The sequence below is a fragment of the Streptomyces sp. NPDC004838 genome (assembly GCF_053600955.1).
Map to the genome: position 1 here is coordinate 91,922 of NZ_JBSGAW010000005.1, position 57,671 is coordinate 149,592.

A 57,671-nucleotide genomic window follows, 5' to 3' on the forward strand; every position below is an offset into this window, starting at 1 on the left:
CGCGGCTCCGGAGGCGCGCGCGCTCGCCGGGAACGCGCTCGCGGCGGGCGTTCTGCCGTCGCCCTTGCCCGCGAAGGCTTCCGTCCGAAGCCCCGGTGGGGAGCCCTGATCCGATTCGGGCCGGGGGTAGGGCCGGGGCCGGGTGTCCGAATCCAATCCGTTCGGCGACGCGGATCCCGCATCCTGCCATTTCGATTCCGACCCGCGGTCCCGGTCGTGCCGCAGGCCGTGAACCGCGCCGGGTCTGCGGCTCCCGGCCGCCCGCGCACGCTCGGCGGACGGGATGACAACGTCGTCCAGCAGCAGCGGATCGGCGCGCAGGATCATGTTCTGGACACGCCGCAGATCCGCCCCCGGATCGATGCCCAGATCCTCGGCGAGCCGCGAGCGTGTGTCGTTGTAGACCGCCAGCGCCTCGCCCCGGTGGTCGGCACGGTAGAGAGCGATCATGCGGAGCATGGCGAGGCGTTCGTGGTGCGGATGTTCCGCCGTGGCCCGCGCCAGCTCTTCGAGTACGAGTTCCCGCTGGCCGAGCGCGAGCCGGGCCTCGGCGCGCTGGGTGACCGCCGAGAGGTACGACTCGTCGAATCCCGTCCCCAGCCTGCGGACGAGGGAGTCCGACGCGGTGCCGGCCAGCACCGGCCCGCCCCAGTCGGCGAGCGCCGGATCGAGGATCCGGAGCCGGTCCGCGTGGTTGTCCGCCCGTTCCGCCCGCTGGAGCGAGGAACGGAAGCGGTGCAGGTCGACGGCGCCCGGATCCCCGTCGACGAGGTATCCGCCACTGCCCTTGTGGAGCGAGAAGCCGTGTTCCGCCGCCCCCTCCTCGACGAAACGCCCGCGCAGGCGCGAGACATGGACCTGAAGGCTGCCGCGGGCGCTCGACGGAGGATGCCCCTCGTCCCAGAGCAGATCGATCAGCCGGTGCGCCGGGACGACCCGGCCGATGTCGAGCAGCAGCAGCCCGAGCAGCAACCGCTCACGGCGACGCCCGATCCGAAGCGATGCACCACTGGACACCCATTCCAAACCTCCCAGAACGCGAAACCGCATTCCCCCACCGGTCATGCGGTGAATCCTCCGCAATCACCCGGCTCAATGGCAAGCGTCTGGCAAGCAGTTGGCCAGCCCGTGGCCGGTGATTTCTGGGAGTTTTGCCAGCCTGCCCGAGCTCGACACGGGGGGTTCGGGCGGCAGGCAAGAGGAAGGTGTCGACCAGCATGTCCTCCGAGATGTCCCAGACCGACGACCGGGCCGACGACCGGACAGACCGTACCCGCTTCCACGCCGAGGCCGGCGCATCGCAGCCGTCGGAACTCCCACTGGCCTGGATCGGACAGAACCCGGACAACCCGCGCGAGGCGCTGAGAGACCTCCAGCCACTGACCACCAGCATTCGCGAGATCGGCCTCGTCAACGCCATCACCGTCGCCTCCGTCGAGGCGTACGTGCGCGAGCGGCCGAGCCGGGCCGTCGAACTCGCCCCGAACGCCCGCTACATCGTGGTCGACGGCCACCGCCGTCTGGAGGCGGCCCGGATCGCCGGTCTCACCCATGTCCGCGTCAGCGTGGAGGACGCCCTGGTGTCGACCGACCGGTCACTGCTCGAAGCCGCGTTCGTCGCCAATGTCCACCGGGACGACATGAACCCACTCGAACAGGCCCATGCCCTGAAGAAGCTCGTCGAGTTCTACGGCTCCCAGAACAAGGCCGCCAAGCGGCTCGGAATCGCCCAGTCCACGATCTCGTCCAAGCTCTCCGTACTCGAACTCGGCCCCGAACTCCAGGCGGATCTGCTCGCGGGCCGCCGCAAGGTCGTCCACGTACGCAATCTCTCCCGGCTCAGCCCTCAGCAGCAGAAGCAGCGGGCCGACGCGCGGGCCGCCGCCTCCGAGTCCCGTACGGCACAGACGAGGGCGGCCGACTCCCGGCACCGGCAGTCCGTTCAGCAGCCGACCGAGCTGCCGGGTGCCTCCCGGCAGCGGGCGGTGGTGACCATGCCGTGGTCGGACGGCGTCGCCTGCGCCGAGATCGCCATCTCGCGGATGCGCCCGGCCGAGCGGTCCAGGATGCTGCGGCGGCTCTGGCAGGAGGCGGAGAAGGAGGCCCGCGCGGCCCGGCTGGTCGCGCCCCGCCGGAGCTGAGACCTCGTACGGGCCGGTGGGCCCGTGGAGTGCCGGTGGGCCGGTGGAGTGGGGGCGACACTGCGGGATCGGGCGTCCCGCGGCGGCTCCCTGCCACGGGAGAACCCGGCCCCGAGAACTCCGCCCGGCGCCGTACACCCCCTGGTCCGGCACTCCCTGGTCCTGCACTCCCTGGCCCGGTGCCCCGCCGCCCCAACGGCTCCCCCGTTGTCTCCGGGGTCGGTGTCCCCGCTGTCCGCCCCGCGCCCCGGTCATGCCCGCCGTGACCTGGGGGACGCCTATGATTTGAACCCGAACAATATGGTCAGTCATCCGTCACAGGAGGGTTCGTGCCTGGTCAGCGACCCATTGCCGAGACCGAGCGAGCGATCCGCGCCAAGCTGGGAGACACCCCGATCCGGCATGACCAGATGGCCATGGTGGGCAATATCCACCGCGCGGCGGCGGCCGTACGCCAGCATGTGGAGAACTCCGTACTGCGTGGTTCGGATCTGACCTGGACGGGCTTCGTGGTGCTCTGGGTGGTCTGGATCTGGGGCGAGATGGAGACCCGACTGGTGGCCGAGGAGGCGGGCATCTCCAAGGGCACGCTGACGGGTGTCGCCCGCACTCTGGAGTCACGCGGGCTGGTCGTCCGTACCGATCACCCGTCCGACGGCCGCCGTGTGCTGCTGGCGCTCACCGACGAGGGCGAGTCGCTGATGCGGCGCCTGTTCCCCGAGTTCAACGAGGAGGAGGCGTTCGTCGCCGAGCAGCTGAGCGACGAGGAGTGCCGGCGGACGGCGGAGGCGCTGCGGCGCGTGGTGGTGCAGATCGAGACGCACGGCGAGGAGCGGCGGGAGCGGCTTCTGGGCGGTGAGCCGCCGGTTCCGCGCCGGAGCGGACGCCGCCGGAGGGCCGCGGACGCACAGGCGGCGAGGAAGCCGAACTCGTAGACGACCCTGCCTCGGGCCCCTGCCCCGCCGCGGTCGCGGGCGCCGCGCCGATGTGCCCGCGCGCGGTTCGCGGAAAGCCGGGAACGGGTGCTCGCGGGTGACCGGACACCGCGAACCGTGCTCGGCGGCACCCTGCGCCAGGACATGAACGGCCTTGAGGAGCCGCACCGCCACCTCGTCCCCCTGTGACACTGCGTCCCGGCTCCCGGATCGCCCGTATCGTCGGCGGCGAGAAGGCCGAGGCGTCCTGCTACCACCACCAGCGGATCGACCGGCTCGGCGAGGGGCCGCGGATCACCGTGCGGGCCGCGGACGGTACGCCCGAGGCGCTGGAACTCATCGGCGCGCGAGGCTGGCTGACGGCTGTTCAGTGGCACCGGAGGACACCGCGCACGAAGACGTGTCGCAGCAGCGGCTCTTCGACGCGTTCGTGCGGGCGGCGAGCGGGGCCGCAGGCGCCGAGCAGCCTCGAGAAGCAGGGACTCGGGCCGGGAGCGGCGGGCGTGGCAGGCCGGGACCCGCACCACAGGACCCCGCACCACAGCGCCCGCACCCCCAGGCCCCGCCCCCGCAGGACCCGCCGGCACCGGCCCGGCACCACAGCCCCCGGCGCACAGCCCCCGGCCCCGCAGAGCCCGGGTCCGTCGCCCCGCTCGCCGCTACCGCCTCGGCGGACGGATCCCCCGGAACTCCCAGTCCCCGCCGAGCGCCGTCGACAGCACCTCCTCCGACTCCGTGGGCTGCGCGCCCACATCCGCTCGGACGGCCGTCGGCCCGCCGACGATGCGATTGGTGAGCCGGCCCAGCCCTTCCGCCTCCACCTCCACCACGTCTCCGGGCTGTACGGGCCGTGAGCCGGCGGGGGTTCCGGAGAGCAGGACGTCGCCGGGCAGCAGGGTGATCGTGCGGGCGATGTCGGCGACGAGGTAGTGCATGTCCCACTGCATCTCGTCCGTCGAACCGTCCTGTACGACCTCGCCGTTGACGAACGTACGCAGCCGCTTGCCCCGGAAGTCCCAGCCGGTGACGAGCCCGGGGCCGAGCGGACAGAGCGTGTCGGAGCCCTTGACGCGGAGCATGGATCCGGCGTCGGTGTCCCGGAAGTCGTGCAGGCCGAAGTCGTTGGCGACGGTGTAGCCGGCGATGTACTCCCCCGCCTCGCCGGGCGCGATATCGCGGCAGGTCCGGCCTATGACGATCGCGATCTCGCCCTCGTAGTTGAGCCATTTGCAGCCCTCGGGCCGGACGATCGCTCCCTGGTGCGCGTTGAGCGACGAGGTCGGTTTGTGGAAGTACGTGGGGGTGTCCGGCAGCCGGATCCCGAACTCCTCCACCCGGCTGCGGTGGTTGAGATGGACCGCGATGATCTTGGTCGGGATGGCCGGCGGCAGATGCACGGCCTCGCCGGCCCGGACGCGCCGCCCGTCACCGGCGACCAGTTCGTCGCCGTCTCTCACGGTCTCGGTCACGGCTCCGTCGAGGAGGATCCGGCGGTACTCACGCATGTCTCAACTCTCCTGGTCGTCCGGTGCGGACCCGGTCCAGCCGGCGGCCGGGCGGTCGAACCACAGATGTGCCTGGCCGGTGCCGATGGCGTTCTCGTACTCCCCGTACTGACGCGCCCCGGCCGTGCAGGACTCCTCGCCGAGCGCGCCGACCATCATCAGATAGTGGGAGAACCTCGCCTCGGGCTTGTACCGGGCGAACTCGGGCATGGTCCGCAGGACTTCGCCGTGGCGGCCCTCCTTGAACCAGCCGATGCGCTCGCGGTCCGCCTCCCGCGCGGCGGCCGTGAAGATATGGGACGGATCGCTCGGCTCGTGGGCACGGAGTTCACGCAGGGGCCAGAAGGTGTGGGAGAGCGCGCCGGACGCGATCAGCAGGACCTTGCGGCCGGGTGTCGCGGCGATCCCGTCGGCGAGGGCGCGGCCGAGCCGGAGATGGTCCTCCGCGTCACCGGTCTGGCAGACGCCGATGCTGACCCAGCGCTTCTCGGGGAGACCTTCGCCGAGGTACTTCCACAGATTGAGGGTGGCGTAGTGGATCGGCAGGAAGTCGTCGTCGACCGGGGTGATCCAGGTCTCGTGTCTGTCGGCGAACGAGGCCACGTTGCGGGCGAGTTCGGGGTCGCCGGGAAAGTCGTACGGCATGCGCGTCATGCCGCGCGGCAGTTCCTCGGAGGTGAACAGGCCGGCCCGGCGGCTCTGCGCGGTCACGACGAACTCGACGGTGGTGGCCCAGTGCGAGTCCAGCACGACCACGGTGTCGTAGTCGGCCTTCTCGAAGACGTCCCGGCGCAGTTCCCGCAGCCCGGTGACGAGGGTGATCTCCCGGCCGTGGTTCAGCGCCAGCCGGTCGGCCTCCGGGAGGACGATGGTGGGGACGTGCGAGAGCAGTCCGGCGCCGACGATCTCACCCATGGCCGTGCCACCCCTTCGGCGCCGTCACGGTGTTCTTGACGTCGCAGTAGAAGTCGAAGCTCCAGGTCCCGCCCTCGCGTCCGGTGCCGGAGAGCCGGGAGCCGCCGAACGGCGCACGGAGGTCGCGTACGAAGAAGCAGTTGACCCAGACCGTGCCCGCGACGAGTCGCGCGGTGACCCGGTCCGCGCGCTCCCGGTCGCCGGTGGCGACGGTGGCGGCGAGCCCGAAGCGGGTGTCGTTGGCGAGGGCGACGGCCTCGTCCTCCGTACGGAAGGTCTGGAGCGTCAGCACGGGCCCGAAGACCTCCTCCTGCACGATCTCGCTGTCCTGTGCCACGTCCGCCAGAAGGGTCGGCCGATAGTACAGGCCCCCCAGCCCGGTATGCGGCCCGCCGCCGATGACGGCCTTCGCCCCGGCGGCCACGGCACGCCGGACGAAGCCGTCGACCTTCGCGAACTGGCGGGGATGGACGGTGGGACCGATGTCTGTGGAATCCTCGCGCGGATCGCCCTGCCGGAGCCGCTCCGCCCTCTCGGTGAAACGGCGGGTGAACTCCTCGGCCACCGAGTCCTCCACGAGAAGGCGGGTGGCGGCCAGACACACCTGCCCGGCGTTGTCGTACTGCTCGACCGCCAACTCCGCGGCGAGGTCGAGATCGGCGTCGGCGAAGACCAGCAGCGGTGACTTGCCGCCGAGTTCGAAGCTGGTGGGGACGAGGTTCGCGGCGGCCGCGGCGGCGATCGTACGGGCCGTGGGCACCGATCCTGTGAAGCTGATCCGGCGCACGTCCGGGTGTGCGACGAGGGCCGCGCCGACCTCGGAGCCGTACCCCTGGACGACGTTCAGGACGCCGTGCGGCAGTCCGGCCCGTACGGCGATGTCCGCGAGGAGGGAGGCGGTGAGCGGGGACCACTCGGCGGGTTTGAGCACCACGGTGTTGCCCGCGGCGAGTGCGGGGGCGATCTTCCAGGTGGCGAGCATCAGGGGCGCGTTCCACGGAGTGATCAGCACACAGGGGCCGGCCGGGTCCCAGGAGACGTGGTTGGTGTGCCCCCTCGTCTCGAAGTCCTCGTGGCCGAGGTCCAGCAGCCAGTCGGCGAAGAACCGGAAGTTGTGGGCGACGCGGGGCATGACGCCTCGGAGGTGCGAGCGGAGGAGGGCGCCGTTGTCGTGCGTCTCGACGATCGCGAGGTCCTCGATGCGCTTCTCGACGCCGTCGGCGATGGCGTGCAGGATCCGGGCTCGCTCCGGCGCGCCGGTCGCCGACCAGCCGGGGAACGCGGCCTTCGCCGCCGCGACGGCGGCTTCGGCCTCGGCGGGCGTGCCGCGCGCGATCTCGCCCAGCGGGTGCTGGTCGATGGGCGAGAAGTCCGTGAAGGTCTCGGCGGAGCCGACCCGTCGGCCGTCGATGTGGTGCCGGGCGTCGACGCGGACGCCGGCGACGGTGATCGTGTCGTTCATGGGTGGTGGCGCTCCTGTCTTTCCTCACGTGGGCGTATGCGGATGCGTAGGCGTCTCGCGGCTGGGCGCCGCGCGTGTGGGCGTCTTGTGGGTGGGCTTCCGGGCGCGGACCCGTCACCCCACCCCGTCCGGCGCGCGGACCGGACCGAGGCGGGGCGGACGAACTCCGGCGGGGCCCGGGGACGCGGAGCCCCGGCGGCGCTTGATGCTCGGCGGCGCTTGAGGCTCGGAGTCCGGGGGCGACCCGCGGAGGCGGGGGCTACCGCAGCACTCGGCCGCCGTCCCACACCACGCCCACCTGCCGGAAGTACGCTGCGATCGGCTCGCGGACCTCCAGCCGGGCCAGTTCCTCCGTCGGGGACTCGAACAGTTCCAGGTCCGCCTCGCCGCGCCACGCCTGCCCCGCCTCGACGGACGCGGCGCCGGATTCGACCAGTTCGTCGAGGGCGAGGCCGCCGCCTTTCTCGATGGCGGGAAGCCGACGGTGGTGGGCCATGGGATGGCCGTTGACGAAGCCGTTGCCCGAGGAGGGCTCGCGCAGGGTGACGACTGCCTGGGCCAGTCGGCGGTCCGCCGCTGCGAGGGTCGCCCCGAAGCGCGCGCCCGGCTCGATGCGCGGCGCGGGGCCGTACGGATGCGGCCGGGTCTGGTGGATCGAACCGAGCTTCTTCGGATAGCCCTGATGCAGCCCGCGGGCGATCGCGAAGTCCTTGTCCACCCAGATGTAGACGCAGCGCGAGTACGTCCGGCCCCGGTATCCGCAGCGGACGACGGCGAACGCCTCCTTGTACTGGGCCCGCACCGGATCGAGCAGTTCTTCGCGCGAGTCGGAGCAGGACTGCCAGTCCGCCCAGATGAGGGCGACCGCTCCAGGGTCCTCGTCGGCGAGTTCCAGCGGCTCGGGAAGCAGTTCGCGCACCCGTGCCGGATCGGTGCGGTACTCGATGGTGAGGAGATCCCCGGAGTAACGCCAGGGCGGGGCCGGGATCAGCGACGAGTCACCCGTCGCCGTCCAGGGGTGGAAGAAACCACGTGTCGGCGACACGACACCCTCCTTTTCATTTGGATCCAAATAATAATGCCGAGAACCCGCCCGTCAACCCCCCATCCCACCTGCTCACCAACCCCACGGGAACGGGCTCGCCGCAGTATTGCCAGCCCGCCGTGGAGCCAATACGTTTGACCCCAAACATACTCTCGGCGTACACGCCACTGGACAACCGGACCGAGCAAAGGGCCATGCCCATCGCCCGAACGACCGGAATGGAGCGCGCAGTGCCGGACCGCCCCACCCCCAACGACCTCGCCGCCCTCGCGGACCACCTCACCGAGCGGGGCATCGATCTCGTCCGCGTGCTCTGGAGCGATCTGCACGGGGTGGCCCGCGGCAAGGAGGTCCACGTCACCGAGTTGACCCGGTTCGGCGGACCGGGGCTCTCGTTCTGTCAGGCCGTCATGGTCACCGACCTCGCCGGAAACCCCGTGGACCTGCCCGAGAGTTCGGGCAGCGGCTGGCCCGACGCCCATGCCCGGATCGACCCGGACACCCTCGCCGTCCCGGACCACGTCCCCGGAACCGCGTACCTCCTGGCCGACGTGGTCGGCACCGCCGACGCGCACGCCCCCCTGCCACTGGACCCGCGCGGCCTGCTGCGCCGCCAGGTGGACCGGCTCGTCCGATCGGGACACCACCCCGTCGCCGCCCCCGAGCTGGAGTTCTATCTGCTGGCCCCCGACCCGTCCGCCCCTCTCGGCTGGCGGCGGTACTTCGAGCGCGACACGGCCGGATACGCGGTCGGGGCGGCGTACGACCCCGATCTGCTGCTGCCCCTGCTGATCCGCGAGTGCCGCGCGCTGGGGCTCGGCGTCCAGACCGGGAACCAGGAGTTCAGCGGCGGGCAGTTCGAGATCAACCACACCCACGGCCCCGCCCTGGACGCCGCCGACCGGGCCTTTCTCTTCAAGTACGCCGTGAAGGAGATCGCCGCGAGCCGGGGGCTTCGGGCCACTTTCATGGGCAAGCCCTTTTCGGAGAAGGCGGGCAGTGGACAGCACGTCCATATCTCACTCGTGGACGCCGAGGGCGCCCCTCTCTTCGCGGACCCGGCCGCCGCCGACGGCTTCGGCGACCTCGGACGCTTCTTCCTGGCCGGCGTACTGGAGCACGCGCCGGCGCTCAGCGCCGTCCTCAATCCCACGGTCAACGCCTACAAGCGCCTGGCCTCCCCAGACTCCCTCGCACCCACCACGGCCAACTGGGGCCACGACAACCGGACCGCCTACGTTCGAATCCCGCCCGAGCGTGGGTCCGGCACCCGGATCGAGGTCCGGGTCGCCGATGGCGCGGCCAACCCGTATCTCGTCCTCGCGGCCCTGCTGGCCGCAGGCCGGGACGGGATCGCACGTGAACTCACCCCTCCCCCGGCCATGGCTCCCGGCGGCCCGCCGGTCCCCGCCACCTTCCGCGACGCCCTCACCGCTCTTGAGCGGGACACCTCGCTCACCGAATCGCTGGGCTCCTCCTTCACCGAGGTCTTCCTCGCGCTCAAGCGCGCGGAGCTGGCCCGATTCGAACGCGCCGTCACCGACTGGGAGTTCCACGAGTACGCGCACATGCTCTGAACCGCACCCGAACCCGTACCCGTACCCAATCCGCATCCGCATCCGCATCCGCACCCGCACCCGCACCCGCACCCGCACGAGGAACACGAGGGAATCATGGACCTGCAGCACTGGCTCGGCGAAGCGGCCCGCTCCCATGAGCGGTGGGCGGCCGGCTTCGGACCGTACGAGACGCATCCTTCGCTCGCCGTCGACGACCAGCGCTTCGCCGAGGTCTTCGGAGAGTTCACCGAGAGACTCAAGGACAACTACCCCTTCTTCCATCCCCGTTACGCGGGCCAGATGCTCAAGCCCCCGCATCCGGCCGCGGTGGTCGGCTACACCACGGCGATGCTGATCAACCCCAACAACCATGCCCTGGACGGCGGTCCGGCCACGGCCGCGATGGAGAAGGAGGTCGTCCAGCAGCTCGCCTCCATGTTCGGCTTCACCACCCACCTCGGCCATCTGACCACCAGCGGGACCGTCGCCAACCTGGAGGCCCTCTTCGTCGCCCGCGAACTCCACCCCGGCAAGGGCGTCGCCTACAGCGCCGAGGCCCACTACACGCACAGCCGGATGTGCGGCGTCCTCGGCGTGGAGGGCCACGCCGTGCCGACCGACGACCGGGGCCGGATGGACCTGGACGCCCTGGAGGCGCTGCTCCGCACCGGACAGGTGGGTACCGTCGTCGTCACCGCGGGCACCACGGGCCTCGGCGCGATCGACCCGATCGACCGGGTGCTGCCGCTCCGAGAGAAGTACGGCGTACGCGTCCATGTCGACGCGGCCTACGGCGGCTTCTTCACGCTGCTGGCCGGGGCGGCGGGCCCGGCCGGGCTCCCGGACGCGCCCTGGCGTGCCATCGCCCGATGCGACTCGGTGGTGGTCGATCCGCACAAACACGGGCTCCAGCCGTACGGCTGCGGAGCGGTGATCTTCGCGGACCCCGAGGTGGGCCGCTTCTATCTGCACGATTCGCCGTACACGTACTTCACCTCGAAGGAACTCCACCTCGGCGAGATCAGCCTGGAGTGCTCACGGGCAGGGGCCTCGGCCGCCGCCCTCTGGCTGACCTTCCGGCTGCTGCCGCTCACCTCCGACGGCCTCGGCCAGGTCCTCGCCGCCGGCCGCCGGGCGGCGCTGCGCTGGGTGGAACTGATCGACGCGTCGGACGTGCTGGAGGTCTATCAGGCCCCCGAGCTGGACATCGTCTCCTACTTTCCCGTCGTGAACCCGGCCGCGCCGGCCACCCTGTCCGCGATCGACGCGGCGTCGGAGCGCATGCTGCGGCAGGGCATGACGGAGGACGATCCGGTCTTCATCAGCACCCTGCGCGCCTCCGCGCCCGCTTTCACCGCCCGTCACCCGAAGATCACCGCGGACGCGGACGGGGCCCGCGTCCTGCGCAGCGTGCTGATGAAGCCGGAGTCGGAGCATCATGTCGACGCCCTCCACTCCCGTCTGGAACGGCTGGCGGACGGCCGGTCCTGAGAAGAGCGGCCTCCGCCCACCGGCGAGAACACCGCCCGGCTCTTACGGGAACCCCGGCACGGACCGCGCCCGGCAACCGCACGCGCGTCAGGCATCAGGCATCAGGCATCAGGCATCAGGCATCAGCGGAGTCGACCACATGGAAAGGCCCCCGCGCGCTCGGAGTACGTCACCCCGAGGCCGGGAGCCTTCCCCTGGCTCAGCGCCCCGACAGCCCGCGCCCTGTCGGGGCACGGGCCGTCCGGGCCGGCTCTGTCAGTCCTGCTTCTTGCGCCGGGTCCCGAAGACGATCTCGTCCCAGCTCGGAACCGCCGCGCGACGGCCCGGACGGACACCGTCCGCCTCCGCCTGACGGTCCGTCGTACCGGTGAGGCGGTCGCGATGGCCCGCGACCGATCTCGGCATCAGGACATCCGCGTACGCGGAACCCGCACCCGCCGACGCGGCGGGCGCCACCGGCTCCTCCGCCTCGGGCTCCTCAACCGGCTCCGGGACCGGCTCGGGCGGAGCCGGGCGTTCCGGTACGACCATGTCACCCCGGAAGCTCGGCACGGCTTCCAGAAGGCTCGTCAGGGAGTCGCGCTCCCCGCCGGTCTCCTCCGGACCGCCCGACGGGCCGCTTGCGCCGCCCCCTGCGGGACGGTCCGACTGCCGGTCGAGGGCCCGGTCCAGCGGCCGGTCCCTCGGCAGCCGCGCGATCCGCGGCACGAAGGGAAAGCTCGGCTCCTGGGCCGTGATCGTGTCGTCCGTCTCGCCGATCAGCGCGCGCGCCTCGTCGTCGACGGCCTGGACCAGCCTGCGCGGCGGATCGTACGTCCAGCTCGCCGAGTGCGGCTCACCCGCCACCCGGTAGACCAGCAGTACCTCCCAGGTGCCGTCGTCGCGGCGCCAGGAGTCCCACAGAGCAGTGTCCTTCTCGGCGCCGCGCAGCGTGAGCCGCTCGTGCACCGCCTCGCCCAGCTGCGGTCCGGTGTTCTCACCGGGACGGCGTACGGGGGTCTTCCGAGCCCGCTCGGCCATGAACGCGCGCTCCGCCAGCACCGGCCCCTCGAAGCGGCGCACCCTTTCGACCGGGATGCCGGCCATCTGGGCGACCTCTTCGGCCGAGGCTCCCGCACGTATACGTGCCTGGATGTCCCGGGGGCGAAGGTGGCTCTCGACCTCGATCTCGATCTGGCCGAGGCGGGCGCGGTCATTGCGAACGGCGGCACGAAGCCGCTCGTCGATCGGAAGGGTGTACTCCGTGCTGTCCGCAGCCTTGAGCACCAGTCGTGTGCCGTCGTTGGAGACGGCCACGACACGCAGTTCGGGCATGGGGACCTCCCGGGTGGTGCCTGCCGACGTCACCTGTGCGTCGCTGCTTCCGCTAGTCGAGTGTGGCCTGCCCGGGTGCAGCCTGCCACAACCTTGCCGAGTTGCTCCGGCGTGTCGGGCACGGGCCCTTGATCGCCGTTATGGCAAGGTTACCCGTTTGCCACCCAGTGTGACCACCCGGTCACTCTGAGTGCAGATATCCGTGCGATATCACGGCGCTGCCGGTTCGAGCGCCGCTTTCGGCCCCCTTCCCGAGGTCCGGACACCCATGAGGGTTCCCAGGCCCAGGGCTCGCCACAGTACTCCATTCGGGCCATCGGAGTGGACTGCCGCGCCAGCCCAGTTGTCGACGGGTGTGACGGTTCACCGCCGGGACATGGGTTGCGGGTGTTCTGGTTCACAGAATCTTCCCAAAGGGAACTAATCAGTTCGCCCATTTGTCCCTCATGCGTACGGGAGTGAAGGAAAGGCGAGCAGGGACTGAAGATGCATCAGAGGCCGGATACCGGACCAGACCGGGATGACCGGGACCGGGACGATCAGGCGGAACCGCGCGAGAAGCGGCTGGATCTCAGCGTCCCCCAAGTCGCCGGCAGCGCCCTCGCGGCGGTCGCGGCGGCGGTGCTCGCCTCCCGGCTCGGGGTCTACGGCACGATCATCGGCGCGGGCGTCGTCAGCGTGGTGGCCACCTGCGGCGGCTCCATCTTCCAGCATCTCTTCAGCCGTACCGGCGAGCAGTTGCGGGAGGCCACCGCTCCGGCCCGGCCGGGTTTCCGTCAGGTGCCGGTCTCCCCGGCCGCGCCCTCACCGCCACCGCCCCGGTCCGGGGAGAGCCCCACCCGGGCGCTGCCGACGGCGGGCGGCGGGGACGACGGCGGGCTCGGGCAGTACGGCGACGCCACCACCCACGGCACCCGCGTCCGGGGCTGGAAACGGCCGCTGATCGCCGCGGCCGTCGTCTTCGGGGTCGCGATGGGCGGCATCACCGGATACGAACTGCTCTCCGGCTCCGGGCTCGACGGAAGCCGGGGCACCACCGTCGGTTCGGTCGTCCGGGGCGGCGGAGACGACAAGCCCGCGCCCTCCGACACCCCTTCGAGCCCCCCCGATCACGACCGGACCCCGGAACGGAAGCAGAGCCCGAGCCCGGACGGCGACCACTCACCGGCTCCGGGACAGGACGGGAGCGGCGAGCCCACCGGTCCGGCGCCCAGCCCTTCACAGCCCGGACCGGCCGAACCGGCCGAACCGGCTCCCGAGGAGCCGGCCGCGCCGGGGACGGTTCCGCCCGCTCCGACGCCGTCCGCCCCCGGCACCGACACGCACACGGGCAGCGGTGCGGACCAGGGCACAGGGACCGGAACGGGGGCGGGCGGTTAGCGGAACGGGCGCGGACGCAAGCACCGGCACCCGCACCCGCACCCGCACCCGCACCCGCACCCGCACCCGCACCCGCACCCGCACCCGCAACGCCACCGGCACGGCAAAGGACACGAGCACGGGCACGGCACCGGCAACGGACACGGCAACAGACGCGCGTCAGTCGCCCAGCACCCGCCGCAGATAGTCGTTCCCGAACCGCCGGTCCGGGTCCAGCCGGTTCCGCAGCTCCGTGAACTCGCCGAACCGCGGATAGACCCCGGCGAGGTACTCCGCGTCCCGCGTGTGCACCTTGCCCCAGTGCGGCCGTCCGCCGTGCGCGATCATGATCCGCTCCACCGCCGTGAAGTACGAGCGGTAGGGCGTGCCCCGGTAGAGGTGCACGGCGATGTAGGCGCTCTCGCGGCCCGAGGCCGTGGAGAGCGCGATGTCGTCGGCCGGGGTGGTCCGCACCTCCACGGGGAAGCTGATCTTCAGCGGCGAGCGCTCGATCATCGCCTTCACCTCGCGCAGCGCCTCGACGCATGCCTCGCGGGGCAGGGCGTACTCCATCTCCACGAAGCGCACACGGCGCGGAGAGGTGAACACCTTGTAGGGAATGTCCGTGTACGTCCGCGCGGACAGCGCGCGGCTGGCGAGCCCGGCGATGGTGGGGATCGTCGCCGGCACCGCCCGGCCGAGCGAGTTGACCACCTGGAAGAGCCCGTTGGAGAACAGTTCGTCGTCGATCCAGCCACTGATCGTTCCGAGCGGGGCAGCGGGGCCCGCGCTGCGGTTGTTGCGCTTGGTGATGCAGTTGCCCGTATGCGGGAACCAGTAGAACTCGAAGTGCTCGTTCTCCGCGTTCAGCGCGTCGAAGTCCTGGGTGACCCGGTCGAAGGTCATCGGTTCCTCGCGCGCGGTCAGCAGGAAGAGCGGCTCCACGGCGAGGGTGATCGCGGTGACCACGCCGAGCGCGCCGAGACCGATCCGGGCGGCGGCGAAGACGGCGCGTTCCTCGTCGGTCCCCGACGCGGAGCAGGTGAGCAGGGAGCCGTCGGCGGTGACGAGTTCCAGCGCGGTGATCTGCGCGGCTATGGAGCCGGATTCACGGCCGGTGCCGTGGGTACCGGTGCTGACGGCCCCCGCGACGGTCTGCTCCATGATGTCGCCCATGTTGGTGAGCGACAGCCCCTCGCGCGCGAGGGCCGCGTTCAGCCGTCTCAGGGGCGTACCGGACTCGACGGTCACGGTCATCGCCGTACGGTCGATCCGGCGGATGCCGGTGAGCAGATCGGGGCGGATCAGCAGGCCGTCGGTCGCCGCGATGGCCGTGAAGGAGTGGCCCGTGCCAACCGTCTTCACCGTCAGACCGTCCTCGGCCGCTCCGCGGACCGCGTCGGCCACCTCCTCGGCCGATGCCGGGGAGACCTCCCGTGCGGGGCGGGAGGCGACGTTCCCCGCCCAGTTACGCCATATTCGCGTCGCGTTCTTCGTGCCGCTCGTCCTGCTGGTGCTCATCGCCCCGCTGCCCCTCCCGCGTCGGCACCGGCCTGCTCAGCCGGCGGTACCCAAGGAACGCCACCACGACCGCGAGCGCACCCGCGACCGTGGGCACCGCATAGCCCGTGCGCGCCCCGGCGGCGTCGACCACCCACCCCGCCGCTGCCGAGCCGAGCGCCACCCCGACGGCGAGCCCGGTACTGGTCCACGTCATGCCCTCGGTCAGTTTTTCGCGCGGTACATGCTCTCCCACGAGGGCCATGGTGGTCACCATCGTGGGCGCGATGGACAGGCCCGCTACGAAGAGCGCCACGGCCAGGAGCACGAGGTTCCCGGCCAGTTGGAGGGGGATCATACTCACGGCCATCGCACACACTCCCACCAGCCATCTGCGCCCGGCCCGGCCCTTGAGGTGGAGAAGTCCGAAGACGAGTCCGGCGAGGCAGGAGCCGAGAGCGTAGACGGCGAGCACCAGGCTCGCCGCCACCTTGTGGCCCTGCTCCTCCGCGAAGGCCACGGTGACCACGTCGACCGCGCCGAAGATCGCCCCCGTCGCCACGAAGGTGACCACCAGGACCTGGAGTCCCGGGGAGCGGAGCGCGGTGCCGCCGCCGTGGTGCTCGCGCGGGTGCGGCGTCGGCTCGGTGGCGTGCTGGGTGGTCAGCCAGAAGACGCCGATGAGCAGGAAGACCCCGGCCATCACCGGTCCGGCGGCCGGGAACCAGGCGGTGGACAGTCCGATGGAGATGATCGGGCCGAACACGAAGCACATCTCGTCGATGATCGATTCCCAGGCGTGCGCGGTGTGCAGCTCTCGCGGGGAATCCCGGTAGATGGCGGCCCAGCGGGCGCGGATCATCGAGCCGACGCTCGGGACGCAGCCGACCCCGGCGGCGAAGACGAAGAGGGTCCAGTCAGGCGCGCCCGCCTGGGCGCAGATGAGCAGGCCGGAGGCCGCCGCGACGGACACAAGGGTGGCGGGGCGCAGCACCTTGGACTGGCCGTGCCGGTCGACCAGCCGTGAGATCTGCGGACCGATCACGGCGGCCGACAGCGCCAGCGTCGCGGCGAGCGCGCCCGCGAGCCCGTAGCGGCCGGTGAGCTGGGAGATCATGGTGACGACGCCGATGGCCATCATGGACAGCGGCATCCGCCCGAAGAATCCTGCGGCGGAGAACGCCTTGCTGCCGGGGGCGGCGAAGATGGCGCGGTAGGGACTGGGCAACGAGGACTCCGGCGTCGGGCACTCTCCGGGCAGGGAAGTGCTCCGGTAAGGCGTACGGATGGCATTGACAGATTACGTCCCCGTGTATTCGCCACGCACCACGGATTCCGCAGCTTTTCGTCTGGTCGGAGCGGTGGTGAGGGGCCGGGTCACGGCTCCGGGGCGTACGGGGGTAGGGCACGGCGACGGGCGGTGCTCACCTTGGCCCGCGTGGCGTGTACGTGCCATGGCCCGCGTGGCGGGTGCGCGCCCCGCCGACCGCGGGCGCATCGGCCCGACGGCCGCCACCTGCCGGAACGCGCCCGGCTCCGGTGCGGATTTCCGGCTGTCAGTGGCGAGTGGCAGGATCGACGGCATGTCCGATGCGCACGATCCAACCCCTTACGACGCCCTGTTGCTCTGCTCTTTCGGCGGTCCCGAGGGCCCGGACGACGTCGTCCCGTTCCTGGAGAATGTGACGCGCGGCCGGGGCATTCCCAAGGAGCGGCTCAAGGAGGTGGGGCGGCACTACTTCCTGTTCGGCGGCGTCAGCCCCATCAACGCCCAGAACAGAGCCCTGCTGGAGGCCCTGCGCAAGGACTTCGCGAACCACGGCCTCGGCCTCCCGGTCCACTGGGGCAACCGGAACTGGGCGCCGTATCTGACCGACACCCTGCGCGAGATGGTCCGCGAGGGCCACCGCCGTATCGCGGTGCTCGCCACCAGCGCGTACGCCTCGTACTCGGGCTGCCGCCAGTACCGGGAGGATCTGGCGGGCGCGCTGGCGACTCTGGAAGCGGAGGGCCTGGAGGTGCCCCGCGTCGACAAGCTGCGGCACTACTTCAACCACCCGGGTTTCATCCGCCCCATGGTCGACGGCGTCCTCGCGTCCCTGGCGGACCTCCCGGAGGGACTGCGCGACGGGGCGCATCTCGCCTTCACCACGCACTCCATCCCGCTCTCGGCGGCCGACGCCTCGGGCCCGGTCGAGGGGCACGGCGACGGCGGCGCGTATCTGCGCCAGCACCATGAGGCGGCCCGGCTGATCAGGGAGGCCGTCCGCGAGGAGACGGGCGTCGAGCGCCCGTGGAGCCTGGTGTTCCAGTCGCGCAGCGGGGCCCCGCACATTCCGTGGCTGGAACCGGACATCTGTGACCATCTGGAAGAGCTGCACGGGGCCGGCGTCCGGGCGGCCGTGATGATCCCCGTCGGGTTCGTCTCGGACCATATGGAGGTCCTCTACGACCTCGACACGGAGGCCGCGGCGAAGGCGGCCGAACTGGGGCTGGCGGTGCGCCGCTCGGCGACGGTGGGCGCGGATCCGCGGTTCGCGGCGGCCGTGCGCGAACTGGTGCTGGAGCGAGCGGCCACGGAGCGCGGGGTCCCGGTCCAGCGGTGCGCGCTGGGGTCGCTGGGCGCGTCGCACGATGTCTGCCCGGTGGGCTGCTGCCCCGCTCGGACGCCCCTGCCCGCTGCGGCGGGCGCGGACAGCCCTTAGCCCCCGCGCCTAGCCCCCGCGCCGCCGGTTCAGCCGGCCACAGCGCCCGCGCGGCCTCGTCGCGTGGCAGTCCGTCCCCGGCCCGTACCCGCCCGTCGCGGTGTGCGGGAGGGGGAATCCGTACCGCGTCATCGCCCGTACGCCTGGATCCGACCGTGTGAGGAACCTCCGTGACCGCCACGAACGACCCGCTCCTGTCCGAACTGCTCGCCCTCGCCACGGAGGCCGCCGACCGGGCGGGAAGGCTGCTGCGCGACGGCCGCCCGGACGATCTCGGCGTCGCGGCGACCAAATCCAGCCCGATCGACGTCGTGACCGAGATGGACCTCGCCGCGGAGAAGCTGATCACCGGCTTTCTGGCCGACCGCCGTCCGTACGACGGATTCCTCGGCGAGGAGGGCGCGTCCACGGAGGGCACGAGCGGCGTCCGCTGGATCATCGATCCGCTCGACGGCACGGTGAACTACCTCTACGGACTGCCGACGTGGGCGGTCTCCATCGCGGCGGAGCGCGACGGGGAGACCGTCGTCGGGGTGGTGGAGGTCCCGATGCGCCGCGAGACCTGCCGGGCGGTGCTGGGCGGCGGCGCGTACGCCGGCGACAAGCCCCTCAGGTGCCGTCCCGCGCCTCCGCTGGACCAGGCCCTGGTCTCCACCGGTTTCAACTATGTGAGCGCCGTACGGACCCATCAGGCGGAGGTCGCCCAGCGGCTGATCCCCCGCGTGCGGGACATCCGCCGTGGCGGATCGGCTGCGGTGGACCTCTGCGATGTGGCGGCGGGCCGCCTGGACGGCTACTACGAGCGGGGGCTCCACCCCTGGGACCTCGCGGCCGGCGATCTGATCGCCCGTGAAGCGGGCGCCCTCACCGGAGGCAGGCCCGGCCGGGGCCCCTCGTACGACCTCACGGTGGCCGCGAGTCCGGGCGTCTTCGGCCCCTTGCAGACGCTCCTGGACGAGTACGGCGCCTGGCACGACTAGTACTCCAGTCGCGCTAGGGCTGTGACCGGGAGGGCGTACGCACCGCTTCCGCACCGCCCCCGCGCCACGGGAGCGGTGCGGGGGCCCTGCCGGATACCGGGACAATCCGGAATGACGATCCGGAATCACTGAAAGCCGAAATTGCCTGAGCGAACCGGCGGTATCGGGGTGTAACCGGAGTGATCCGGCATGAATGATTGTGATCGAAGTAACTGCATTGCGGGGAAAGAGCCGGATCGCCGGAAAACGGGTCCCGGCCGGCCCCCAGAGCCGAGAGCCTAGAGCGCGCCGACCTCGACGCCGTGCTCGGCGGCCAGACGGCGCAGGTCGTCCAGCTCCGCCTGCTCGACGTCCGCCAGGAAGTCGTCGCCCGTCTCACGGGCCATCGTGAGGTCCGTCTCCGCAGCCTTGATGCGCTGAAGAAGTCCTGCGGTGAATGCGTCCATGTTCGCCCCCTCGTCGTGGGTCGGTGGCACGGGGGTGTGCCTGGGATCCCGCTGCCGCAGCAGGGGACAGGGTGATCACCCCTGCCATCGGGCCGGGCAGGTGGTTCGTGTGCCACTTACAAGGTGTGCCACATACAGGGCGTGATCTCGATGTCTTGTCGTCCTCCCCAGGCCACCACCCGAAGAAACCTCAACCTCTCCAGGAATTCGGTTCATTCCCGGATCAGCGCCGCCGGCCGCCGGGGAGGGGGGTTCCGCCTTACGGCCGGTTTACCCGCGTAAAGGGCAGGATGGAGGCACACAACCCGTGCGTGAATCTGCCCTGATCATGGCTGAAGGGCCCCGAAGGAAGGAAACGAGACGTGCGCGTACTCGTCGTCGAGGACGAGCAGCTGCTCGCCGATGCGGTGGCCACCGGACTGCGCCGGGAGGCCATGGCCGTCGACGTCGTGTACGACGGCGCGGCGGCTCTGGAGCGCATCGGGGTCAATGACTACGACGTGGTCGTCCTGGACCGCGATCTGCCGCTGGTCCACGGAGACGACGTCTGCCGGAAGGTCGTCGAGCTGGGCGTGCCGACGCGTGTCCTGATGCTGACGGCGTCCGGGGATGTGTCCGACCGGGTCGAGGGGCTCGAACTGGGAGCCGACGACTATCTCCCCAAGCCGTTCGCGTTCACCGAGCTGACCGCGCGGGTGCGGGCTCTCGGGCGGCGTACGACCGTGCCGCTGCCGCCCGTGCTGGAGCGCGCGGGGATCAAGCTCGACCCCAACCGCCGCGAGATCTTCCGCGACGGCCGGGAGATCCAGCTCGCGCCGAAGGAGTTCGCGGTCCTGGAGGTCCTGATGCGGAGCGAGGGCGCGGTCGTCTCGGCCGAGCAGCTGCTGGAGAAGGCGTGGGACGAGAACACCGATCCCTTCACCAATGTGGTGCGGGTGACCGTGATGACCCTGCGCCGCAAGCTGGGCGAGCCGGCCGTGATCGTCACCGTGCCCGGCTCCGGCTACCGGATCTGATCCGTGGCCGCCAATCCCGCGCCGCCCGCGACGCCGCCGAAGCCGACCTGGGACCCCCGGGATCCGGTGCGCCCGCTGCTGCGCCCGACGATCCGGATACGGCTCACGCTGCTGTACGGCGGGATGTTCCTGATCGCGGGAATCCTGCTGCTGTCGATCATCTATCTGCTGACGGCGCAGGCGCTGCACGCCGGGAGCAGCCCGCCGTTCAAGCTGCTGCCGGAGAGCCGGATCCAGCTGACGAACAACTCGTGTCCGGCGCTCGAACCCGGCCTCACGGCCGATCAGGCCAATGCCGTGGTCACCCAGTGCTTCGCGCATCAGCGCGAGGCGGCCCTGGGCGATCTGCTGCGGCGGTCCCTGTTCGCCCTGCTCGGCCTCAGCATCATCGCTTTCGCGTTCGGCTACGCGATGGCGGGCCGCGTCCTGTCGCCGCTCGGCCAGATCACCCGTACCGCCCGCCAGGTGGCCGGTTCCGATCTGTCCCGGCGGATCGACCTGGACGGCCCGGACGACGAGCTGAAGGAGCTGGCCGACACCTTCGACGAGATGCTGGACCGGCTGGAGCGGGCCTTCAGCGCCCAGCAGCGGTTCGTGGCGAACGCCTCGCACGAGCTGCGCACGCCGCTCGCGATCAACCGCACGGTGCTGGAGGTCCAGCTCTCCGATCCGGGAGCGCCCACGGAGCTGAGACAGCTCGGCAAGACCCTGCTGGCCACCAATGAGCGCAGCGAGCAGCTGGTGGAGGGCCTGCTGCTGCTCGCGCGCAGCGACAACCAGGTGGTGGAGCGCAAGCCGCTGGATCTGGCGGAGGTGGCGTCGCGGGCGGTCGACCAGACCCGTGCGGAGGCCGAGGCGAAGGGCGTGGAGATCCGCGGGGAGTGCGCACCCGTGGTCGTGGAGGGCAACGGCGTCCTGCTGGAGCGGATCGCGCTGAATCTGGTGCAGAACGCCGTACGGTACAACCTCGCCGAGGACGGCTGGGTCGAGGTGACCACCGAGGCTGCGCCGGGGCAGGCCGTCCTGATCGTGGAGAACACGGGCCCGGTGGTTCCGGCGTACGAGATCGACAATCTCTTCGAACCGTTCCGGCGGCTGCGTCAGGAGCGGACCGGCAGCGACAAGGGCGTGGGACTGGGTCTCTCGATCGCCCGGTCGGTGGCGCGTGCTCACGGGGGACGTATCATCGCGGAACCTCGCGAGGGCGGAGGGCTCGTGATGCGCGTCACGCTGCCTGCCTGAGGAGGTGTTCACCGCCACACCGCTCGTTCGCTTTACGCGGAATTTTCGGGACACGCTCCCGAGTTGCCCGTGTGTGATCGATCACAGAATCGGCTTTCGGGCCATCCACTCTCCGTGATCACGCCCCCTGCCGGAAAGCCGGGAAAAGTCCGGGTTTCCGGGGGTCGAGATGACGGGAAGTACACGGGGTGGCGCCCGTGAGCTGCGGCATTCGGATCGTGTACGGTCCCCTTCGCCATCCAACCCGATCACTCTCGGGGGATCCGGTTGGGTGTCGATTGAGTAACAGACCTTGATGTGAGGCAAAATCTCCGCCTCGGGTCGGGCACAAGTCCGGCCTCTCACGCGTTACGTGCGCTGGAGACACCGCAACCACACCCAGAGGGGGAGAGCGACATGGCAACGGACTACGACACCCCACGCAAGACCGATGACGACGTCGATTCGGACAGCCTTGAGGAACTGAAGGCCCGGCGGAACGACAAGTCCACCTCGACCGTCGACGTCGACGAGTTCGAGGCAGCCGAGGGCATGGAACTGCCCGGAGCCGACCTCTCCAACGAGGAGCTGGCCGTCCGGGTGCTGCCCAAGCAGGCGGACGAGTTCACCTGCATGAGCTGCTTCCTCGTGCATCACCGCAGCCAGCTGGCCCGCGAGAAGAACGGCCAGCCGATCTGCCGCGACTGCGAGTAGGGTCCGGTCGGCCGTGGCAGGCGAGACACCGTCCAGGAAGCGACGTCTCCGGCGTCAGAAGCCGCCGGAGACGTATCAGGGCGGTCCGGGACCGTCGGATGGCTCCAGGCCCTCCGACGAGCGTTCGGCCGCCCTCCTGCCCCATGGCGTGGGAGCCGACGGGCGGGGCCTGCCGGCCCCACTCGAAGCCCTCCCCCGCGAGGGGGAGGACCGGACCGGGGCCTCGGCAACGGCCCGCCGGCTGGCAATGGTGCGCCAGGGCGTCCGCAAGAGCGGGGAGAGCGCCAGGGCCGCCATCGGCTACCTCGCCGACCGGATCATCGAGACCGCGCCGCGTGTGCCGGTGCGCGATCTCACGAGTCTGCGCAGACAGTTCCCCGGCCTCAGCCCCGAGCAGCTTGCCGACAAGCTGGTCGCGGGCGCCGCCAACGCCACCGCCACGGTGGGCGCCGGCATCGGCGCCGCGGCGATGCTGCCCATCCCGCCGGCGATGCCGACGGAGCTGGCGACGGAGATCACGAGCGTCGCGGCGATAGAGCTGAAGCTCATCGCCGAGTTGTACGAGGTCTACGGCCTCCGGCCGCCGGGCAGCCTCAAGGAGCGCAGCACCGTCTATCTGACCGCCTGGTCGGAAGAGCGCGGCATCGACGTCACCAAGCCGTCGACGTACAAGAACGCCGCGCTCAGCGGCGGCCTGAAGCGTGAGCTGCGCCAGCAGATCATGAAGCGCATGATCCGCAATCTGCCGAATCTGCTGCCGTTCATGGTCGGCGCGGCCGTCGGAGCGGTCATCAACCGCCGGGACACCCGGCAGCTCGCGCAGCGCATCCGCAAGGATCTGCGCGCGAGGCAGGTTCCGTGGGACGCGCTGGCCCCGCTCCCGCCTCTGGAGCAGCCCAGGCATCCACTGGAGACCGGCTACCAGCCGCGCGAGCTGGAGCACTGACCTCCCCCGCGCTCACGGCGCTCATGGCACGTCTCGCCCCTCCGCCGCACGGGCCGCGTTCCCCCGTGCCCGCAATCCCCCGCGTGCCCGCACTCCCCCGCGTTCCCTGCCCTCAGCCCGCCAGCGCGGCGGCCAGGGCCTTCGGGTTCCGGGTCGACAGGTAGACATACGGCGTGGGGTCGGCCGGATCCGTGATCTCGACCCTGACCGCCGTGGGGACGTAGGCGCGCAGCAGCATGAAGGCCCGCGGGTCGGCCTTGTACGAGCGCCAGGCGCGCGCCTCCTCCGCGTCCAGCGTCTCGGGCTCTCCGAGCGCCGACAGCGGAATGCGGGCGTCGCCGACGACCAGCGAGCCCGCGACCACGCGGATGCGGGCGGAGCCGTACGAGCTGACCAGGGCCCCCGACACGGCGGCGACGACGATCAGCCCGGCGAGCATCGGCAGCACGCCCAGCGGCAGCGTGACCAGCCCGCCCGCGATCCCCGCGACGGCTGTGACGGCCCACCACAGGGGAGGAGCGGTCAGACGTTCTTCGTAACGCGGGGCATCATGGCGCGGGGCGTCCGGGCGCTGGGCGGAAGGCTGCATGCGTCAAGCTTGGCACGGTGCGGTCGCGGGGTACCGGCGCGGGTAAGGTCTGCGCCTGTGAGCACAGCCAATCCCCGGGGGACAGACCCCACGCACCCCGGTTCGCGGGCCCCCAGGGCCTCGGCCCTGATACCTCCGCCCGACGCCGTACGCCCGGTGCGCCACCCCGACGCCCCGGCCCCCGGTGAACTGCTCGGTGCGCACTATGAGCACTGCTTCGGCTGTGGCGAGAACCAGCCCCATGGACTGCAGCTGCAGGCGCGGGCCGGTGACGGCGTCAGTATCACCGCCGAATTCACCGTGAAGCCCGCCCACCAGGGCGCTCCGGGCCTCGCGCACGGCGGGGTGCTGGCCACGGCGCTGGACGAGACGCTGGGCTCCCTGAACTGGCTGCTGCGCACGATCGCGGTCACCGGCCGGCTGGAGACCGATTTCGTACGCCCGGTTCCCGTGGGCACGGTGCTGTTCCTCGAAGCCGAGGTCGACGCCGTCGCGGGGCGGAAGATCTACTGCGGCGCCGTGGGCCGCATCGGCGGCCCCGGCGGCCCTGTCGCCGTCCGCGCCAACGCTCTCTTCATCGAGGTCAAGGTCGATCACTTCATCGACAACGGCCGGCCGGAGGAGATCCGGGCGACCATGGCCGATCCCGACGAGATCCGGCGCGTACGCGCCTTCGAGGTGAATCCCTGATGTCCCTGACGCCCAGCCCGCTCGGTTCCGGCAGCCCGGTCGACGTGCTGATCCGCCGTGTCGACCCCGAGGCGCCGCTGCCCGCGTACGCGCATCCGGGGGACGCGGGAGCCGATCTGGTCACCTGTGAGGCCGCGGAACTGGCGCCCGGAGAGCGGGCCGTCCTGCCCACCGGGATCTCCATCGCGCTCCCCGACGGATACGCCGCGTTCGTGCATCCGCGCTCGGGACTCGCGGCCCGCTGCGGAGTAGCCTTCGTCAATGCCCCGGGGACGATCGATGCCGGGTACCGTGGGGAGATCAAGGTGATCGTGGTCAACCTCGACCCGCGCGAGAGCGTGCGGTTCGAGCGGTTCGACCGCATTGCCCAACTGGTCGTCCAGCAGGTCGAGAAGGTGCGCTTCCACGAGGTGGCGGAGCTTCCCGGCTCGGCGCGGGCCGAGGGGGGCTTCGGGTCCACCGGCGGTCATGCCGCGGTGGACGGCTCAACGGATGATTCAACGTGTGGGAATCGATACGCTTCCGTCGTATCCGACCGGGAAGGACAGTGACGTGTTCGGACGTCGCAAGAAGAGTGGTTCCGCGGAGGACGCGGACGCAGCGGGCGAGGCCGAGCAGGTCGTCGACGAACTCGATGACGAGAGCGAGGAGGAAGAGGGCGGCCCGCGCCGGGTGAACCTTCCTCCGGCGCCCCGGCCCGACGGCCCCTGGGACGTCTCCGAGGTGTCCCAGCCCTCCGAGGGCAGGGTCGATCTCGGCGGTCTCTTCGTGCCCGGTGTCGAGGGCATGGAACTGCGGGTCGAGGTCGCGGGTGACGCCATCGTCGCCGCGACGGTCGTGCTGCGCGACAGCGCCGTACAGCTCCAGGCGTTCGCCGCGCCCAAGAAGGAGGGCATCTGGGGCGAGGTCCGCGAGGAGATCGCCACCGGCATCACCCAGCAGGGCGGCGTCATCGACGAGGTCGAGGGCCCGCTCGGCTGGGAGCTCCGGGCCCAGGTGCCCGTACAGCTGCCCGACGGCACCGGTGGCGTGCAGCTCGTGCGCTTCATCGGCGTGGACGGGCCGCGCTGGTTCCTGCGCGGAGTGATCTCCGGCCAGGGCGCGGTGCAGCCCGAGGCGGCGGGGGTCCTGGAGCAGATCTTCCGGGACACGGTCATCGTGCGCGGCGACGGTCCGATGGCGCCCCGCGATCCGATCGTCCTCAAGCTTCCGGAGGACGCGCAGATGGTGCCCGAGGCCGTGCAGCAGGACGAGCAGGAGAGTTCCCGCTTCTCCGGCAGTATGGGGCAGCTCCAGCGCGGCCCCGAGATCACCGAGGTGCGCTGACCGCGGGCTCGGCCCCGAGTTCCGGGTGGGCTGCGCTTCCCCGCTCGGGGGGAGTGCGGCCCATCGCCGTTTCCCCTTACTGTGCGGGGGCATGCGTACACGCTTCTGTACGTACTTCTGTACGAGGGGGGTTCATGACCGAGCGTGCCGGTACGAGCACCGGGGCAGCCGTCGCCGACGGACCGGTGCCGGGACCGATGGTGCGGGTGGAGAACCTGCACCGCACCTACGGCTCCGGCGCGGGGGCGGTCCACGCCCTGCGCGGGGTCTCCTTCGAGGTGCCGCGCGGGGAACTGGTCGCACTCAAGGGCCGGTCCGGATCGGGCAAGACGACGCTGCTGAATCTCGTGGGCGGGCTCGACACCCCCGACGAGGGGCGGATCACCGTCGACGGCACGGATCTGGCGGGGCTCGGCGAGAACGGCCTGCTGGAGCTGCGCCGGGACCGGATCGGCTTCGTCTTCCAGTCCTTCGGCCTGATCCCGATCCTCTCGGCGGCGGAGAACGTGGGCGTCCCGCTGCGGCTCCGCAGGACCGCGCCCCGCGAGCGCGAGGAACGCGTCGCACTGCTGCTCGCGCTGGTGGGCCTCGCGGATCACGCGGCGCAGCGTCCCGGCGAGCTCTCCGGCGGCCAGCAGCAGCGTGTCGCCGTCGCCCGCGCGCTGGCCAACCGCCCGTCCCTCCTGATCGCCGACGAGCCCACGGGCCAGCTCGACGCGGAGACGGGCCTCTCCGTGATGGAGCTGCTGCGCGCGGTGGTCCGCGCGGAGAACGTCACGGCCCTGGTCGCCACGCACGACCCCCAGCTCCTGGGCCTGGCGGACCGCGTCCTGGAACTGGCCGACGGCGAGATCACCACGGCCTGATCCCGTGCCGGGCCGGTGCGCCTGGTCGAACGCCCCGCGCATCCACCTGGGGCCGATCACCACCGCCCCGCCCGCCCTCAACGCGTCGCGGACTTCAACGCCCCGGCTCCCCGGACGGTGAGGCACGCGGTCCGGGGCGATGTCCCTCGGCCCGCCCGGAGGCGCTCGTGCTGTGATCGGAGACGTTCACCGGCCAGCGACGCCCTGCACTCTCCCTGCGCCCTGCGGCCCGGGGAGGTACCCCCATGCCGGGCCCTGCGGCCCGGGGAGGTACCCCCACGCCGCGTTGCCGGACCGCGAGAGTACGGCGAGTACAAGCCGCGGACCTCCGCCTCGCGCCGCACCGCACCGGACGCCGCGCGCCCACGGCAAACCCCTCCGGCCGCAGCACTAGGCGTCCGGGCCGGTGCCCTGACAGGAGCCGGGCACGGAGCCAGGGCGGGGGCCGCCCGCCGACGGCATGGGCGGCAGGGTCCGGGCGCCCCGGCAGGAGCGAGCAGCCGGGCAAAGGCAGGCGCGAGAAGCCGCCCGCTCAGGGCGACCGCAGGCACGGGAGGCCATCCGCCAACGGCAAGCGCGGGAAGGCCGCCCGCCAAGGGCAGGGCAGCGCAGACCTGGAAGTGCCGCCCGCCCAAGGGCCCCGCATCAGAATCGCGTCAATTACGTCGCCCCCTCCCACCCCGCGCCCCATTTGCCCGATTCCCTCGCCGTATCGTCGCTCGGAGCGTAAACGGCTGTACCTGAAAGACAATGAGGCCATGGGACGCGGCAAGCTACGGATCTACCTCGGCGCGGCACCCGGCGTGGGCAAGACGTACTCCATGCTGTCCGAGGCGCACCGCCGGGTGGAGCGTGGCACGGACTGTGTCGTGGCCTTCGTGGAGCACCACGACCGGCCGCGTACGGAGGTCATGCTGCACGGACTGGAGCAGATCCAGCGCCGTGAGCTGGAGTACCGGGGCGGTGTGTTCACCGAGATGGACGTGGACGCCGTGCTGGAGCGGCGGCCGACCGTCGCCCTGGTGGACGAACTCGCGCACACCAATGTTCCGGGTTCGCGCAACGCCAAGCGGTGGCAGGACGTCGAGGAACTCCTCGCCGTGGGAATCGATGTCATATCGACGGTGAACATCCAGCATCTCGAATCGCTGGGCGACGTCGTCGAGTCGATCACCGGGGTACGCCAGCGGGAGACCGTCCCCGACGAGGTCGTCCGCAGAGCGGATCAGCTCGAACTGGTCGACATGTCGCCCCAGGCGCTGCGCCGCCGGATGGCCCACGGCAACATCTACAAGCCGGACAAGGTCGACGCGGCCCTCTCCAACTACTTCCGTCCGGGGAATCTGACCGCTCTGCGCGAGCTGGCGCTGCTGTGGGTGGCGGACCGGGTCGACGAGTATCTCCAGCAGTACCGGGGCGAGCACAACATCCGCTCCACCTGGCAGGCCCGCGAGCGGATCGTCGTCGGACTGACGGGCGGTCCCGAGGGCCGCACCCTGATCCGCCGGGCCGCCAGGATGGCCGCGAAGGGGTCGGGCAGCGAGATCCTCGCGGTCTACATCGCCCGCAGCGACGGGCTGACCTCGGCGTCACCCAAGGAGCTGGCCGTGCAGCGGACGCTCGTGGAGGACCTCGGCGGGACGTTCCACCACGTCATAGGGGACGACATCCCCGCCTCGCTGCTGGAGTTCGCACGGGGCGTCAACGGCACCCAGATCGTGCTCGGATCAAGCCGCCGCAAGGCGTGGCAGTACATTTTCGGCCCCGGCGTCGGCGCGACCGTCGCACGGGACTCGGGGCCCGATCTCGACGTCCACATCGTCACGCACGACGAGGCCGGCAAGGGCCGGGGGCTTCCGGTGGCGCGCGGCGCGCGCCTGGGGCGCTCGCGGATCATCGCGGGCTGGCTCGTGGGCGTCGCCGCGCCGGTTCTGCTGTCCCTGCTGCTCAACGCACTCGACGACTCGCTGGGTCTCGCCAATGACGTACTGCTGTTCCTCTTCGCCACGGTGATGGCCGCGCTGCTCGGCGGGCTGCTGCCCGCGCTCGCTTCGGCCGCGGTGGGTTCCTTGCTGCTGAACTACTACTTCACGCCGCCCGTGCACACCCTCACGGTGTACGACCCGAAGAACATCGTCGCCATAGTGATCTTCTTCGCGGTGGCGGTGGCGGTGGCGTCCGTGGTGGATCTGGCGGCCCGCCGTACGCATCAGGCGGCCCGGCTGCGCGCGGAGTCGGAGATCCTGTCGTTCCTGGCGGGCAGCGTGCTGCGCGGCGAGACGACGCTGGACGCCCTGCTGGAGCGGGTCCGGGAGACGTTCGCCATGGAGTCGGTGGCGCTGCTGGAGCGGAAGAGCGACGTCGAGCCGTGGACCACCGCGGGCTGTGTGGGCCCCAGATCGGTCGTACGGCCCGAGGACGCCGATGTGGACATGCCCGTCGGCGACGATATGGCTCTGGCGCTCTCGGGCCGGGTGCTGCCCGCCGAGGACCGCCGGGTGCTGGCCGCGTTCGCCGCCCAGGCGGCCGTCGTACTGGACCGCCAGCGGCTGGTCGGGGAGGCCGAGGAGGCTCGCAGGATGGCCGAGGGCAACCGTATCCGCACCGCCCTGCTCGCCGCGGTCAGCCACGATCTGCGGACGCCGCTGGCCGCCATCAAGGCCGCGGTCACCTCGCTCAGGTCGGACGACGTGGCCTGGTCGGAGGAGGACGAGGCGGAGCTGCTCGCGGGGATCGAGGACGGCGCCGACCGGCTGGACCACCTCGTCGGCAATCTGCTGGACATGTCGCGCCTCCAGACCGGCACCGTCACCCCGCTCATCCGGGTGACCGATCTCGACGAGGTGGTGCCCATGGCGCTCGTCGCCGTACCCGTCGAGAGCGTCGAGCTGGACATCCCCGAGACGCTGCCGATGGTCGCCGTCGACCGGGGGCTGCTGGAGCGGGCCGTCGCCAACATCGTCGAGAACGCCGTCAAGTACAGCCCGGACGCCACACCGGTCACCGTGGCCGCGAGCGCTCTCGGCAATCGGGTGGAGGTACGGGTCGCCGACCGCGGACCCGGTGTCCCCGACGATGAGAAGGAACGTATATTCGAGCCGTTTCAGCGTTACGGTGACGCTCCGCGCGGTGCCGGCGTCGGCCTCGGTCTCGCGGTCGCCCGCGGTTTCGTCGAAGCGATGGGCGGCACTCTCTCCGCCGAGGACACCCCAGGCGGGGGAATGACCATGGTCCTCACGCTCCAGGCGGCCGCCAAGGACGATCAGGTCGCGCCCGGCCTTCCCGCCGAGGTCACCTCATGACCTCGGCCACACGGTACGACTCGACCACGCGGAGCGAAGTGCAGAACGGACAGAAGTGCAGAAAGGCGGGCCCGCAATGACCCGGGTGCTGGTGGTCGACGACGAGCCGCAGATCGTACGGGCCCTCGTGATCAATCTGAAGGCGCGGAAGTACGAGGTGGACGCGGCCCCCGACGGCGCGACCGCGCTCCAGCTGGCGGCGGCCCGGCACCCCGACGTGGTCGTTCTCGACCTCGGTCTGCCCGATATGGACGGCGTGGACGTGATCAAGGGGCTCCGGGGCTGGACCCGTGTGCCGATCCTCGTGCTCTCGGCCCGCCACACCTCCGACGAGAAGGTGGAGGCGCTGGACGCGGGGGCCGACGACTACGTGACCAAGCCCTTCGGCATGGACGAGCTGCTGGCCAGGCTGCGGGCCGCCGTCCGCCGGGCCGAGCCGGTCGGCGGCGGTGACGACGATGTGGTGATCGTGGAGACGGACGGCTTCACCGTCGATCTCGCGGCGAAGAAGGTGCACCGGGACGGGCGGGATGTCCGGCTGACCCCGACGGAGTGGCATCTGCTGGAGGTCCTCGTGCGGAACACGGGCCGGCTGGTGAGCCAGAAACAGCTTCTCCAGGAGGTCTGGGGCCCCTCGTACGGCACCGAGACCAACTATCTGCGGGTCTACATGGCACAGCTGCGGCGCAAGCTGGAGGCCGATCCCTCGCACCCCAAGCACTTCGTCACCGAGCCCGGCATGGGCTACCGCTTCGAGCGGTCCTGAGCCGTGCCCGCGCCCCGGCGGGAACCCGGTGCCGGGGGCCTGCCCGAACCCTTGTCCGGGCTCGGATCCGCTGTCGGCGGTGGCCGGTACGCTTGCGTTATGAGTGCACCCCATTCCGGAGAGGGTTCCGGTTCCGGGCAGGCCGGCAAGGCGGAGAAGCCTTCCGGCCGGTTCCGTCGCATGCTCGACCGCTTGTCCAGCTCGCGGCAGGACCAGGAGTCGGAGGAGCTGCGGGAGGACGCGGAGCTGTCCGGGTGTACCCGCATCGCCGAGTGCGGTGACCGCCAGATAGTCCGTGTCACTGGTACCTTGCGCACGGTCACCCTGCGTCCGAGGGCGGGGGTTCCCGCGCTGGAGGCGGAGCTGTTCGACGGCACGGCGCCGCTGGACGTCGTCTGGCTCGGCCGCCGTTCCATCGTGGGCATCGAACCGGGCCGCAGGCTCATAGCCTCGGGGCGTATCTCCATGAGCCACGGCCGCCGGGTGTTGTTCAACCCCAAATACGAACTCCGACCGCTCGGACAGGAGTAGCCGGTGACGTCTGTCGACAAGCCGACCACCACCCCCAGCACGCCGCAGGACCCGCAGTATCAGCAGGACCCGCAGAACCCGCAGGCCCCGCGGCAGAACAGCGCCGACGCCAAGGCGGTCACGGAGGCGGCGCTGTTCGAAGCGTTCGGCGGCGTGCGCGGCATGGTGGAGACGGTCGTGCCCGGACTGCTGTTCGTCACGATCTTCACGATCAACAAGAATCTGCACGCGGCGGCCATCGCCGCCCTCGCGGTCTCCCTGCTGCTCGTCGCGGTCCGCCTGGTCCTGCGGGACACCCCGAAGCACGCGTTCAGCGGCGTCTTCGGGGTCGCTTTCGGCGTCGTCTTCGCGATGATGACCGGCAATGCGAAGGACTTCTATCTGCCGGGAATGCTGTACACGCTCGGCCTGGCCCTGGCGTACATCGTCACGACGCTCGCGGGCGTCCCGCTGATCGGTCTGATCCTCGGCCCGGTCTTCAAGGAGAACCTCTCCTGGCGGACCCGGAACCCCGGCCGCAAGAAGGCGTACGCGAAGGCGAGCTGGGCGTGGGGCCTGATCCTGCTCGGCAAGTGCGCGATCCTCTTCCCTCTGTACTGGTGGGCCGATACGACCCAGTTGGGCTGGGTCCTGGTCGCGCTGAAGATCCCGCCGTTCCTGCTGGCGGTGTATCTGACATGGGTCTTCCTGGCGAAGGCTCCGCCGCCGATCGACGTATTCGCCGAGATGGAGGCGGAGGAGCGGGCCGAGAAGGAGCGCAAGGCGGCGGCCCGGCGGAGCGAGGCGTAGCTTCTCGCCGAACCGCCGCGGTACCGCGGCGGTTCCTTCCCCTGATCGGCCGGCGGTGGCGCTCCGCGCACCCCCTGGCCGTTCCCGCACCCCCTGGCCGTTCCCGCCTTCCCGCCGTTCCCGTCTCCTCGCCGTGTCCGAATGGCGCGCGGCTCCCCTGATGCGGCGGCTGAGGTGGCGGCGTTCTCCTGATGGGCCTGCGCTCCGGCCGCCGCCGTCCCTCGTACCGGCTCCCGCGTGTACCGCGCCGTCGCGGCTCCCGCGTACGCCGCGACCATGCCGGATTCCGGTGCTCTTGTACCGGAATCCGGTCACGATCGTATCAAGTCATCCGTGAGATCGTTTCTCCCGACCATGGCCTCTGAAAGCATCCGGGCCGGAAGGGCTTTCGGAGAGTGCCCGCTCAGGGCCGCCAGGGGCCATCAAGGGGGAGACGGTGACGGCGTTTCTGTTTCACCGTGCGCGGGGGCACCGGCTGCTCCTCGCCGCCGCACTGCTCGCCATCCTGCTGACGACGGCCGTCCTGGCCACGCTCGCCGCCTTCGCCGGCTCGGTCGGGGACGCGGGGCTGCGCCACGCGCTGCGGACCAGGGACGCGGCCGCGGCGTCACTGATCATCACCTCCGAGCACACCGGCGAGGACGGCACCGCGGCCACCGAGGCGGCCCGGCGCGGGGCGCAGCGGTCCTTCGACGGGCTGCCGGTGACGCTGCGGCCGTTCGACCGCTCGGTGCCGTACGCCCTGCCGCGATCCCTCCAGCCGCCCACGGCCCGCAAGGGCGATCCGGATCTCACCACCCTGGCCGTCCTCGACCGCACACGGGTCCGGCTGTCGGCCGGGAGCTGGCCGGCGGCGGGCGGCGAGGACGTCATCGAGGTCGCCCTGCCCGAGGCGGCGGCCGCGCAGCTGAAGCTCGCGCCGGGGCCGCGGATCATGACCCTCGGCAGCAGGCTGGGCGGTCCGCCCGTGCGGATCCGCGTCACCGGCGTCTACCGCCCGGCCGACCGGAACGATCCCTACTGGCAGCTGGACGAGCTGGGCGGGCGCGGGGTACGCAAGGACGTGTTCACCACGTACGGTCCGCTGCTCACCGACGCGGCGGCCTTCGGCTCGGGCCGGATCCCGCGGGCCGGACTGTCCTGGCTGGCCACCGCCGACTTCGGCACGCTCCGCACGGAGCGGCTCGACGCGCTGCGCTCGGCGTCACGGCAGAGCCAGAAGTTCCTGAGCGCCGAACCCGAGCTGAAGCGCGGAACCGTCGCCAAGACCACGCTGCCCGACGCGCTCGACCGGCTGGAGCGGGCGCTGCTGGTGGCGCGGGCGACCCTGCTGATCGTCTCCCTGCAATTGGTGCTGCTCGCCGCCTACGCGCTGCTGCTGGTGGCGCGCCTGCTGAGCACGGAGCGCGAGAGCGAGACCCGCGTGCTGCTGGCACGCGGCGCGTCCCGGAGACGTCTCGCCGGGCTCGCCGCGCTGGAGGCGCTGCTGCTCGCGCTCCCCGCGGCCGTCTGCGCGCCGCTGCTCGCGGGGCCGCTCACCGGGCTGCTGGCCGGACAGGGGCCGCTGGCCGGGATCGGGCTGCGGGTCGAGGGCGGGGCGACCGCGCAGGTCTGGCTGGTCGGCGTGGCGGTGGCGCTGGCGTGCGCTGTGGCCGTGGCGGCCCCGGCGCTGACCGCGGCCCGCACGGCGCGCGGACGGCCGCGCGCACTGCCCGCGCCGCTGCGCGCCGGGGCCGATATCGCACTGGTGGTGGTCGCCGCGGTCGCCTACTGGCAGCTGGACCGGCGCACGTCCGGCAGCGGGGCCCTCACCGGCGACCGGGAGGGGCGGCTCGGCATCGATCCACTGCTCGTGGTGGCGCCCGCGCTGGCACTGCTCGCGGGTACCGTCCTCGCGCTCCGGCTGCTGCCCCCGGCCGCGAGGCTCGCCGAACGGCGCGCGGCCCGCGGGCGCGGGCTGACGGCTCCGCTCGCGGGCTGGCAGTTCAGCCGGAGGCCGCTGCGGGGCGCGGGCCCGGTGCTGCTGCTAGTGCTCGCCGTGGCGATGGGGATGCTGGCGATCGGGCAGGGCGCTTCGTGGGACCGCTCCCAGGACGATCAGGCGGACTTCCGGTCCGGTGCGCCGGTACGGGTGCTGGGCGGCGGGCTCGTCCAGTTCGGGCAGGGCGGGGTGTACGACGGGATGCCGGGCGTCACGGCCGCCGCACCGGCCGCCCGGACCGGTCTCGGGCTCTCGGGCGGACGACAGGCCACGCTGCTGGCGCTCGACACGGGGGTCGCCGGCCCGAGGCTGCGGCTGCGGGACGACCTGGCGGACGCCGCCGCCCGGCGGCAGCTGAACGCCGCCTCCGCGGCCCCGCGGTCCGCGGAGGCGGGGGTGACGCTGCCCGAGGGCACCGCCCGGCTCGTCCTCGACGTCACCGTGCACGGTGCGGACGAGGGCCCCTACGGCTCGTCCGGGCCCGCCGCCCGTGAGCGGGGTATGGAGGGCGTGAGCGTCACGGCCACCGTCGAGGACCGGTACGGGGTGCCGTACCGGATCGGGCTGGGCACCGTGCGCGCGGACGGGAAGCCGCACGCGGTGACCGCCGATCTGGCGAAGGCGGCCGACGCCCCGGTGGGAAGGCCCGCCGGTCCGCTGGCACTGACCGCGGTCGAGTTCGACGAGTGGGGCTATCCCGACCGGATCGCGTCCAAGCGGTTCACGATCGGCGGGATGCGAGCGGTCGGCGCGGACGGCGTCTCCCGCGCTGTCGCCGTGCCACCGGGGCTGGCGTGGCGGGCGAAGGCCACGGCGAGCGTCGAGCCCGTGCCCGGCGACCGGCGCGAGGCCCTGCCCGCCGCCACCGCCGGCGAGACATCGGCGCGGACGCCGCTGGATGTCTCGTACCACACGGGCAGGGCCATGCTGGAGAACTCCTGGACCGAGGATCGGACCGTCACGGTCCGGGCCGCCGTCCAGCGGACGGCGGCCCCGGCGCCGGCGGCGCTGGCGACGCCCCGGTTCCTCGAATCCAGTGCCGCGAAGGTCGGCTCGGTGATCGAGGTCCCGATGCCGGGCGGCGCGATGAAGGTGCGGATCGCGGGCGTGCTGCGGGCCCTGCCCACCACCGGCCCCGGCAGCGGCGACGCCGGGGCCGATGGGAAGCCCGCGCTCGACGGCGGCGCGCTGCTGCTGGATCTGCGGGCCGTGAACCGGGTGCTCGCCGACCGTCCCGGCGCGCAGTTCGCGCCCTCCGAGTGGTGGCTGTTCACCGAGCCCGGTCAGGCGGGCCGGGTCGCGGCCGCGCTGCGGGAGCGGGCCGAGATCGACCCGGAACAGGTGCGGGTGCGGGACGAGATCGCGAGGGAGCTGCACGGCGATCCGCTGGGCGCCGGGCCGCAGTCGGCGCTGCTCGCGGTGGCGGCCGTCGCCGCCCTGCTCGCGGCGGTCGGCTTCGCCGTCGCCGCGGTGGGGGCGCTGCGGGAGCGGTCGGCCGAGTTCGCGGTCCTGCGCGCACTGGGCACACCACGTCGTCAGGCGGCCCGGCTGCTGGCCGCCGAACAGTCGTTGCTCATCGGTCTCGCGCTGCTCATCGGCACGGGCCTGGGCACGGTGCTCACCCGTGCCGTCGTCCCGCTCATCGTGCTCACCGGCCAGGCCACCCGGCCCGTTCCCGGCGTGCTGGTGGAACTGCCCGTCGGGCGGGTGGCGCTGCTCCTCGCGGCGGTCGCCGCCGCGCCGGTCCTGGTGGTGGCCGTACTGTCGCTGCGACGCGGCGGCGATCCGGCGACGGCGCTGCGCGCGCAGAGAGGCGAGTGAAGTGAAGGCCGTCGCCCCCTGGGTCCGCACCCGGCTGCGGACCGCCCCCGTGTCCGCGCTCGCGACGCTCGCGCTGGTGCTGGTCTCCTCGTTCCTCGCCGCCGCGTTCCCGCGCGGAGTCGAGGCGTACGAGGGCGCGGGCCTGCGCCATGAGATGAGCGTCGCCCCCGCGGACCGCAGCGGCGTCCAGCTGACCGATGTGCCACCGGACTTCGGGGGCCCGGAGCCCGCCGAACGGGCCGCCGCGCTCCGTCCGGCGAAGCTGGCGGAGCAGCACCGGAAGATCCTGGCGTCGCTGCCGGAGCCGCTGCGCGCGGACGCGGGCCAGTCCGCGTACGGGGTGCGCACCCCCACGCCCGTACGGTCGACCGACCGCTGGATGCCCCAGCTGGACGGCGGGGCTCCGGTTCTCACACTGAGCGCGGGGGCGGGGCTCGCCGAGCACAGCGCCGTCCGCTCGGGGCGGCTGCCGCGGGCCACGGCGGCAACGGCGGAGAGCGCCTCGGTGGAGGGCGCGGTCACGACGGCCACCGCCGACGCCCTGAACATCGAGCCCGGTTCGACCGTCCATGTGCCCCGTCCCGGTGGAACGCCGCTGGCCGTGAAGATCACGGGCATCGTCGAACCCGTCCGCCCGCAGGACGCCTACTGGTCGGTCGAACCGGTCCTGCGTACGCCGACGCTCCGCTACACGCCCGCGCCGCCCGCGCCGCAGCCGTACTGGCACGGCGCGCTGCTGCTCGCCCCGGAGGCCGGGCCCGCGCTGCTGTCGGTCGCGACGGACGCGGAGGCGTACTGGCGGATCGCGATCGACTCCGGCGGGCTCCGCGTGGACGATCTGCCGCATGTCCGGGCCGCGATCGCCTCCCTGGAGGGCGGTCCGGCGCAGGCCGCGCTGCGGGCCGCTGTCTCCCCCGCCCTGGACGTCGAATCGGGGCTCGACGACGTGCTCATCGGCTACGAAGGCATCGTCTCGGCCATCGACCCGGTGGTCGGGGTGGCCGCCTTCGGCGCGGGCGGTGTCGTGGCCGTGGTGCTGCTGATGGCGGGCGGGCTGGCCGCCGCACGCAGACACGCCGAACTGGCCCTGCTGCGTGCGCGCGGCGGTTCGGTGCGCGGTATCGCGGGGCGGCTGTTCGCGGAGACCGCGGTTCCGGCGGTGCCCGCGGCGGCCCTCGGCTGCTGGCTCGCGCTGGTCCTGGTGCCCGAGGGGCGGCTGACGCCGTCGCTCCTGGCGTCGGCGGCGGTGGCGCTGACGGCCTGTGCCGGGCTGCCGCTGCGGGCCGCGTTCCTGCACCGCGGGGCCCGGCCGCACGGGGGGCGCGACGATGTCGTACGGGCCAGGCCGTCGCGCCGCCGTACGGTGGCCGAACTGACGCTGCTGGTGCTCGCGGTGGCGGCCGTGGTGGCGCTCCGCCGGCGCGGTACGTCCGGGGAGGGGGCCGATGAGCTGGTCAGCGCCGCTCCGGTACTGGTGGGCATGGTCGCCGCGCTCGTTCTCGTACGGCTGTATCCGCTGCCGCTGAGGATCGCGGCGCTGCCCATGGCCCGGCGGCGAGGTGCGGTCGGCTTTCTGGCGCTGGCGCGCACCGGCCGCTCCCCCGCCACCACGGCGCTGCCGCTGCTGGCGCTGCTGCTCGCCCTGACGACGGCGGCGTTCGGCGGCTCGGTGCTCGCCGGGATCGCCGACGCCCGGGACCGGGCGGCGCTGCTCGCGGTGGGCGCGGACGCCCGGCTGGAGGCGGCGACGGAGCTGCCGGGCTCCCTCGCCGGCGCGGTGGGGAAGCTGGACGGCGTACGGGAGGTGGTGTCCGTGCGCCGTGAGCGCGACTTCGATCTGCGGGACAGCGGCAGCGGCTTGGCCGGGGTCACCCTGATCGCCGCCGAACCGGACGCGTACGCGCGCCTGGCCCGGAGCACCGGCCTCGGCGGCTTCGGGGCGGACGAGCTGCGGAAGCGGTCCGCCGGGCCGCTGCCCGCGCTCGTCTCCCCCGGTGTGGCGGAGCGGCTGGGCGGCCGGGAGGCCACGATCGGGCCCACGAGCGCGCTGTTCACGGTACGGGTGACGGCGGTACGAGACACCACGCCCGCCGTGACCGGCGGCGAGTTCGTGGTCGTGGACGCGTCGGGCCTGCCGAGCGGTTTTCCCGTCACGACCCTGCTGGTCTCGGGCCCGTCCGTCTCCGGTACGGAGCTGACGGCGGCGGCCCGTGCCGCCGGCGGCGGGGTCGACGTGCGGCTGCGCTCCGCCGAACGGGACGGTTTCACCCAGTCCCCGGTGCAGAGCGGGGCCGAGCGGATCTACGCGGTGGCCACGGCGACCGGTGCCGGATACGCGGTGCTCGCCCTGCTCCTGTCGCTGCTTCAGGCAGCGCCGGAGCGGGCCGCGCTGCTGGCCCGGCTCCGCACGATGGGGCTGACCCGTCGCCAGGGCCGGCGGCTGCTGATCCTGGAGAGTCTGCCGCCCGCGCTGCTGGCAGCGGCGGGCGGCGCACTGGTCGGCTGGGCGACGATACGGCTGCTCTCCCCCGGCGTGGGACTGGACCGGCTGGCCCTGGCGGCGCAGGCGCGTCCGGACTCGCCCGTGCCGGTGCGGCTGACCGCCGACCCCGGCAGCCTGCTGCTGCCCGCGCTCGCCGTCGTGGTGATCGCGGCGGGGGTGGCGGCGGCGCAGGCATGGCTGACCACCCGGCGTACCTCGACGACCGAACTCAGGGCGGGAGACACACGATGAAGCGGTCCGCGACCCTTGGGGAGCTGGAGCAGCGGGCGGCGGCCCGGCGCGAGGGCCCCCGCTACGGCGCTGACGCCCTGATCACCTGCGACCGGCTGGTACGGATCTTCTCGGCCGACGGCGTCGAGGTGCAGGCTCTTCAGGGGCTCGATCTCCTCGTCCGCGAGGGCGAGCTGATGGCCCTGGTGGGGGCGTCCGGCAGCGGCAAGTCGACCCTGATGAACATCCTCGCGGGGCTGGACGAGCCGACGGCGGGCGCGGCGAAGGTGGCGGGCAGCGATCTGCTGGCCATGAGCGCGAAGGAGCGGCTGCGGTACCGGCGCGAGGTGGTCGGCTTCGTCTGGCAGCAGACGGCCCGCAATCTCCTGCCGTATCTGACGGCCGCGCAGAACACGGCCCTGCCGATGCAGCTGCGGGGCGGGGGCGGTCTCCGCTCCCGCGCGCGGCGGACCGGGCGGGTGGAGTCCCTGCTGGCCCTGTTGGACGTCGCGGACTGCCGGGACCGCCGTCCGCATCAGATGTCCGGCGGTCAGCAGCAGCGGGTGGCGATCGCGGTGGCGCTGGCGAACGAGCCGTCCGTGCTGCTCGCGGACGAGCCCACGGGTGAGCTGGACTCCCACACGGGAGAGCAGATCTTCGCGGCGTTCCGCCGGGCGAACGAGGAGCTGGGCACGACGATCGTGATCGTCACCCACGATCAGACCGTCGCCTCCGAGGTCCGCCGCACGGTCGCCATCCGCGACGGCCGCACCTCCACGGAGATCCTGCGGCGGACGGAGGTCGACACCACCACGGGCCAGGAATCCGTGGTCGCCCGCGAGTACGCCATGCTCGACCGCGCGGGACGGCTCCAGCTCCCCGCGGAGTACACGGAGGCGCTGGGCATGCGGGACCGCGTGATGCTGGAGCTGGAGCAGGACCACATCGGCGTCTGGCCCGACGACACACCGGACCGCTGAGGACCGGCGGTACGCGGTGCCGCCGGGCGGTCGCGACGGCGGTACGGTGCCGTGGGCCCGGTCGCGACGGGCTGCCGGGCCGGAGCCGGGCCGACCGCCCGATCGCACACCCGAAACCGGGCCCGAACCCAGCCCTGGCCCCAGAGCCGACCCGAACCAAACCCCGACCCTGGCCCCAGACCCGACCCGACCCGAACCCAGCCCCAGCCCTCGCCCTGGCCCCAGGGCCGACCCGAACCCAGCCCCAGCCCTGGCCCCAGACCCGACCCGAACCCAGCCCCAGCCCTCGCCCTGGCCCCAGAGCCGAGCCGGACCGACCCGGGCCCGACCGCGAAGGCTCCCCCGCGATCTACGGCATCTCGCGGCGGACGGAGAGGAGGTCCTCCAGCTGTTCCTCGCGTGCCTGCGCCGCCACGAACAGCAGTTCGTCGCCCGCCTCCAGCGTCTCCTCGGTGCTCGGCGTCAGCACCCGCGAGCCGCGGATGATCGTGACCAGGGAGGTGTCCTCGGGCCAGGCCACATCGCCGACCTGGGTGCCGGCGAGAGCGGACTCCGGCGGAAGCGTCAGTTCCACGAGGTTCGCGTCACCGTGGCTGAAGCGCAGCAGCCGGACGAGATCGCCGACGCTCACCGCCTCCTCGACCAGCGCGGACATCAGCCGTGGCGTGGAGACCGCGACATCGACGCCCCAGGACTCGTTGAAGAGCCACTCGTTCTTCGGGTTGTTGACGCGCGCGACCACCCTCGGCACGGCGTACTCGGTCTTCGCGAGCAGCGAGACGACGAGGTTGACCTTGTCGTCACCGGTCGCCGCGATCACCACACTGCACCGCTGCAGCGCCGCCTCGTCCAGCGAGGTGATCTCGCAGGCGTCGGCCAGCAGCCACTCCGCCTGCGGCACCCGCTCCACCGAGATCGCGGTCGGCGCCTTGTCCACGAGGAGCACCTCGTGCCCGTTCTCCAGCAGTTCCCCCGCGATGGAACGGCCCACCGCGCCCGCGCCCGCAATCGCGACCCGCATCAGTGACCGCCTTCCTCGGGGCCTTCGGCGAACGCCGCCTCGACCTTCTCGATCTCGTCCGTACGCATCATCACGTGGACGAGGTCGCCCTCCTGCAGCACCGTCTGCGAGGTGGGCAGCACCGCTTCACCCATCCGGGTGAGGAAGGCGACCCGTACGCCCGTCTCGTCCTGAAGCCTGCTGACCTTGTGCCCGATCCAGGCGGACGAGGTGTGGACCTCGGCGAGCTGGACCCCGCCGCTCGGATCCCGCCAGAGCGGCTCCGCGCCGGAGGGCAGCAGCCGCCGCAGCATCTGGTCGGCCGTCCAGCGGACCGTGGCGACCGTCGGGATACCGAGGCGCTGGTACACCTCGGCCCGCCGCGGGTCGTAGATCCGCGCGGCGACGTGCTCGATGCCGAACGTCTCGCGGGCCACGCGCGCGGCGATGATGTTGGAGTTGTCTCCGCTGCTCACCGCGGCGAAGGCGCCCGCATCCTCGATGCCCGCCTCGCGCAGGGTGTCCTGGTCGAACCCGACCCCGGTGACCCGGCGACCGCCGAACCCGGAGCCCAAGCGACGGAAGGCCGTGGGGTCCTGGTCGACGACGGCGACCGTGTGCCCCTGCTGCTCCAGGGTCTGCGCGAGAGCGGCTCCCACTCGCCCGCACCCCATGATGACGATGTGCACGACCGTCCTTCCGGCTGCAATGTCTGCTTTTTCCCGCGGTTACCGCGGATTTTGCGCTTGTTTCGGTTGTCGCGGTTGTTACGGATTTCTGTTCTTTTCCCGCCGGACCTCGCCCGAGGGTCGTGCCTGGAGTATCACTCCGGAACCCTCGCCCCGAGGTTTTACCCAGATTTGAGGATGCTCGAGATTCCAGACTCTCAGACAGCGGCCCAAGCTACACACGCTCAGCGGCGGCGCCCCCCTCGCCCCCTGCGGAATCCGATATTCACAGGGATCGCGGGGGTGGTGGGTGGGCCTGTCTCATATCGAACGCTTACGATCCTCTGCGTGTCCAAACTGACCGACCTGCCCAAACGCATTCTGATCGGCAGGGCCCTGCGCAGCGACAGGCTGGGAGAAACGCTCCTCCCCAAGCGCATCGCGCTGCCTGTCTTCGCCTCCGACCCACTGTCCTCGGTGGCGTACGCACCAGGCGAAGTGCTTCTGGTGCTCTCCATCGCAGGTGTGTCGGCCTACAGCTTCAGCCCCTGGATCGCGCTCGCGGTCGTCGTGCTGATGTTCACGGTGGTCGCCTCGTACCGGCAGAACGTGCACGCGTACCCGAGCGGCGGCGGCGACTACGAGGTCGCCAACACCAATCTCGGCCCCAAGGCGGGCCTCACCGTCGCCAGCGCGCTGCTGGTCGACTACGTCCTCACGGTGGCGGTCTCCATCTCCTCCGGCGTGGAGAACCTCGGCTCCGCGATCCCGTTCGTCGTCGAGAACAAGGTTCTCTGCGCGGTCGCCATCATCGTGCTGCTGACGCTGATGAATCTGCGCGGGGTACGGGAGTCGGGCAAGCTCTTCGCGATCCCCACCTATGTCTTCGTGACGGGCGTCTTCATCATGATCGCCTGGGGGGCGTACCAGGGACTCGTCCTCGGCGACTCCCTCAAGGCCCCGACCGCGGGCTTCGAGATCAAGGCCGAGGAGGAGGGGCTCGCGGGCTTCGCCCTGGTCTTTCTGCTGCTGCGTGCCTTCTCCTCCGGCTGTGCCGCGCTGACGGGCGTCGAGGCGATCAGCAACGGCGTGCCCGCGTTCCGCAAGCCGAAGTCGCGGAACGCGGCCACCACGCTGGCCCTCATGGGCGGCCTGGCCGTCACGATGTTCTGCGGCATCATCGGCCTGGCGATGGCATCCGACGTCAAGATGGCGGAGCAGCCCTCGCACGATCTGCTGAGCAATGGCGTGCCCGTCGGCGCCGGCTATGTGCAGGATCCGGTGATCTCGCAGGTCGCGGCGGCCGTCTTCGGTGACGGAACCTTCTTCTTCGTCCTCCTCGCGGCGGCCACCGCGCTCGTCCTCTTCCTGGCCGCGAACACCGCGTACAACGGCTTTCCGCTCCTCGGCTCGATACTGGCCCAGGACCGCTATCTGCCGCGTCAGCTGCACACCCGCGGCGACCGGCTCGCCTTCTCCAACGGCATCGTGGTGCTCGCCGGGGCCGCGGCGCTGCTCGTCTGGGTCTACGGCGCGGACTCCACGAAGCTGATCCAGCTGTACATCGTGGGCGTCTTCGTGTCGTTCACCCTCAGCCAGACCGGCATGGTGCGGCACTGGAACCGTCATCTGCGGACCGAGAAGGACCCCGCGAAGCGCCGCCATATGATCCGCTCCCGCGCGATCAACACCTTCGGGGCCTTCTTCACCGGCCTGGTGCTCGTGGTCGTGCTCGCGACCAAGTTCACGCACGGCGCGTGGGTCGCCCTGCTCGGCATGGTGATCTTCTACGCCGTGATGTCCGCGATCCGCAGGCACTACGACCGTGTGGCGGAGGAACTGTCGGTCCCCGACGAGCCGAGCGACGACAGCGTCCGGCCGTCCCGTGTCCACGCCATCGTGCTCGTCTCCAAGATCCACCGGCCCACGCTGCGCGCTCTCGCGTACGCCAAGCTGATGCGGGTCGACAAGCTGGAGGCGGTCAGCATCAGCGTGGACGCGCCCGAGACCAAGGCGCTACGGGAGGAGTGGGAGCGGCGGGGCATCAACGTACCGCTGAAGATCCTCGACTCCCCGTACCGGGAGATCACCCGCCCGGTGATCGAGTACGTGAAGGGGCTGCGGCGCGAGAGCCCGCGGGATGTCGTCAGTGTGGTCATCCCCGAGTACGTGGTGGGCCACTGGTACGAGCATCTGCTGCACAACCAGAGCGCTCTGCGGCTCAAGGGGCGGCTGCTGTTCACTCCTGGTGTGATGGTCACCTCGGTGCCGTACCAGCTGGAGTCGTCGGAGGCGGCGAAGAAACGGGCGCGCAGACGCCAGGAGTGGAACGCGCCCGGTTCGGTGCGGCGGGGCCCGGTGGGCGAGCGGCCCAAGGAGCCCAGCGGCCCGGACCGGGAGTGACGGCGGCCGTCCCGGAGCGGGACCGACGAGTTCCGGCCTCGGAGCGGGACGGATCGGGTGCCGGCCCCGGAACCGGACTGACGGCGTCCGGCGCTCCGGGGCCCGCGTAGACTGGTGGGCTGTCCCTCCCGCCCGCACTCCCACTCGATGCGCCCCCTCCGCCCTCCGCACGACGATCCCCTGGAGCCACCCCGCCATGCAGAACGCGTCCGATTCATCGCTGGTCGGGGAGGAGTACGAGGTCGAGGTCGGACCCGTCGCACACGGCGGGCACTGCATCGCCCGCACCGACGAGGGCCGGGTCCTCTTCGTACGCCACACCCTGCCCGGCGAGAAGATCGTCGCGCGGGTAACCGAGGGCGAGGCGGACTCGCGCTTCCTGCGGGCCGACGCCGTGCGGATCATCGAGGCGGCGAAGGACCGGGTCGAGGCCCCCTGCCCGTTCTCGGGCCCCGGCAAGTGCGGCGGCTGCGACTGGCAGCACGTCAAGCCGGGCGCTCAGCGCCGCTTCAAGGGCGAGGTGATCGCCGAGCAGCTCCAGCGGCTCGCGGGCCTCACCCCGCAGGAGGTGGGCTGGGACGGCACGGTCATGCCCGCGCCGGGCGACAAACTGCCCGCGGGCGAGGTGCCGGCCTGGCGTACACGGGTGCAGTACGCCGTCGACGAGGACGGGCACGCGGGGCTGCGCAGGCACCGCTCGCACGACATCGAGCCGGTCGACCACTGTCTGATCGCGGCACCCGGCGTCAGCGAACTCGGCGTCGAGAAACGCGACTGGCCCCAGATGGCCTCGGTCGAGGCCATCGCGGCCACCGGCTCCCATGACCGCCAGGTCGTCCTCACCCCCCGCCCCGGCGGCCGGCTCCCGCTCGTCGAACTCGACAAGCCCGTCTCCGTCCTGCGCGTCGACGAACGCGACGGCTCGGTCCACCGTGTCCACGGCCGCGCCTTCGTCCGCGAACGCGCCGACGGCCGTACCTACCGCGTCGGCAACGGCGGCTTCTGGCAGGTCCATCCGCAGGCGGCCGACATCCTCGTCAAGGCCGTGATGCAGGGCCTGATGCCCCGCAAGGGCGAGTCCGCGCTCGATCTCTACTGCGGCGTGGGCCTGTTCGCGGGCGCCATCGCCGAACGGGTCGGCGACCGGGGCGCGGTCCTCGGCATCGAGTCCTCCAAGCGCGCGGCCGAGGACGCCCGCCACAACCTCGGCGACCTGGAGCGCGTCCGTGTCGAACACGGCAAGGTCGAGCAGGTCCTCCCCCGCACCGGGATCAGCGAGACCGACCTGATCGTCCTCGACCCGCCCCGCGCGGGCGCGGGCCGCCAGGCGGTCCGCCTGCTGGCCGCCCTGGGCGCCCGCCGCATCGCCTATGTGGCCTGCGACCCGGCGGCGCTCGCCCGCGACCTGGCGTACTTCCGCGAGACGGGCTACCGCTGCCGGACCCTGCGGGCGTTCGACCTGTTCCCGATGACGCATCACGTGGAGTGCGTGGCGATCCTTGAACCGGCCTCAAAGGGCTCTTGACGTTCAATTTCACGGGTGTGCGATGTGGGCGTTACGGGCGATATCTCGACGCTGAGATGACGCTCGTAACGCTCATTCATCAGACGCTCGTTGAGCATGATCTGAGGCCGCTGCGACCAGCGGGTTTCCGCTACTGAGCGTTGCTGCTGAGCCATGTCCCGAAATCGGCCCAGCCATGGTTCACCACGCTCCTGCGGACCGTCTTCGAACAGCCCGACACGACAGCCGTCCAGGCCGCCGGGCAGGTGCTCGATCGGGCGACGGGCACGTATGGCTCCCACGAGTGGACAGTTTTCCACGCCGACGACGTGCAGCGGGTGGCCGACGCGATCGCCGATGGCACAGCCGTGCTCCAGCCTCGTTGGCGCAAGGACACGGAGGAAGGCAGCGAGGAACTGCGGCAGCGGATCAAGAAGTTGGATCGGGAGGTCATGCTGGGGCGGTTGGTCGTGAGTGCGATCGTGCTGCTCCTGGTGGTGGGCTTCGGCGTGCTGATTTACTTGGCTTGAGGGCAGGCGCCGCGGTCGTGCCCCGAAGCCGAGGCTTTTTTCTGAAAGATCGGCACCTGCGAAAGGCCCGCGGGCTCGGCCCGGGCGGTGCGGGAGCGGTGGTCGAAGAGTCCAGCCTGTCCGTGCCGGATCGGCTTTGAGATCGACGGGATTCATGCTCCCGTCGCCCTTGAGCACCGTTGGTGCGACGCGACCGATGCCGCACAGTACGGGCACAGTCCACCACTCAGCTCCCTTGTATGTCGGGCTCAGGAGCAGGTTCTGAGCTATTCGGACAGGTAGGCCATGCACGTTCGGGCTGGGCCGGCTGGGCCCATTTCGGTGTCCAGATGCCGCTGTCGGGGCGTCCCGGGTATGCGGCAGCGAGATGGCTGCGGAGGGCGTCCAGGGCCGGGTGTGGATTGTCCGTGCGCCAGACCAGGGAGTGAGGGTAGACGGGAGTCGGGCTCTTCAGGGGGATGCGGCGCAGGTCGTGGCCGGCCGGCCAGACGAGAGGGGTCTGCTCGCTGATGAAGGTGGCCAGCGTCGATGAGCTCGCGATGGTGTCCAGCAGGGGCTCGATGCCGAAGTCCGGGCCGACCGAGTCGATGGTGATGCCGAACGCGGCGGCGAGTTCGTCGTAGTAGGCGGCCCACTCGGTGCCGTGCATGTTGCCGGGCATCCAGATCCGATGCCCCGCGAGTTGCTCGGGCGTGACCGCCGGGGCGCCGGCGAATTCGTGCGCCGGTCCGGTGAACAGGTGGAGCGGTTCGTCGAAGACAGGCGTGGCTTCGATGCCTTGGGGAATGTGTCGGCCCGGCATGGTCACCGCGCGGAACGTGGCGTCGATCGAGCCGGATCGGACCGCGGCGATGGCTTCGCCCGAATCGTACAGAGTCACGACATCCAGCTCGGTCTCGGGGAATGCTCGATGGAAGCCACGCAGCAGACCCGCCACTGAGAGGCGGCGGCCGACCACGTCGACGCGCAACGCCCGACGCCCCGGCCGCACGGAGGCGACGGCACGTTCCGCCGCTTGAAGCAGCGTCCGGGCGTGCGACTGGAACGCCTGGCCATCGATGGTGAGCCGGGCCCCGCGGGCATCCCGGATGAACAGCTGGACACCAAGTTCCTTCTCCAGCGCGGCGATGCGCTTGGAAACCGCCTGTGGAGTGATCGACAAGGTGGACGCGGCTTCTTGGAATTGTCCGGTGTCCACGATGGCGACGAAGGTGCGCACGGCGGTGATATCCATCCACCCATCCTAAATAGACAACCAATCGTTGATTGAAAGCATGAAAACGGTTGTTTGATTCCTGCGCACTCGGCTCGCTTTGATGGATGCGCCCAACCAAAGGTTGGCAAGTGGTCGAGTCGAGACCGGTGCCGTCGGCGGTCCGATGGTTCCCGGCATCCGCGGCCGGCCACCGGTCAGGCCGCCATCACGCCCGTGGCCGGGATGGGGCTTCCTACTCACACCAGGGGTGGCCCACACGTGCCGGATTCCTTCGTTCATCTGCACAATCACACCGAGTACTCGATGCTGGACGGCGCACAGAAGTTGAAGCCGATGTTCGGCGAGGTGGCACGGCAGGGCATGCCCGCGATCGCCATGAGTGATCACGGCAACATGTTCGGGGCTTACGAGTTCGCGCAGGTGGCGAAGGGCTTCGAGACAGTCACGCCGATCATCGGCATCGAGGCGTACGTGGCACCGTCGTCGCGGTTCGTCCGGAGACAGGAGTTCTGGGGGCCGGGCGGCCGCCGGGCCGTGAGCGAGGACGGTGAGGGGTCGAAGGACGTCTCCGGCGGTGGCCGCTTCACCCACATGACCATGTGGGCGCGGAACGCCGAGGGTCTGCGGAATCTGTTCTGGCTCAGCACCCAGGCCAGTTACGAAGGCCAGTTCCCTGCCGGGAAGCCGCGCATGGACCGGGAGCTGATCTCCCGGCGGCCGGGCGGCATCATCGCGACCACAGGCTGCCCGTCCGGCGAGATCCAGACCCGGCTGCGGCTGGACCAGTACGACGAGGCGAGAGCGGCCGCCGCGGCCTACCAGGAGATCTTCGGCCGCGAGAACTACTTCATGGAGCTGATGGACCACGGCCTGGACATCGAGCGGAACGTCCGTGAGGGCCTGCTGCGGCTGGCCGGGGACCTGGGCATCCCGCTCCTGGCCACCAACGACGCGCACTACGTCACCGAGGACCAGGCCGATGCCCACGACAGCCTGTTGTGCATCGGCGTCGGCAAGAACAAGGACGATCCCGGTCGCTTCCGCTTCAACGGTTCCGGCTACTACCTCAAGAGCGCCGCAGAAATGCGCGGCCTGTTCTCGGAGCTCCCGGAAGCCTGCGACAACACGCTGCTGATCGCCGAGCGCATCGAGTCCTACGACGAGGTCTTCGACTTCGTGGACGAGATGCCGCGGTTTCCCGACGTGCCGGCAGGCGAGACCCAGGAGTCGTGGCTGCGCAAGGAAGCCCTCAAGGGCCTGGCGATGCGCTACGGGGATCCGATCCCCCAGCACGTGCTGGAGCGCTTCGAGACCGAGATGAAGGTCATCGGACCCATGGGATTCAGTTCCTACTTCCTCGTCGTGGCGGACATCTGCCGCCACGCACGTACCAACAGGATTCCGCTCGGGCCCGGCCGAGGCTCGTGCACCGGTTCGATCGTTGCGTACGCGACCCGTATCACCGAGCTGTGCCCCCTGGAACACGGCCTGCTCTTCGAGCGGTTTCTGAACCCCGAACGCATCAACCCGCCGGACGTCGACCTTGACTTCGACGACCGCCAGCGTGACCGGATGGTCCAATACGTCACAGAGAAGTACGGTGGCGAGTACACCGCCATGGTCAACACGTTCGGCAAGATCAAGGCCAAGAACGCGATCAAGGACTCATCGCGCATCCTCGGCTATCCCTACAGCCATGGGGAGCGGATCACCAAGGCACTCCCGCCGGACCAGAACGGCAAGTCCGCCCCGCTGACCGCCCTCTTCGACTCCTCCCACGAGCGGTACGGCGAGGCCGGCGAGATCCGGCAGATGTACGAGAGCGACCAGGACGTGAAGCGGGTCATCGACACCGCCCGTGGAGTGGAGGGACTCACCAGGGGCACCGGGGTGCACGCGGCGGCGGTGATCCTGTCCAAGACCAAGCTCACCGATCGCATCCCTCTGCACATGCGGGGAACGGACGGTGTGAAGATCACCGGATTCGACTATCCGTCCTGCGAGGCCATGGGCCTGATCAAGATGGACTTCCTGGGACTGCGCAACCTCGGGGTGATCGACCAGGCGATCGAGAACATCCGTGAGAATCGGGGCATCAGCCTGGCCACGGTCGATCCGCTGGAGGGCGACGCGTCCACGCATGTCATCCCCCTGGACGATGCCAGGACCTTCCGGCTGCTGGCCGACGGCAACACCTTCGGCGTCTTCCAACTCGACGGCGGCGGCATGCGGGTGCTGCTCAGACAGATGGAGCCGAGCCGCTTCGAGGACATCGCCGCCGTCAACGCGCTCTACCGTCCCGGCCCCATGGCGGCGAACGCCCACACCAACTACGCGTTCCGTAAAACCGGCCGTCAGGAGATCACTCCGATCCATCCCGAACTCAAGGAGGCGCTGGAACCGATCCTCGGCAACACCTTTCATCTGCTCGTCTACCAGGAGCAGATCATGGCCATCGCCCGGGAGCTCGCGGGATACACCCTCGGAGGCGCAGACCTGCTGCGCCGGGCCATGGGCAAGAAGAAGCCGGAGGTCCTGGCCGCGGAGTGGGAGAAGTTCCACGACGGCATGCGCGGCAACGGCTACAGCGAAGAGGCCGTCAAAGCCCTGTGGGATGTCATGCTCCCCTTCTCCGGGTACGCGTTCAACAAGTCCCACACCGCCGGCTACGGCCTGGTCTCGTACTGGACCGCCTACCTCAAAGCCAACTACCCCGCCGAGTACATGGCGGCACTGCTCACGTCCGTCGGCGACGACAAGGACAGAGCCGCCGTCTACCTCGCCGACGCCCGCAAGAACCGCGTCCGCGTCCTCCAGCCGGATGTGAACGAGTCCGTCGCCGAGTTCACCGCTGTCGGCGACGATGTCAGGTTCGGGCTGCGGTCCGTCCGCAACGTCGGCGACAACGTCATCGAGGCCATCGTCGAAGCCCGCCGCCAGAAGGGGAAGTTCACCTCCTTCCCCGACTTCCTGGAGAAGATCGCCTTGCCCGGACTCAACAAACGAGCTGTGGACTCACTGATCAAGGCCGGCGCCTTCGACTCCCTACGGCACCCACGCAAGGGGCTCTGCGCCATCCACGAGGACGCCATCGACGCGATCATCCCCGTCAAGAAGGCGGCAAGCTTCGGGCAGGACGACCTCTTTGCGGGTCTCACCGGCACAGCGGACGACGAACCGTCCTTCGGCCTCGACTTCCCCATCGACGAAGCAGAGTGGCCACGCCGACAACTCCTGGCGACCGAGCGCGAAATGCTCGGCCTCTACGTCTCGGCGCACCCACTGGACGGCGCCGAACACATCCTCGCCCGAGCCCGGGACTGCTCCATCGCCGAATTGCTCACCTCCGGCCGCACCACCGGCGACGTCCGACTCTCCGGGCTGATCACCGGCGTCCAGATCAAGATGACCAAGCAAGGAAAGCACTGGGCCATCGTGAACCTCGCGGACCGCGACGCCACCATCGAAGTCCTCTTCTTTCCCGCCGCCTACCAGCTCGTCCGGCACGCCCTGGCCGAGGACAACGTGATCTCCGTCAAAGGCAAGATCGAAGACCGAGACGGAGCCGTGAACATGTTCGGCCGCGAACTCTCCGTCCTCGACATCTCCTCGGCCGCGAACGGCGGCATGCCCCCCGTAAAGCTCGCGCTCCCCTTGCACCGCGTCACCGAGCAGACCGTCGAAGAACTCAAGCACATCCTCGCCACCCACCCGGGCGACAGCCCTGTGCACCTCAGCGTCCGCGGTCCGAAAAGGACCACTGTCTACGCCCTCCAGGCGAGAGTCGACCCCACGACCATCGCCTCCGAGATCAAGGGCACCTTCGGAGCCGACGCCTGGCAGGGCGACCGGCAGTAGCGTACGAGACGGCACATCGAGTGACACCACCGCGATCAACCCAGATAGCTAATAAACTTCATCAAGTGATTGACGTGACATCCTCGAGCCTCCTACGCTGACCCCACGACACAGGCGGCTGCCGGCACCCCGACACCCGCCCTGACACATCCGCCGCACACCATCAGCCGTTCGCACCGCCCAGGAGAGCCGGATGAGCAAGACACAGACACCGGCCCCGCAGCGGACCGAAGGGGACTCCCCCGACGACACCGTCCGGGCGCCGCTGACGGTCGGACGCGCCGAACTCCTTCCGGGCGGTACGGACGACGAGTTCCGGCAGCTGACACACGGACTGTTCGCGCTGGCCGCGCGGCACGACGCCGTGCGTGCGGGCCACGCGGCCATGGTCGGCCTCTCGGGCGCGCAGTACACCACGCTGATCACCGTCGCCCACCTGGCCACCCATGGCGAGGTCCGGGTCAAAGACATCGCGGAGCACCTGTGGGTGACACCCACCTTCGCGACGATGGAGATCAAGAAACTGGCCGCCCAGGGGCTCGTGGAGAAGAGCCGCAGCACCGAGGACCGCCGGGTCCAGCGGATCACCGTCACTCCCGAGGGGATGAGTCGGCTCAGCAAGCTCGCCCCGATCCAGCGACAGGTGAACGACCGGCAGTTCGCCGAGTTGACCACCGAGGAGTTCCGCGAGCTGAACCGGCTGGTGAAGCGCCTCATCGCGACCTCCGACCAGGCCCTGGCCCTGCAAGCGTTCATCGCGACCGAAACCCCCTCCGTCCTGGAGTCCGACTCCTAGGGTCGGTCTGATCCACCAGGCAGGCCCCGCCCCGGCGGCTCCACCGCGCCGACATCACAGAAACACCGGACGCCGACGCGCCGGGCGGGCCACTTCGCATCTAAATAGTGAATTAACCTAGGTAATTTTATTCATTGACCGAGAGAAGGACGCCATGACGGACACGAAGTTCTCCAGCCGCGGCAGCCCATCGGCCAGGCCGAACTCGCCATGCCGCGCGACCGCGAGCACGACCGGGACGAGCCGTGGACGTCGCGAGCGCCGGCTGAGCGCGCTCTTCATCCGCCCTGCGTCGCGTCACGCGCCCACCTCCGCGATACGGCACTCGGCCCGGCGGTCCTCACCATGAACAGCGCCCTCCCGTACGGGGCGACCCCGCGGACTCCAGTGCGGGGCGGCGCCGCCCACCATGCGTTACGGCTACGGCGCGCCCCGGCCCGCCCACCGTCCCGCACCTTCCGGACCACCCATCCCGTCGTCCCGGCGGATCCGCAACACCTCTGACATGACGGCGCGAGGGCGAGCGCCTCGCGGTCGAGGCCCCCGAACCCGCGCCCCTCTCCGGCCCCGCGCCCTCCCGGAACCGCACCCCCGGACCCACCCCCTTCCCCCGGCGCCCGCACCCCGTTCCGGCACCGCACTGCCGACCCCGCGCCCTCCCCGGGCCCACACCCCCTCCCCCGATCCCGCCCGCCCGCCCCCAGCGCGCCCCGTCGGCGGATGCGTACGGCCCGCCGGGCGACCCGGCACCGGACACGTACGCCCCTCGGCGGACCCATCCGGCCCGTCGGCGGATCCCGCCACGCCCATGAAAGGAATCCCCGTGTCACGCACACTCTCCGTCGTCGACATCGGCACACTCCTCACCGGTGCCATCGACACACCCGTCGACCGAGCGGCCGACTGCCTGATCGCCGTGAACGGAACGATCACCTACCTGGGCCCCGCCGCGGACAGCCCCACCCCGCCGGACTCCTGCGACGTCGTCATCGACGCCCAGGGCACCACCGTCGCCCCCGGGCTGATCGATTCCCACTGCCACGTCGTCCTGGGCGACTACACCCCCCGCCAGAAAACCGTCGACTTCCTGGAGAGCTACACCCACGGCGGCATCACCCGCGTCATCTCCCCCGGCGAGATCCACGCCCCCGGCCGCCCCCACTCCGCGGTCGGCGTGAAGGCGCTGGCCATCGCCGCCAAGACCTGTTTCGACAACTTCCGTCCCGGCGGGATGAGCGTGCACGCCGGGTCGGTGGTCCTCGAACCCGCCCTGCAACCTGGTGACTTCGCCGAACTCGCCGCCGCCGGAGTGCACCTCGCCAAGTTCGGCTTCGGCGCGTACGCCGACCCCGCCGACGGCGTCGACCAGGTCCGCTGGGCCCAGGGCGCGGGCATCACCGTCATGTGCCACTCCGGCGGGGCCAGCGTTCCCGGCAGCAAGCCCATCACCCCCGACCATCTGCTGCTCCTGCGCCCCGATGTGTGCGGGCACATCAACGGAGGCCCGACCTCACTGCCCGAGGCAGGGCTGGAGCGGGTGATCACCGAGTCCGCGATGGCGCTCCAGCTCGTCCAGGCGGGCAACGTACGCTCCGCCGTCCACATCCTGCGCACGGCCGCCGAGCGCGGCGAACTCTCCCGTGTCGTCATCGGCTCCGACACCCCCACCGGCACGGGCGTCATGCCGCTGGGCGTCATCAAGACCGTTGCCGAGCTGTCCTCCCTGGCCGGAGCCGACCCGGCCGAGGTCTGGGCGATGGCCTCGGGCAACTGCGCCCGCGTGTGGGACGTGCCCGGCGGCGTCCTGACCCCCGGTGCGCCCGCGGACCTCGTGGTCCTCGACGCCCCGTGGGGCTCGGCGGGCCACGACGCCCTCACCGCCCTCGGGCGTGGCGACATCCCGGGCATCAGCGCGATCGTCACCGACGGAACCGTCCGGGCCGGACGCAGCCGCAACACACCCGCGCCCGCCCGGTCCGCCGTCATCGCCGGTCACCTTCCCCGTGAATTCAGTGCAGCACATTGACGAAGTTACTTAACTAATTTACTGTCGTTTCATCGCTGGGTCCGTGAAGGAGAACGCATATGTCCACAGCCCCCAGCACCGGCATCGCGGCCCAGTCGCCCGACCTCTTCGTCACCGCTCTCTCCCGGTTCGCGGCTTCCGTTTCCGTGCTCACCTTCTACGCCGACGGCGAGCGGGCGAGCGGAATGACGGCCAGCTCGGTCACTTCACTGTCCGTGGAACCGATGAGCCTGCTCGTGTGCGTCAACAAGTTCACCCGCACCCACACCGAGATCGCCCGCCAGCGCCGGTTCGGCGTCAACTTCCTCGCAGAGGAGCAGCGGAACATCTCCAACCAGTGCGCCCGCCCAGGCGGCGACAAGACCCTCGAACCGAACTGGCTGCTGCCCCGCGAGGACGGCCGCGCGCCGTTCATCGACGGTGCCGTCGCCTCGTTCGACCTCGAAGTGTCCGCCATGCACGAGGCGTTCACCCACTCCATCGTCGTCGGCACCGTCCGGAGCATGCGCCTGGGCGAGCGGGACCGTCCGCTCGTCTACTGCAACCGCGCCTATCAGCGGATGGAGGAGTCGGACGACACCGCACTCCACCGCCTGTGGGAGCGGATGCTGTTCGGCTCGATGGCCTGACCCGCCCCCGTGCCCGGCACCACACACCCCGTAGCACACACCCAGCGCACCACACACCACACCACCCATCACGCTGAGAAGGAGGAGCCATGCTGAGGACCGGCAGCCAGTACCTCGCGGCTCTCAAGGACGGCCGCAAGATCTACGTGGACGGAAAGCTCGTCGACGACGTCACCACCTACCCGGGCTTCGCCGGCCCGGTCGGCGTCATGGCCGGTCTCTACGACCGGATGGCGGACGACCCCGACGCCCGCTACACCGATCCCGAAACCGGCGAGACCTACTCCCGGATCTGGGAGCCGCCGTCCACCCCCGAGGCCCTCAGCTCCCGCCGCCGCAACCACGAGCGCTGGGCCACCCCCAGCTTCGGCCTTATGGGACGCACCCCGGACCATGTCTCGTCCCTGCTCACCGCCTTCGTCGGCTCCCGGCACCTGTTCGCCAGGAACGGCCAGAAGTTCGCCGACAACCTGGTGCGCTTCTACGAGCGGGCCCGCCGCGAGGACCTGTACGTCTCGTACGCCATCGTCCCGCCGCAGGTCGACCGCTCCAAACCGGCCCACCAGCAGCCCGAGCCCTTCCTCTACCCCGGTGTGGTCGAGGAGCGCCCCGACGGCATCGTCATACGCGGCGCCCAGATGATCGGCACCTCCGCGGTAATGGCGGACTACATCCTGCTCACCTACGTCGTCCCGCTCCAGCCCGGCGACGAGGACTACGCCATCTCGTGCGTCATGCCCGTCAACGCCGAGGGCGTCAAGCTCTACCCCCGCCGCCCGTACGGCGAGGCCGCCACGAGCACCTTCGACTACCCGCTGTCGTCCCGCTTCGACGAGAGCGACGCCATGATCGTCTTCGATGACGTCTTCGTCCCCTGGGAGGAGGTCTTCATCTACAAGGACGTCGCCCTCACCCGAGAGCAGTTCACCCGCACCGGGGCCCATCTGCTCGCCAACTACCAGGCCCTGAGCCGATTCTGCGTCAAGCTGCGGTTCGCCTGCGGACTGGCCATGAAGCTCTCCGAGCTGCACGGCCTGGACAAGCTGCCTCCCGTGCGAGGCCAGCTGGGCGGCGGCGTCGCCACCATCGCCTCGCAGATCGAGGGCCTGGTCCGCGCCGCCGAACTCACCCCGACCAAGGTCGGCGACATCTACATCCCGGACCAGCGCTTCATCTACACCGGAATGAGCCTTCAGCGCCAGCTCGTCACCGAACTCCTCCGGTGGCTGCGCGAACTCGCCGGCGGCTCCCTCATCGCCGTCCCCTCCTCCGCGGACTCCTTCTCGTCCGCCGAGACGGCCGACGACGTCCGCCGCTACTTCCGGTCGGTCGCCGCCCCGGCCGACGAGCGCGTCCAACTGCTCAAGACCATCTGGGACTTCGTCGGCACCGAGTTCGCCGGCCGCCAGCTCCAGTACGAGATGTTCTACTCCGCCGCCCAGCACATCTGCGACGCCCGCGTCTTCGACAGCTACGACTGGGACTCCGCCCGCAGGCTCGTCGATCAGAGCCTGGCCCTGGAGACGGACTTCACCTTCGGCTCCACCACCACCGCGTAACACCCTGAAGGGACCGACATGCAACTCAACATCAGGCGCTGGTACACCCAGATCGACGAGATCAACGAGGTCATGGGCCAGTCGGACGAACTCGGCCCCCTGCGGAAGGTCGCGGTGTGCGCCATCATGGAGAACCCCTACGCCGGCGAGTACGTCAAGGACCTCAGCGAGCTGGTCGCCGCCAGCGAGCCCATGGCCGACGAGCTGTGCCGCCGCGCCCGCGCCGCACTGGGCACCCCTGTCCAGAGCTACGGCAAGGGCGGCCTCGTCGGCACCGCCGGTGAACAGGAACAGGTCAACGCGCTGCTGACCACCGTGTTCGGCAACGCCATGCGCCATCACGCCGACGGCGGGTTCGCCTGGGTCCCCTCCTTCACCAAGCGCGCCGAGCGCGGCGAGCCGATCGACATCCCCCTCGCCCACAAGGACGCCCTCTACGTCCGCTCGCACTACGACGGCCTCACCGTCAAGCTCGCGGACTCCCCGGGCCCGGACGAGTTCGTCGCGATCGCCGTCTACGCGAACCGCGGCCGTATCAACGCCCGCATCGGCGGGGTCCCTGCCGACCGGATCACCGGGCAGGACGGCCTGCGCTGACCGCCCGGGCGCCTGACTGCCGGGGGCCGGCCCCCGGGCGGTCAGCCGCCTCGGCGGCCCGGTCGGCGCCCTCCCCGAAGCGCCGAACGGAAAGCCGCGTACACCGACGCCGGGGGCAGACAGGCCCGCTCCTGTCTGCCCCGCCACCGGCACATCTCCGTCCCTCCGGATCCCGGACACACCCCCGGACCGCGGACACACCCCGTCCCGGCCGCAGACACACCCCCGGACCGCGGACACACCCCGTCCCGGCCGCAGACACACCCCCGGACCGCGGACACACCGCGTCCCTGCCTCGGACACACCTCCGGCCGAACACACACAGCGTCCCGGGCGCTTCGGCCGACGCCAGTCGCGGGACACCGCCGACCCGCGTGCGGTGCCGTCCGCCGCGTGTGTCGTATCCACGGGCCGCCCGTCGGCCGTCCCACAGCCGTCCGGCGTCGTCCCATAGCCGTCCCATAGCCGTCCCACAGCCGTCCCACAGCCGTCCGGCAGTCGTCCCGGCAGTCGTCCGGCGGAGGTCACCACCCCGCTTCTCCCGCAACCGCAGTTGAAGGGATCCCTCATGCCACCCACCGCTCCGCCGAACGCGCACCGACCTGCGGGCACCACTGCCGGCGCGCGCTCCGCCTGGGTCGTCCCCCTGTGCTGGATCACGGTCCTCCTCGAGGGCTGTGACCTCGTCATCCTCGGCGCGATCATCCCCACACTCCTGGACACCGAGTACCTGGGCATGACCACCGGTGACGCCACCACCGTCGCCGCGATGTCCCTGGTCGGAGTCTCGATCGGCGCGCTCATGGTCGGGCCGCTCGCCGACCGGTTCGGCCGCCGACTGCTGCTGATCGCCTCCGCCGTCCTGTTCTCGGTGTTCACCCTCCTGGTGCCGCTGGCGTCGTCGGTGGCGATGTTCGCCCTGCTCCGCCTGATAGCCGGGATCGGCATGGGCGCCTGTATGCCGGTGGCGCTGGCGATGATGGCGGAGCACATGCCGGCCTCCCGGCGGGCCCAGGCCAACACCCTGACCATGACCGGCTACCACACCGGCGCCGTCGTCATCTCCCTGCTCGCGCTCTGGGCGTCGGAGAACTGGCACGTGCTGTTCTACGCACTGGGCGTGGCCGGCCTGGTCATCGCCGCCGTCCTGGTGTTCCGGCTGCCGGAGTCCGAGGCTTTCATACGGGCGAAGGAGGCCCCGGAGGCCCGCAGAGTGCCGTTCACCGAACTACTCTCCCCCGCCTACCTCCGGGCCGGGATCGGGATCTGGGTGGCGT

Annotated in this window: 45 protein-coding genes and 1 pseudogene (1 of these 46 cut by a window edge); 33 read left to right on the forward strand and 13 right to left on the reverse strand. The window is 71.1% G+C overall.

Annotation, left to right across the window (positions count from 1 at the left end):
- Positions 1-1,017 (reverse strand): AfsR/SARP family transcriptional regulator (locus tag ACWEFL_RS08010; RefSeq protein ID WP_451709071.1); only part of this gene is annotated, 1,017 nt, incomplete at its 3' end.
- Between the two features lie 200 nt (positions 1,018-1,217).
- Here ACWEFL_RS08010 and ACWEFL_RS08015 point away from each other — a divergent pair.
- The 3 genes and pseudogenes from ACWEFL_RS08015 to ACWEFL_RS08025 all read left to right on the forward strand — a co-directional run.
- A complete protein-coding gene (locus ACWEFL_RS08015) occupies positions 1,218-2,141 on the forward strand; it encodes a ParB/RepB/Spo0J family partition protein (protein WP_451709074.1) in 924 nt (307 codons plus the stop codon).
- A gap of 329 nt (positions 2,142-2,470) precedes the next feature.
- Positions 2,471-3,076: a MarR family winged helix-turn-helix transcriptional regulator gene (locus ACWEFL_RS08020; protein ID WP_451709077.1), complete on the forward strand. Its 606-nt coding sequence runs from the start codon at positions 2,471-2,473 to the stop codon at positions 3,074-3,076.
- A gap of 111 nt (positions 3,077-3,187) precedes the next feature.
- Positions 3,188-3,521: pseudogene (locus ACWEFL_RS08025) on the forward strand (gamma-glutamyl-gamma-aminobutyrate hydrolase family protein); the annotation flags it as partial.
- Between the two features lie 214 nt (positions 3,522-3,735).
- Here the strand turns inward: ACWEFL_RS08025 and ACWEFL_RS08030 are convergent.
- The 4 genes from ACWEFL_RS08030 to ACWEFL_RS08045 form a co-directional block, all read right to left on the reverse strand.
- Positions 3,736-4,581, reverse strand: a complete 846-nt coding sequence (locus ACWEFL_RS08030; RefSeq protein WP_451709080.1) for a fumarylacetoacetate hydrolase family protein — start codon at positions 4,579-4,581, stop codon at positions 3,736-3,738.
- A gap of 3 nt (positions 4,582-4,584) precedes the next feature.
- Positions 4,585-5,496 carry a 3,4-dihydroxyphenylacetate 2,3-dioxygenase gene (locus tag ACWEFL_RS08035; RefSeq protein WP_451709082.1) on the reverse strand — a complete coding sequence of 304 codons (912 nt, stop codon included), beginning with the start codon at positions 5,494-5,496 and terminating at the stop codon, positions 4,585-4,587.
- The gene (locus ACWEFL_RS08040) at positions 5,489-6,958 is read right to left on the reverse strand and encodes an aldehyde dehydrogenase (RefSeq protein WP_451709085.1); all 1,470 of its coding nucleotides are present in this window, start codon (positions 6,956-6,958) and stop codon (positions 5,489-5,491) included. Before ACWEFL_RS08040 ends, ACWEFL_RS08035 begins: the two co-directional genes overlap by 8 nt.
- A gap of 259 nt (positions 6,959-7,217) precedes the next feature.
- Positions 7,218-8,003: an acetoacetate decarboxylase family protein gene (locus ACWEFL_RS08045; RefSeq protein ID WP_451709087.1), complete on the reverse strand. Its 786-nt coding sequence runs from the start codon at positions 8,001-8,003 to the stop codon at positions 7,218-7,220.
- Positions 8,004-8,197: 194 nt separating this feature from the next.
- Between ACWEFL_RS08045 and ACWEFL_RS08050 the strand changes: the two genes are divergently transcribed.
- Positions 8,198-9,580: a glutamine synthetase family protein gene (locus ACWEFL_RS08050; RefSeq protein WP_451709090.1), complete on the forward strand. Its 1,383-nt coding sequence runs from the start codon at positions 8,198-8,200 to the stop codon at positions 9,578-9,580.
- A gap of 96 nt (positions 9,581-9,676) precedes the next feature.
- Complete coding sequence (locus tag ACWEFL_RS08055; protein WP_451709092.1) at positions 9,677-11,053, forward strand: pyridoxal phosphate-dependent decarboxylase family protein; 1,377 nt, start codon at positions 9,677-9,679, stop codon at positions 11,051-11,053.
- Between the two features lie 255 nt (positions 11,054-11,308).
- Here the strand turns inward: ACWEFL_RS08055 and sepH are convergent, their stop codons facing one another.
- Entirely contained in the window at positions 11,309-12,367 is a 1,059-nt protein-coding gene (sepH, locus tag ACWEFL_RS08060; RefSeq protein ID WP_451709094.1) for a septation protein SepH, read from the reverse strand.
- Positions 12,368-12,853: 486 nt separating this feature from the next.
- Here sepH and ACWEFL_RS08065 point away from each other — a divergent pair, with 486 nt between their 5' ends.
- On the forward strand, positions 12,854-13,747 hold the full coding sequence (locus ACWEFL_RS08065; protein WP_451709097.1) for a hypothetical protein: 894 nt from the start codon (positions 12,854-12,856) through the stop codon (positions 13,745-13,747).
- Between the two features lie 159 nt (positions 13,748-13,906).
- On the opposite strand, the gene ACWEFL_RS08070 is transcribed toward ACWEFL_RS08065, so the two are convergent.
- Both ACWEFL_RS08070 and ACWEFL_RS08075 read right to left on the reverse strand, forming a co-directional pair.
- The gene (locus tag ACWEFL_RS08070; RefSeq protein WP_451709099.1) at positions 13,907-15,247 is read right to left on the reverse strand and encodes a D-arabinono-1,4-lactone oxidase; all 1,341 of its coding nucleotides are present in this window, start codon (positions 15,245-15,247) and stop codon (positions 13,907-13,909) included.
- Positions 15,195-16,454, reverse strand: coding sequence for an MFS transporter (locus ACWEFL_RS08075; protein WP_451709102.1), 1,260 nt, complete (start codon positions 16,452-16,454; stop codon positions 15,195-15,197). The genes ACWEFL_RS08070 and ACWEFL_RS08075 overlap by 53 nt, the downstream gene beginning before the upstream one ends.
- 355 nt (positions 16,455-16,809) lie before the next feature.
- Between ACWEFL_RS08075 and ACWEFL_RS08080 the strand changes: the two genes are divergently transcribed.
- Positions 16,810-17,931: a ferrochelatase gene (locus ACWEFL_RS08080; RefSeq protein ID WP_451709105.1), complete on the forward strand. Its 1,122-nt coding sequence runs from the start codon at positions 16,810-16,812 to the stop codon at positions 17,929-17,931.
- A gap of 170 nt (positions 17,932-18,101) precedes the next feature.
- Entirely contained in the window at positions 18,102-18,911 is an 810-nt protein-coding gene (locus ACWEFL_RS08085; RefSeq protein WP_451709107.1) for an inositol monophosphatase family protein, read from the forward strand.
- Positions 18,912-19,189: 278 nt separating this feature from the next.
- Here the strand turns inward: ACWEFL_RS08085 and ACWEFL_RS08090 are convergent, their stop codons facing one another.
- Positions 19,190-19,357 (reverse strand): hypothetical protein, encoded by a 168-nt coding sequence (locus tag ACWEFL_RS08090; RefSeq protein ID WP_451709110.1) that lies wholly within the window; start codon positions 19,355-19,357, stop codon positions 19,190-19,192.
- Positions 19,358-19,719: 362 nt separating this feature from the next.
- On the opposite strand from ACWEFL_RS08090, the gene ACWEFL_RS08095 reads away from it, so the two are divergent.
- The 4 genes from ACWEFL_RS08095 to ACWEFL_RS08110 all read left to right on the forward strand — a co-directional run bounded on the left by ACWEFL_RS08095 (position 19,720) and on the right by ACWEFL_RS08110 (position 23,254).
- On the forward strand, positions 19,720-20,373 hold the full coding sequence (locus ACWEFL_RS08095) for a response regulator transcription factor (protein ID WP_451709112.1): 654 nt from the start codon (positions 19,720-19,722) through the stop codon (positions 20,371-20,373).
- Between the two features lie 3 nt (positions 20,374-20,376).
- On the forward strand, positions 20,377-21,615 hold the full coding sequence (locus ACWEFL_RS08100; RefSeq protein WP_451709115.1) for a sensor histidine kinase: 1,239 nt from the start codon (positions 20,377-20,379) through the stop codon (positions 21,613-21,615).
- A gap of 396 nt (positions 21,616-22,011) precedes the next feature.
- Positions 22,012-22,308, forward strand: a complete 297-nt coding sequence (locus tag ACWEFL_RS08105; RefSeq protein ID WP_006345898.1) for a DUF4193 domain-containing protein — start codon at positions 22,012-22,014, stop codon at positions 22,306-22,308.
- Between the two features lie 13 nt (positions 22,309-22,321).
- Complete coding sequence (locus ACWEFL_RS08110) at positions 22,322-23,254, forward strand: hypothetical protein (RefSeq protein WP_451709118.1); 933 nt, start codon at positions 22,322-22,324, stop codon at positions 23,252-23,254.
- A 112-nt stretch (positions 23,255-23,366) separates the two neighbouring features.
- On the opposite strand, the gene ACWEFL_RS08115 is transcribed toward ACWEFL_RS08110, so the two are convergent.
- Positions 23,367-23,843 carry a DUF3093 domain-containing protein gene (locus ACWEFL_RS08115; protein WP_451709121.1) on the reverse strand — a complete coding sequence of 159 codons (477 nt, stop codon included), beginning with the start codon at positions 23,841-23,843 and terminating at the stop codon, positions 23,367-23,369.
- Positions 23,844-23,900: 57 nt separating this feature from the next.
- Here ACWEFL_RS08115 and ACWEFL_RS08120 point away from each other — a divergent pair, with 57 nt between their 5' ends.
- The 11 genes from ACWEFL_RS08120 to ACWEFL_RS08170 all read left to right on the forward strand — a co-directional run bounded on the left by ACWEFL_RS08120 (position 23,901) and on the right by ACWEFL_RS08170 (position 39,608).
- Positions 23,901-24,533, forward strand: a complete 633-nt coding sequence (locus ACWEFL_RS08120; protein WP_451709124.1) for a PaaI family thioesterase — start codon at positions 23,901-23,903, stop codon at positions 24,531-24,533.
- Positions 24,533-25,084 (forward strand): dUTP diphosphatase, encoded by a 552-nt coding sequence (dut, locus tag ACWEFL_RS08125; RefSeq protein ID WP_451709127.1) that lies wholly within the window; start codon positions 24,533-24,535, stop codon positions 25,082-25,084. The genes ACWEFL_RS08120 and dut overlap by 1 nt, the downstream gene beginning before the upstream one ends.
- A 1-nt stretch (position 25,085) precedes the next feature.
- A complete protein-coding gene (locus ACWEFL_RS08130; RefSeq protein WP_451709130.1) occupies positions 25,086-25,859 on the forward strand; it encodes a DUF3710 domain-containing protein in 774 nt (257 codons plus the stop codon).
- Between the two features lie 134 nt (positions 25,860-25,993).
- The gene (locus tag ACWEFL_RS08135; protein WP_451709133.1) at positions 25,994-26,725 is read left to right on the forward strand and encodes an ABC transporter ATP-binding protein; all 732 of its coding nucleotides are present in this window, start codon (positions 25,994-25,996) and stop codon (positions 26,723-26,725) included.
- A 758-nt stretch (positions 26,726-27,483) separates the two neighbouring features.
- Positions 27,484-30,027 (forward strand): ATP-binding protein, encoded by a 2,544-nt coding sequence (locus ACWEFL_RS08140; protein WP_451709135.1) that lies wholly within the window; start codon positions 27,484-27,486, stop codon positions 30,025-30,027.
- Between the two features lie 76 nt (positions 30,028-30,103).
- Positions 30,104-30,793, forward strand: coding sequence for a response regulator (locus ACWEFL_RS08145; protein WP_451709139.1), 690 nt, complete (start codon positions 30,104-30,106; stop codon positions 30,791-30,793).
- Positions 30,794-30,973: 180 nt separating this feature from the next.
- Positions 30,974-31,324 carry an OB-fold nucleic acid binding domain-containing protein gene (locus ACWEFL_RS08150; RefSeq protein WP_451709489.1) on the forward strand — a complete coding sequence of 117 codons (351 nt, stop codon included), beginning with the start codon at positions 30,974-30,976 and terminating at the stop codon, positions 31,322-31,324.
- 3 nt (positions 31,325-31,327) lie between these two features.
- Positions 31,328-32,113 (forward strand): DUF3159 domain-containing protein, encoded by a 786-nt coding sequence (locus tag ACWEFL_RS08155; RefSeq protein WP_451709142.1) that lies wholly within the window; start codon positions 31,328-31,330, stop codon positions 32,111-32,113.
- Between the two features lie 436 nt (positions 32,114-32,549).
- The gene (locus tag ACWEFL_RS08160) at positions 32,550-35,915 is read left to right on the forward strand and encodes an FtsX-like permease family protein (protein WP_451709145.1); all 3,366 of its coding nucleotides are present in this window, start codon (positions 32,550-32,552) and stop codon (positions 35,913-35,915) included.
- A gap of 1 nt (position 35,916) precedes the next feature.
- Positions 35,917-38,649 carry an FtsX-like permease family protein gene (locus tag ACWEFL_RS08165; protein ID WP_451709148.1) on the forward strand — a complete coding sequence of 911 codons (2,733 nt, stop codon included), beginning with the start codon at positions 35,917-35,919 and terminating at the stop codon, positions 38,647-38,649.
- A complete protein-coding gene (locus tag ACWEFL_RS08170) occupies positions 38,646-39,608 on the forward strand; it encodes an ABC transporter ATP-binding protein (protein WP_451709151.1) in 963 nt (320 codons plus the stop codon). The genes ACWEFL_RS08165 and ACWEFL_RS08170 overlap by 4 nt, the downstream gene beginning before the upstream one ends.
- A gap of 349 nt (positions 39,609-39,957) precedes the next feature.
- On the opposite strand, the gene ACWEFL_RS08175 is transcribed toward ACWEFL_RS08170, so the two are convergent.
- Positions 39,958-40,629 (reverse strand): potassium channel family protein, encoded by a 672-nt coding sequence (locus tag ACWEFL_RS08175; protein WP_451709153.1) that lies wholly within the window; start codon positions 40,627-40,629, stop codon positions 39,958-39,960.
- Positions 40,629-41,297, reverse strand: a complete 669-nt coding sequence (locus ACWEFL_RS08180) for a potassium channel family protein (protein WP_451709155.1) — start codon at positions 41,295-41,297, stop codon at positions 40,629-40,631. The genes ACWEFL_RS08175 and ACWEFL_RS08180 overlap by 1 nt, the downstream gene beginning before the upstream one ends.
- 327 nt (positions 41,298-41,624) lie before the next feature.
- Between ACWEFL_RS08180 and ACWEFL_RS08185 the strand changes: the two genes are divergently transcribed.
- The 3 genes from ACWEFL_RS08185 to ACWEFL_RS08195 all read left to right on the forward strand — a co-directional run bounded on the left by ACWEFL_RS08185 (position 41,625) and on the right by ACWEFL_RS08195 (position 45,713).
- Positions 41,625-43,679, forward strand: coding sequence for an APC family permease (locus ACWEFL_RS08185; protein WP_451709158.1), 2,055 nt, complete (start codon positions 41,625-41,627; stop codon positions 43,677-43,679).
- A gap of 196 nt (positions 43,680-43,875) precedes the next feature.
- Positions 43,876-45,204: a class I SAM-dependent RNA methyltransferase gene (locus ACWEFL_RS08190; protein WP_451709161.1), complete on the forward strand. Its 1,329-nt coding sequence runs from the start codon at positions 43,876-43,878 to the stop codon at positions 45,202-45,204.
- A gap of 140 nt (positions 45,205-45,344) precedes the next feature.
- Complete coding sequence (locus ACWEFL_RS08195) at positions 45,345-45,713, forward strand: hypothetical protein (RefSeq protein ID WP_451709510.1); 369 nt, start codon at positions 45,345-45,347, stop codon at positions 45,711-45,713.
- A gap of 226 nt (positions 45,714-45,939) precedes the next feature.
- Here the strand turns inward: ACWEFL_RS08195 and ACWEFL_RS08200 are convergent, their stop codons facing one another.
- Positions 45,940-46,947 carry a LysR family transcriptional regulator gene (locus ACWEFL_RS08200; protein WP_451709163.1) on the reverse strand — a complete coding sequence of 336 codons (1,008 nt, stop codon included), beginning with the start codon at positions 46,945-46,947 and terminating at the stop codon, positions 45,940-45,942.
- A gap of 204 nt (positions 46,948-47,151) precedes the next feature.
- On the opposite strand from ACWEFL_RS08200, the gene dnaE reads away from it, so the two are divergent.
- The 7 genes from dnaE to ACWEFL_RS08235 all read left to right on the forward strand — a co-directional run.
- The gene (gene dnaE, locus ACWEFL_RS08205) at positions 47,152-50,787 is read left to right on the forward strand and encodes a DNA polymerase III subunit alpha (RefSeq protein WP_451709166.1); all 3,636 of its coding nucleotides are present in this window, start codon (positions 47,152-47,154) and stop codon (positions 50,785-50,787) included.
- 193 nt (positions 50,788-50,980) lie between these two features.
- Positions 50,981-51,583 carry a MarR family winged helix-turn-helix transcriptional regulator gene (locus ACWEFL_RS08210; RefSeq protein WP_451709168.1) on the forward strand — a complete coding sequence of 201 codons (603 nt, stop codon included), beginning with the start codon at positions 50,981-50,983 and terminating at the stop codon, positions 51,581-51,583.
- Positions 51,584-52,406: 823 nt separating this feature from the next.
- Complete coding sequence (locus tag ACWEFL_RS08215) at positions 52,407-53,609, forward strand: amidohydrolase family protein (RefSeq protein ID WP_451709169.1); 1,203 nt, start codon at positions 52,407-52,409, stop codon at positions 53,607-53,609.
- Between the two features lie 59 nt (positions 53,610-53,668).
- Positions 53,669-54,238, forward strand: coding sequence for a flavin reductase family protein (locus ACWEFL_RS08220; RefSeq protein ID WP_451709171.1), 570 nt, complete (start codon positions 53,669-53,671; stop codon positions 54,236-54,238).
- Positions 54,239-54,327: 89 nt separating this feature from the next.
- Positions 54,328-55,797 (forward strand): 4-hydroxyphenylacetate 3-hydroxylase family protein, encoded by a 1,470-nt coding sequence (locus tag ACWEFL_RS08225; RefSeq protein ID WP_451709174.1) that lies wholly within the window; start codon positions 54,328-54,330, stop codon positions 55,795-55,797.
- A gap of 18 nt (positions 55,798-55,815) precedes the next feature.
- Positions 55,816-56,394, forward strand: a complete 579-nt coding sequence (locus tag ACWEFL_RS08230) for an amino acid synthesis family protein (protein ID WP_451709176.1) — start codon at positions 55,816-55,818, stop codon at positions 56,392-56,394.
- Positions 56,395-56,962: 568 nt separating this feature from the next.
- Positions 56,963-57,671, forward strand: the 5' portion of a protein-coding gene (locus ACWEFL_RS08235) for an MFS transporter (protein ID WP_451709178.1). Its footprint extends 545 nt past the window's final position; only the first 709 of its 1,254 coding nucleotides appear in the window; its start codon is at positions 56,963-56,965; the stop codon falls past the right edge of the window.

What these genes read in the sequence shown, in the direction of transcription:
- ACWEFL_RS08055 (WP_451709092.1), top strand. Translation starts at nt 9,677, where the DNA reads ATGGACCTGCAGCACTGGCTCGGCGAAGCGGCCCGCTCCCATGAGCGG.
- ACWEFL_RS08230 (WP_451709176.1), top strand. Translation starts at nt 55,816, where the DNA reads ATGCAACTCAACATCAGGCGCTGGTACACCCAGATCGACGAGATCAAC.
- dnaE (WP_451709166.1), top strand. Translation starts at nt 47,152, where the DNA reads ATGGGGCTTCCTACTCACACCAGGGGTGGCCCACACGTGCCGGATTCC.
- ACWEFL_RS08200 (WP_451709163.1), bottom strand. Translation starts at nt 46,947, where the DNA reads ATGGATATCACCGCCGTGCGCACCTTCGTCGCCATCGTGGACACCGGA.
- ACWEFL_RS08030 (WP_451709080.1), bottom strand. Translation starts at nt 4,581, where the DNA reads ATGCGTGAGTACCGCCGGATCCTCCTCGACGGAGCCGTGACCGAGACC.
- ACWEFL_RS08105 (WP_006345898.1), top strand. Translation starts at nt 22,012, where the DNA reads ATGGCAACGGACTACGACACCCCACGCAAGACCGATGACGACGTCGAT.
- ACWEFL_RS08050 (WP_451709090.1), top strand. Translation starts at nt 8,198, where the DNA reads ATGCCCATCGCCCGAACGACCGGAATGGAGCGCGCAGTGCCGGACCGC.
- ACWEFL_RS08150 (WP_451709489.1), top strand. Translation starts at nt 30,974, where the DNA reads ATGCTCGACCGCTTGTCCAGCTCGCGGCAGGACCAGGAGTCGGAGGAG.
- ACWEFL_RS08135 (WP_451709133.1), top strand. Translation starts at nt 25,994, where the DNA reads ATGACCGAGCGTGCCGGTACGAGCACCGGGGCAGCCGTCGCCGACGGA.
- ACWEFL_RS08170 (WP_451709151.1), top strand. Translation starts at nt 38,646, where the DNA reads ATGAAGCGGTCCGCGACCCTTGGGGAGCTGGAGCAGCGGGCGGCGGCC.
- ACWEFL_RS08175 (WP_451709153.1), bottom strand. Translation starts at nt 40,629, where the DNA reads ATGCGGGTCGCGATTGCGGGCGCGGGCGCGGTGGGCCGTTCCATCGCG.
- ACWEFL_RS08070 (WP_451709099.1), bottom strand. Translation starts at nt 15,247, where the DNA reads ATGAGCACCAGCAGGACGAGCGGCACGAAGAACGCGACGCGAATATGG.
- ACWEFL_RS08190 (WP_451709161.1), top strand. Translation starts at nt 43,876, where the DNA reads ATGCAGAACGCGTCCGATTCATCGCTGGTCGGGGAGGAGTACGAGGTC.
- ACWEFL_RS08140 (WP_451709135.1), top strand. Translation starts at nt 27,484, where the DNA reads ATGGGACGCGGCAAGCTACGGATCTACCTCGGCGCGGCACCCGGCGTG.
- dut (WP_451709127.1), top strand. Translation starts at nt 24,533, where the DNA reads ATGTCCCTGACGCCCAGCCCGCTCGGTTCCGGCAGCCCGGTCGACGTG.
- ACWEFL_RS08035 (WP_451709082.1), bottom strand. Translation starts at nt 5,496, where the DNA reads ATGGGTGAGATCGTCGGCGCCGGACTGCTCTCGCACGTCCCCACCATC.
- ACWEFL_RS08210 (WP_451709168.1), top strand. Translation starts at nt 50,981, where the DNA reads ATGAGCAAGACACAGACACCGGCCCCGCAGCGGACCGAAGGGGACTCC.
- ACWEFL_RS08080 (WP_451709105.1), top strand. Translation starts at nt 16,810, where the DNA reads ATGTCCGATGCGCACGATCCAACCCCTTACGACGCCCTGTTGCTCTGC.
- ACWEFL_RS08065 (WP_451709097.1), top strand. Translation starts at nt 12,854, where the DNA reads ATGCATCAGAGGCCGGATACCGGACCAGACCGGGATGACCGGGACCGG.
- ACWEFL_RS08115 (WP_451709121.1), bottom strand. Translation starts at nt 23,843, where the DNA reads ATGCAGCCTTCCGCCCAGCGCCCGGACGCCCCGCGCCATGATGCCCCG.
- ACWEFL_RS08225 (WP_451709174.1), top strand. Translation starts at nt 54,328, where the DNA reads ATGCTGAGGACCGGCAGCCAGTACCTCGCGGCTCTCAAGGACGGCCGC.
- sepH (WP_451709094.1), bottom strand. Translation starts at nt 12,367, where the DNA reads ATGCCCGAACTGCGTGTCGTGGCCGTCTCCAACGACGGCACACGACTG.
- ACWEFL_RS08015 (WP_451709074.1), top strand. Translation starts at nt 1,218, where the DNA reads ATGTCCTCCGAGATGTCCCAGACCGACGACCGGGCCGACGACCGGACA.
- ACWEFL_RS08090 (WP_451709110.1), bottom strand. Translation starts at nt 19,357, where the DNA reads ATGGACGCATTCACCGCAGGACTTCTTCAGCGCATCAAGGCTGCGGAG.
- ACWEFL_RS08040 (WP_451709085.1), bottom strand. Translation starts at nt 6,958, where the DNA reads ATGAACGACACGATCACCGTCGCCGGCGTCCGCGTCGACGCCCGGCAC.
- ACWEFL_RS08220 (WP_451709171.1), top strand. Translation starts at nt 53,669, where the DNA reads ATGTCCACAGCCCCCAGCACCGGCATCGCGGCCCAGTCGCCCGACCTC.
- ACWEFL_RS08145 (WP_451709139.1), top strand. Translation starts at nt 30,104, where the DNA reads ATGACCCGGGTGCTGGTGGTCGACGACGAGCCGCAGATCGTACGGGCC.